Genomic DNA, 41,856 nt, shown 5'->3' with positions numbered 1-41,856 from the left:
ACGAACTTTGCAACAGTGCCGGCCTGACTTTGGTGTGCGCAGGCTTTTCGCTGGGCTTTGGCGTGACGATGAGTCAGGCGCTGGGGCCGTTCCGCCAGCGGGCGGGGGTAGCGAGCTCCATTCTGGGTATCGCTCAGGTATGTGGCTCATCGTTGTACATCTGGCTGGCAGCCCTTTCCGGCGTCAGCACGCTGAATATGCTGATCGGGATTCTGATTAGCTGTAGCATGGTCTGCATTCTGTTGACCACCTTTGTGTCCGCGCGGGCGGGCGCGCCGGACCATGAAAAAATCCCTGACCACTCTCGATCTTAATCTCCTCTTTTGCCTGCAGCTGCTGCTTCAGGAACGCAGCGTCAGTAAGACGGCGAAGCGGATGAGCGTCACGCCGTCCGCCGTCAGCAAATCTCTGGCAAAACTTCGGGACTGGTTCAACGATCCGCTGTTCGTCAAAACGCCGACCGGCCTGCATCCCACGCCGCTGGCCGTGAGCATGGAGCAGGATCTGGCTGACTGGATGCAGATGAGCCACCAGCTTCTGGATAAACCACACTACGACACGCCCCGCGGATTGACGTTTGAACTGGCGGCAGAATCTCCGTTGATGCTGATTGCCTTCAACACGCTCACGCAGCAAATTCACCAGCGTTATTCCGAAGCAACGGTGCGTCTGCGCAACTGGGATTACGATTCGCTGGACGCCATCGTGCGAGGCGAGGTGGATCTGGGCTTTAGCGGGCGGGAAAGCCATCCGCGATCGCGGGAATCATTAAGCCTGTTGCCGTGGTTTATCGACTTCGAAGTTCTGTTTACCGACCTGCCTCGCGTCTATCTACGAGAAGATCATCCGGCCCTACAGCAAGAGTGGAATCTGGAGACGTTCCTGCGCTATCCGCACATCAGCATCTGCTGGGAGAAAAGCGACACCTGGGCGCTGGACGAAGTGCTGAATGAGTCCGGGCACAAGCGTCAGATAGCGATGAGCCTGCCGGGTTTTGAGGCCACTATGTTTATGGCCGCCCAGCCCGGGCATACGCTGCTCGCCACCGCGCCTTATTATTGTCAGTACTATAATCAACAGCACGGCCTGAAGCTGGTAACGCGCCCCATTCCACTGGACGAAACGCAGCTGCAAAAACTGGCCGTCCCTTTTACGCTGATGTGGCACAAACGCAACGGCCACAACCCGAAGATTATCTGGCTGACGTCGATGTTCAAACAGCTGTACGGTGAAGCGTTTCAGTCTGGTTTACTCAGCGATGAGCCCACAAATGTGTGAACTGACAGACCATTGCGGCTAAGGAAATGTAAATGTGCTGGTCGGGAACTTTCCCGGCCTGTTATCCAACATTAAAACCTCATCAACCTGGGTGATAATAGAGTTACATTCTCAGCCTCACAGACCATTAATCACGGAGCGACATAATGGCAATGCATTTTGCAAGAGGGATCCTTAACGACGGACATCTGCACTCAGTGCGACTTTCCTCGTCCTGTCACAACGAAGCGCGAAAGCTGCCTCAGCATCGCCAGGCACGTTTCCTGGCCTCGCGCGGGCTGCTCGCCGAGCTGTTATTTATGCTCTACGGCACCAGCGAACTTCCGGAAATAATCTACCGCCCCGATGGAAAACCCGTTTTTCGCGATGAGAACCATCCGCGCTTTTCCATTGCTTACGCCGGGAATATTGTCGGCGTGGCGCTGACCACCGAAGGCGAATGTGGTCTGGACATGGAGCTTCAGCGTGCTACCCGCAGCTTTCATCATCCTCATGCCCCGGAAACCTATCCCTTCAGCAGCAATGAAACAATCTGGATCAACAACCAGAACGATCCCAATGAAGCTCGCGCACAGCTGCAGGCTTTACGCCAGAGCGTGCTGAAGCTGATTGGCGAGACACAAAGCGATTCGTCCCGGCATCTCCAGCTGTTACCCGGTTCCGGCCGTCTGAGAGCCGCCAAAGTGCTGCAGATTGAAGCCATTTGCGATGCAGAAGACGTACTGGTGTGGTCCGTTGCGGCAACGCCTGCTATCGAAAGGCTAAAGGTCTGGGAGTTCGACAGCAAAACCGGATGGCGCAGCCTGCCGGATGTGCCCCTTCGCGCCAGCGAGCCTGCCGCACGCCTGATGCGTTTTACCAGCCTGCCTGCGGAAAAAGCCCTTATACTGAACTGACCCATCATGATGAAAACTAAAGGAGTAATCATGTCTGAAGCGTTAAAAGTTGTTACGTTGCTGGGGAGCCTGCGCAAAGGTTCATTTAACGGTATGGTCGCACGAACTCTGCCAAATCTCGCCCCGGCGAGCATGGAAATCAGCGCACTGCCGTCCATCAGCGATATCCCGCTGTATGACGCCGATATCCAACAGGAAGAGGGATTCCCGCAGAGCGTAGAGGCGCTGGCGGCACAAATTCGTGAGGCTGATGGCGTAGTGATCGTGACGCCTGAGTATAACTATTCCGTGCCGGGTGGCCTGAAAAACGCCATCGACTGGCTGTCTCGTCTGCCTGAACAGCCGCTGGCCGGGAAGCCGGTACTGATCCAGACCAGCTCAATGGGCGCGATCGGCGGCGCACGCTGTCAATATCATCTGCGTCAGATTCTGGTGTTCCTGGACGCGATGGTGATGAACAAACCTGAATTTATGGGCGGCGTGATTCAAAACAAAGTCGACCCGCAAACGGGTGAAGTGGTGGATCAAAGCACGCGCGATCACCTCACAGGTCAGCTGACCGCGTTTGGTGAATATATTCAGCGAGTGAAAGCGTAAAAGAAAAAGGTGTGCGGCCTGATGCCCTCACCCCAGCCCTCTCCCACAGGGAGAGGGTGCAAACACAAAAGGCCTTCCCTCGGGAAGGCCTTGCTGTTTATTTTGCCACCTGACACCACAAGCCACACCTTAATGAGCGTCAATAAACACAATCTTCAGCACAAACAGTAACGCCACGATAATCACGCACGGGCTCAGGTCGCGGAAACGACCGGTCCCGATTTTCATCACGCAGTAAGAGATAAAGCCCAGCGCGATGCCTTCGGTGATCGAGAAGCTGAACGGCATCATCACAGCAGTAATAAACGCCGGAACGGCTTCGGTCAGCTCGTCCCACTTCACGCGGGCCAGGCTTGAGGTCATCAGCACGCCTACATAAATCAGCGCACCTGCTGCCGCATAAGGTGGCACCATGCCAGCCAGCGGTGAGAGGAAAATCACCAGCAGGAACAGCAGGCCAACCACGACTGCCGTCAGGCCGGTACGACCACCGACGGAAACGCCGGAAGAGGATTCAATGTACGCGGTAACGGAAGACGTGCCGATAAAGGAACCGGCAACGGAAGAGATGCTGTCCACGTACAGCGCCTGCTTCATGCGCGGGAATTTGCCTTTTTCGTCGGTCAGACCCGCTTTATCCGTCACGCCGATCAGGGTACCGGAGGAGTCAAACAGGTTTACCAGCATGAAGGAGAAGATAACGCCTGCCAGGCCGAGGTTTAATGACCCCGCCAGGTCAACGTGGCCAATAACGGAAGTCACATCCGGCGGCGTGGAGACGATACCAGCGTAGTGCACATCGCCCAGCATCCAGCCCAGCAGGGTGGTGACAACGATAGACACCAGCACCGCGGCATGAATGTTACGCGAAGCCAGAATAGCGATAATAAAGAAGCCCAGCACGCCCAGCAGCACGCTGTGGGAAGTCAGATTACCAATGCTCACCAGCGTCTCTTTGTTGGCAACGATCACGCCCGCATTTTTCAGGCCCATCATGCCGATGAACAGTCCGATACCGCTGGTGATCCCCACGCGCAGGCTTACCGGGATATTGGCAATCATCCAGTAGCGCACGCGGAAGATGGTCAGCAGCAGCAGGCCAATCGCGCCCCAGAAGATAGCACCCATACCCACCTGCCACGGCAGGCCCATCGCCTGCACGACCACGAAGGCGAAGAACGCATTCAGGCCCATAGCCGGTGCCAGCGCAACCGGCAGGTTCGCAAACAGACCCATCATGATGCTGCCGAAGGCGGCAATCAGGCAGGTGGTGACGAAGACGGCGCTGGTGTCCATGCCAGCCACGCCCAGAATTTGCGGGTTTACAAAAACGATGTAAACCATCGTCAGGAAGGTGGTAAATCCGGCAATCACTTCCGTGCGTGCCGTCGTTCCGTGCTCGCGCAGTTTAAACACGCGCTGAAGCAGACCCTGACCTGACGCCTGGGTGTTATCTTGTTGGCTCATCTTCTTGCTTCCGAACATAAGGAGGGGAAAATTCGTCGCTATCCTATACCAAAATGCGACAATAGGGGCGCTTCGAATGCATTTTTTTCATTGATTTTGCTTATACGGCAACGATTGCGTCGGGCAAATTGTATTACGTAAACGTTAAACTTGTGACAACAGGAAACGGCATGTCCAGTATTGAGGCGGTATTCTTCGACTGCGATGGCACGCTGGTCGACAGTGAAGTGATTTGTTCCCGGGCTTATGTCCACATGTTCCGGGAGTTTGGCATCACCCCTGAGCTTGAAGAGATCTTCAAACGCTTTAAAGGGGTGAAGCTGTACGAGATTATCGACACCATTAATGCCGAGTACGGCGTGAAGCTTGAAAAAGAGAGGCTGGAACCCGTTTATCGTGCCGAGGTTGCGCGGCTGTTCGACAGCGAGCTCGAAGCGATCGATGGCGCAAATGCCCTGCTGGACGCGATGACGGTTCCGATGTGCATCGTCTCCAACGGTCCGGTGAGTAAAATGCAGCACTCTTTAGGCAACACCGGCCTGCTGCATCATTTTCCCGATAAGCTGTTCAGCGGCTATGACATTCAGGCCTGGAAACCCGATCCGGCGCTGATGTACCACGCGGCGAAAGCCATGAACGTTGATCCGGTAAAGTGCGTGCTGGTCGACGATTCCAGCGCGGGGGCGATGTCCGGCGTGGCGGCAGGGATGGAGGTGTTTTACTTCTGTGCCGATCCGCACAACCAGCCAATTAACCACCCGAAGGTAACGACGTTTACGCGTCTGGATGAGTTACCAGGATTGTGGAAGGCCCGGGGCTGGAGCATTACGGAATAATTTTTCTGAATGCCTGATACGCAAGCTTATCCGGCCTACGGGATCCCCGGTTTCGTAGGGCGGGTAAGCAACGCGCCACCCGCCAGACGTTCCGCTTACTCCTTCGGATCTTTCCCCGCCAGCAGCTTGTCCAGCTCGTCGCCACCGACGTGACGGAAATCCTGCCCCTTCACGAAGTAGAAGATGTATTCGCAGATGTTCTGGCAGCGATCGCCGATACGTTCGATAGAGCGGGCGCAGAACAGGGCGGTCAGCACGCTTGGAATGGTGCGGGAATCTTCCATCATGTAGGTCATCAGCTGACGCACGATGCCTTCATATTCCTGATCCACTTTTTTGTCTTCGCGATAAATTCGCACCGCTTCATCCAGATCCATGCGCGCAAACGCATCCAGCACGTCGTGTAGCATCTGCACGGTGTGGCGACCCAGCGATTCCAGGCTCACCAGCAGCGGCTGATGCTGTTGGGAGAACTTCTCCAGCGCGGTGCGGCAGATTTTGTCGGCAACGTCACCAATACGCTCCAGCTCGGCGATGGTTTTAATGATCGCCATTACCAGGCGCAGGTCACTCGCGGTCGGCTGACGCTTGGCAATGATGCGCACGCAGGCTTCGTCGATAGCGACTTCCATCATGTTGACCTGCTTGTCACCGTCGATAACGCGCTTCGCCAGATCCTGATCCTGGTTATGCATCGCGGTGATGGCGTCGGACAGCTGCTTCTCCACCAGCCCCCCCATGGTCATCACCTGGGTGCGAATATGCTCCAGCTCTGCGTTGAACTGGCCGGAAATGTGTTTGTTAAGATTGAGGTTATCCATGTGCGCTCCAAATCAACCGTAGCGGCCAGTAATGTAGTCTTCAGTTTGTTTCTTCGCAGGTCGGGTGAACAGCGCATCGGTATCGCTAAATTCAATCAGTTCGCCAAGATACATAAACGCAGTATGGTCGGAACAGCGCGCCGCCTGCTGCATGTTATGAGTAACGATCACCACGGTGTAGTCCTGCTTAAGCTCAGTGATGAGCTCTTCAATGCGGCCCGTTGAAATCGGGTCCAGCGCTGAACATGGCTCATCCAGCAGCAGTACTTCCGGGCGAATCGCAATTCCGCGGGCAATGCACAGACGCTGCTGCTGGCCGCCGGAGAGAGAATAGCCGCTCTGGTGCAGCTTATCCTTTGTTTCATTCCATAATGCGGCCTTGGTCAGCGCCCACTGCACGCGCTCGTCCATATCCGCACGGGACAGCTTCTCAAACAGGCGTACGCCGAAGGCGATGTTGTCATAAATCGACATCGGGAACGGCGTCGGCTTCTGGAACACCATGCCAACTTTGGCGCGCAGCAGGGCAATATCCTGGGTATTGGTCAGAATGTTGTCGCCATCCAGCAGGATTTCACCCTCCGCGCGCTGCTCCGGATAGAGCTCAAACATTTTGTTGAACGTGCGCAGCAGGGTGGATTTTCCGCAGCCCGACGGGCCGATAAACGCCGTTACCTGGTTTTTGGCGATATCCAGGTTAATGTTTTTCAGGGCATGGAATTTGCCGTAGTAGAAGTTCAAATCACGAACTGAAATCTTACCCGGGGTCGTCTCAACCATACTCATCTCAATCTCTTCCTCATTCAGCGCCGCTCTTCGCCACGCTGTAAAAAATTAACCGTGTTTCTTCTTCGCGAAAATGATGCGCGCCAGAATGTTCAGCAACAGAACGCACAGGGTAATGATCAGCACCCCGGCCCAGGCCAGCTGTTGCCACTCGGCAAACGGGCTCATGGCAAATTTGAAAATGGTCACCGGCAGGTTGGCAATCGGCTGCATCATGTCGGTGCTCCAGAACTGGTTCGACAGCGCGGTGAACAGCAGCGGTGCGGTTTCACCAGCAATACGCGCAACGGCCAGCAGCACCCCGGTCATGATCCCTGATATGGAGGCCTTCAGCGTGATGGAGGACACCATCTTCCACTTTGGCGTACCCAGTGCATAAGCCGCTTCACGCAGATTATCCGGCACCAGCTTCAGCATGTTCTCAGTAGTACGAATCACGATAGGCACCTGCAGCAGCGCCAGCGCAATCACGCCCGCCCAGCCGGAAAAGTGCTGCATCTTCGCCACGACGATGGTGTAAACGAACAGGCCCACCACGATGGATGGCGCAGAAAGCAGAATGTCGTTAATGAAACGAATCACCTCCGCAAGCCAGGATTTACGTCCGTATTCCGCCAGATAGATACCCGCCATGATCCCCATCGGTGTACCGATGACGGTTGACCACAGGATCAACAGGCAGCTACCGGCTAATGCGTTTGCAAGCCCTCCGCCCGCAGTATTTGGCGGCGGCGTCATTTCGGTGAACAGCGCGATCGACATGCCATCGATACCGCGGGTAATGGTGGAGAACAGGATCCACACCAGCCAGAACAGGCCAAAAGCCATAGTCGCCATCGACAGCGTCAGGGCGATGCGGTTTTTGGTACGACGACGCGCCTGCATTTTGCGGCGGGATTCAATGAGCTCAGGGCTGGTTTGCATTTCTAAAGTCGCCATTAGCGTGCCCCCTCGTTTTTCGCGAGGCGTTTAATCATCAGCTTGGAGATCGCCAGTACGATAAAGGTGATCACGAACAGGATCAGGCCCAGTTCCATCAGCGCCGCAACGTGCAGCCCGGATTCGGCTTCAGCAAATTCGTTCGCCAGTGCAGAGGTGATGCTGTTGCCCGGCATATACAGCGAAGCGCTGTCGAGCTGGTAGGTATTGCCGATGATAAAGGTCACCGCCATGGTTTCACCCAGCGCGCGCCCGAGGCCAAGCATGACGCCACCGATCACCCCATTTTTGGTGAACGGCAGAACGATACGCCAGATAACTTCCCAGGTGGTGCAGCCGATACCGTAGGCCGACTCTTTCATCATCACCGGTGTTTGTTCGAACACATCGCGCATAACGGCGGCGATGTAAGGAATAATCATGATGGCGAGGATCACGCCAGCGGCCAGTAAACCGATACCAAACGCCGGGCCGGAGAACAGCGCGCCGACAAATGGAATCGCCGACAGTACGTTGCCGACCGGCTCCTGAAAGTAAGTCGCAAACAGCGGCGCAAAGATGAACAGGCCCCACATCCCGTAGACGATACTTGGAATAGCGGCTAACAGCTCAATGGCAATCCCCAGCGGACGCTTCAGCCAGTTTGGCGCGAGTTCCGTCAGAAACAGGGCGATACCAAAACTCACCGGAACGGCAATCAGCAGGGCGATAATGGAGGTCACCAGCGTGCCGTAAATGGGCACCAGCGCACCGTAGATATCGTTTGGCGCATCCCACTCTTTGGTCCACAGGAAGGAGAAACCAAACTTCTGAATACTTGGCCAGGAGGAGAAAATCAGGGAAACAATGATGCCACCCAGCATCAATAGCACAATCAGCGCCGCCAGTTTTACCAGCACGCTGAAAATGATGTCACCCTTTTTACCCGGTGGGTTAAATGCAGGCTTGGTTGCAGCCATAAATTACTCTTTCAGTTAATCACCCGAACGATGCCCGGCGGCGCTTATGCTGGCCGGGCCTACAAAAACAGCATGTTACCTGATTTTTGTAGGGCGGATAAGCGAAGCGCCATCCGCCATCAACAACAAACCTCGATTAGTACAGCGCTTTACCGCTGCTGTCTTTCACGTTGGTTTTCCATGCAGCGCGAACCTGCTCAACCACGCTCTCTGGCAGTGACGCATAATCCAGTGCGTTTGCTTCTTTGGCGCCGTTTTTGTAGGCCCAGTCAAAGAACTTCAGCACTTCAGCACCCTGCTCAGGCTTCTTCTGCTCTTTGTGGACCAGAATGAAGGTGGTGGAAGTGATTGGCCACACGTCGTCACCTTTCTGGTTGGTCAGATCCTGAGCGAAGGATTTGCTCCAGTCAGCGCCTTTCGCCGCGTTAGCAAAGCTCTCTTCAGTCGGGCTCACAGATTTGCCATCAGCGGAAACCAGTTTGGTGTAAGCCAGGTTGTTCTGCTTAGCGTAAGCATACTCAACGTAGCCGATAGAACCCGGCAGACGCTGAACGAACGCGGCGATACCGTCGTTGCCTTTACCGCCCAGACCGGTCGGCCAGTTAACCGTCGAGCCTGCGCCGATTTTGGATTTCCACTCTTCGTTCACTTTCGCCAGGTAGCTGGTGAACACGAAGGAAGTACCGGAACCATCAGCACGACGCACTACTGCGATATTCTGAGAAGGCAGTTTCTTGCCCGGGTTCAGCTTCGCAATCGCTTCGTCGTCCCACTTCTTAATTTTACCGAGGTAAATATCCCCCAGGGTTTTACCATCGAGCACCAGCTCACCGGATTTGAAGCCTGGCAGATTGACCGCCAGCACCACGCCGCCGATCACGGTCGGGAACTGGAACAGACCTTCCTGAGCCAGCTTGTCATCAGACAGAGGCGCATCGGAAGCACCGAAATCCACGGTGTTAGCCGTAATCTGCTTCACACCACCGGAGGAGCCGATACCCTGGTAGTTGACCTTGTTACCGGTCTCTTTCTGATAGGTATCCGCCCATTTGGCATACACCGGCGCCGGGAAGGTTGCACCAGCGCCAGTCAGGCTTGCTGCTGCGAATGCAGAGAAAGCGCTCATTGATAAGGTCGCGGCGACAACAGTTGCGACAGTGGTACGCATAACTTTCATAATGTCTCCTGCAGGATTTCGTAAATCATTGTTTAAGTGGCTACGTTGAGCAAAATAGGGCAAACAGGTGACAGTTAAATGTACGAATTATGACAGTTTTATGACATGAAATATTTGCGTTAAAGATCGTTCATTTTTTATTTAATTATCAATTGATTATAATAAATTATGACATTTACTTGTCGGTAAAATTTTATTTTTATGACACTACAAACGTTAGCTGAAGAGGACAGATTGTCATCTCTGCAATGGCGAAAAAATCGACTTTAGTTTCTGCCGTTTCGACCGATGTTGTTAATAAACCCGCAACATTTATTGGATGAAACCTGTGCTGAACAACCTTCGAGTCGTAACCAGTATTATTATCGTACTAACCCTTTTTTGCGTTTTGCAGCTGGTCAGCGGAAGTCTGTTTTACTCCGCTGTGAATGGCGACCGTCAGAACTTTCAGAAATCTGACGTGCTGAACTCGCAGCTGGAAAATCTGGGTGACAGCGTTAACACCCTGATTAAAACCCGGGTCAACATCAACCGCGTCGCCATTCGCTTTCTGAAAAACCAGCGCGATCCGGATTCGTTGCGGGCGATTGATGAACTGCTGGGCATCGCCAGGAAATCGCTGGCCCAGGCCGATACTTACTTTAGCCAGTATAAAAACCTGCCGCTGGTGGAAGGACAGCAAAAGCCGCTCGCCAGCGAAATGGAAAAAACCTACCAGCAGATGTCTGGCTTGCTGAAATCCTCGATCGCGTTTTTACAGCAGGATAACTACGCCGCGTATGGCAATCTGGATGCACAACAGGCCCAGGATGCGATGGAGGCCAGCTATCATCTCTGGCGCGCCGAGAACACTTCCCTGCTGCATGCAGCCACAGAGATAAACAAACAGGCGTTCACTCAGATGCAGTGGACACTTGCCGGTATTTTTCTGACTGTGCTGATCATTATGGCCGCCATCTGGTATGGCCTGAACAATCTGCTTCTGAAACCGTTGCAGGACGTGGTGGAACATATCCGGATCATCGCCAGCGGCGATTTGTCACACCATAATCAGGCCAACGGCTGCCTTGAGATTGCGCATCTGGCCGACAACCTGAATCACATGCAGCAAGAACTCAAGCAAACCGTCACTTCGGTTCGCGGTAGTTCAGACACGATCTACCTCGGAGCCAGCGAAATTGCCTCCGGCAATAACGACCTGTCATCGCGCACGGAAGAACAAGCCGCCTCTCTCGAACAGACTGCCGCCAGCATGGAGCAGTTGACCGCAACGGTACGACAGAATACCGATAACGCACGCCAGGCGGCTCAGCTTGCCAGTACGGCTTCAACTACGGCTGCACTGGGCGGAAATGCTGTCGACAATGTTGTCAGCACCATGCAGAAAATTACCGAAAGCTCACAGCAAATCGCCCACATCACCGGCGTGATCGACGGGATTGCCTTCCAGACCAACATCCTTGCCCTGAACGCAGCGGTTGAGGCAGCTCGTGCAGGCGAACAGGGACGAGGCTTTGCCGTCGTCGCTGGCGAAGTTCGTACTCTGGCAAGCCGTAGCGCGCAGGCAGCTAAGGAAATCAAAGGGCTGATTGAAACGTCGGTCAGCCAGGTTCATACCGGCTCGCAGCAGGTGGCTGAAGCGGGGGAAACCATGAAGGAGATTGTGACCTCGGTAACGCGCGTCAGCGATATTATGGGGGAAATCACGACCGCGTCTGAAGAGCAGAGCAGGGGGATCGAACAGGTCAGCCTGGCGGTTTCGCAGATGGATAGCGTGACTCAGCAGAATGCTTCGCTGGTGGAGCAGTCAGCGGCAGCCTCGGCGTCACTGGAAGAGCAGGCAGAACAGCTGCGGCTGGCGGTTGCCGCGTTTCGCCTGTAAATGAGAAAGGAGCTCTGCACCTGGCAGAGCTCCGGTTACGCTTACTCGACGGTGACAGATTTCGCCAGGTTACGCGGCTGGTCCACGTCAGTGCCTTTAATCAACGCCACGTGATAGGCCAGCAGCTGCAGCGGGACGGTGTAGAAGACAGGCGCAATCACCTCTTCCACATGCGGCATCTCAATCACTTTCATGTTGTCGCTACTGGTGAAACCGGCATCCTGATCGGCGAAGACGTACAGCACGCCGCCGCGCGCGCGCACTTCCTCGATGTTGGATTTCAGTTTCTCCAACAGTTCGTTGTTTGGCGCCACAACGATAACCGGCATATCCGCATCGATCAGCGCCAGCGGGCCGTGTTTCAGCTCGCCCGCGGCATAGGCTTCGGCGTGGATATAAGAGATCTCTTTGAGCTTCAGCGCGCCTTCGAGCGCGATCGGATACTGATCGCCACGACCGAGGAACAGCGCGTGATGCTTGTCTGAAAAGCCCTCAGCCAGGGCCTCAATACGCTTGTCCTGCGACAGCATCTGCTCGATGCGGCTCGGCAGCGTTTGCAGGCCATGAACAATGTCGTGCTCCACAGACGCATCCTGACCTTTCAGGTTTGCCAGTTTCGCCACCAGCATTAACAGCACGGTCAGCTGCGTGGTGAACGCTTTGGTCGACGCCACGCCGATTTCCGTTCCGGCTTTGGTCATCAGCGCCAAATCGGATTCACGCACCAGCGAAGACCCCGGCACGTTACAAATTGCCAGCGACCCCAGGTAACCCAGCTCTTTCGACAGACGCAGCGCCGCCAGCGTATCCGCCGTTTCACCGGACTGAGAAAGGGTGATCATCAGACTGTTGCGGCGCACCGCAGATTTGCGGTAGCGGAATTCAGAGGCGATTTCGACATCGCACGGCACGCCGGCCAGCGCTTCGAACCAATAGCGCGAAACCATCCCGGAGTTATACGAGGTACCGCAGGCTACAATCTGAATATGCTCAACTTTAGAGAGCAGATCGTTGGCCTGAGCGCCCAGCTCGCTAAGATCGACCTGGCCGTGGCTGATGCGCCCGGTCAGGGTGTTTTTGATAGCGTTCGGCTGCTCGTAGATCTCTTTCTGCATGTAGTGACGGTAGATGCCTTTGTCACCCGCGTCGTACTGCAAATTCGATTCGATGTCCGGGCGTTTAACCTGTTCGCCGGATTTGGCAAACACGGTCACGCTGCGACGGGTCACTTCCGCGATGTCGCCTTCTTCAAGGAAGATGAAGCGACGGGTTACCGGCAGCAGCGCTAGTTGGTCAGAGGCGATAAAGTTTTCGCCCATGCCCAGACCAATCACCAGCGGGCTACCTGAACGGGCAGCCAGCAGAGTATCCGGATTGCGGGTATCCATGATCACGGTGCCGTACGCGCCACGCAGTTGCGGAATGGTTCGCAGAACAGCTTCACGCAACGTTCCACCCTGTTCCAGCTCCCAGTGCACCAGGTGAGCAATCACTTCGGTGTCGGTTTCGGAGGCGAATACATAGCCGCGGGACTGCAGCAGTTCACGCAGCGGCTCGTGGTTTTCGATGATGCCGTTGTGCACCACCACGATGTGGTCTGAGATATGAGGATGCGCGTTGCCTTCGGACGGCTCTCCATGGGTTGCCCAACGGGTGTGCGCAATACCGGTGCCGCCATGCAGAGGATGTTCTTCTGCGGCCTGAGCCAGCATTTGCACTTTACCGAGGCGACGCAGACGGGTCATGTGACCTTCGCTGTCGACCACTGCCAGACCGGCAGAGTCATAACCACGGTATTCCAGACGACGAAGCCCTTCGAGAAGGATTTCAGCAATATCACGCTGCGCGACTGCGCCAACAATTCCACACATAGTTAGATTTCCTGAAATGGCATGATGCCATGCGTTGTCGCTGACCTGTGTTTTCCGGTTTTTCCGGAGCCCCGAGCCTTGTAGAGAGTGGGGTTGTTTTTATGGGTGCTGCATGTTGGGAGGGGTGATATTTTTCACCCTCTGCCCTGTAAAACCGCCGGCCTGATAAGCGAAACGCATCAGGCGCTTTGCATTGCCGGATGGCGGCGTAATCGCCTTATCCGGCCTACAACTTACTTTTTCTTCACCGGACGCTGCCAGCCCTGCTTGTGGACCTGAGGCACGCGGCTTAATACCAGTTCGTTGTCACCGACATTGCGGGTCACGGTGGTTCCGGCAGCAATCGTTGCGCCTTTACCTACGCTGACCGGCGCCACCAGTTGGGTATCGGAACCGACAAACACATCATCGCCGATGAGTGTTTTAAATTTGTTAGCACCGTCGTAGTTGCAGGTAATGGTGCCCGCACCAATATTCACGTTGTCGCCAATCTCGGCGTCGCCGAGGTAGCTCAGATGTCCGGCTTTAGAACCTTTACCCAGGCGCGCTTTTTTCATCTCAACGAAGTTGCCAACGTGCGCGCCTTCCAGCAGTTCAGCTCCCGGGCGCAGACGTGCAAACGGACCGATCGTGCAGGCGGCGTGCAGTTGTGCATCTTCCACGACGCTATACGGGCTGATTTCGCAGTCGTCGCCAATGACGCTGTTTTTAATCACGCAGCCCGCGCCAATTTTTACGCGATGGCCCAGGGTGACGTTACCTTCAAGAATAACGTTAGTATCAATTTCCACGTCGCGCCCGTGGTTCAGGCTACCGCGCAGATCGAAACGCGCCGGATCGCGCAGCATCACGCCCGCCAATAGCAGTTTTTCTGCCTGCTCGCTCTGATACACCCGCTCCAGACGGGAAAGCTGAAGGCGGTTATTCACACCTTCCACTTCGCTCAGGCGATCCGGGTGAACGGCGGCAATTTCACGCCCTTCCTGGTATGCCATTGCGATAATATCGGTAATGTAGAACTCGCCCTGAGCGTTGTTGTTGTCGAGCTTGCCCAGCCAGCGCTTCAGATCGGCCCCGCCCGCAATCAGGATACCGGTGTTGATCTCCTGAATCTGGCGCTGCGCATCGCTTGCATCTTTATGCTCGACGATACCGGTCACCTTGCCGTCTTCGCGGGTGATGCGGCCATAGCCGGTCGGGTCATCCAGTTTAACGGTCAGCAGACCAATCCCGCCCTGCGGTTTCGCGGCGCGCAGACGCTCCAGCGTTTCCACGGAAATCAGCGGTACGTCGCCGTAGAGCATCATGATGTCTTCATCATCGGCAAAGAACGGCGCAGCCTGCTGCATCGCGTGACCTGTACCCAGCTGCTCTGCCTGGAGCACCCAGTTCAGATTACCTTCGGTCAGCGTCTCTTTGAGGAGATCGCCACCGTGACCATAGACCAGGTGAACCTGAGTGGCGCCTAATTCGTCAGCAGCATCAATAACATGCTGAACCATTGGCTTGCCCGCGAGGGTATGAAGCACCTTCGGGAGATCGGAATACATGCGAGTACCTTTGCCCGCGGCAAGGATCACTACGCTCATCGCACTGTTTGACATACGCATCCTGACAGAAGTTTGAGTGAGAAGTTAAAACCTTTCACATTGAAATTTCTACATATTTTTCATCATGAAATGGGATGCAGAGAAAACGCACAACGTGAAAGTCAAAACCGATTTTATGACGCTATTTTCAGCTATCGTAGCGCCCTTTGTCTCGAAAAAAAGCCCCATAATCTGAAGATTAGCCGCTATGTTGCTGCTTTGGCTGTTCTTTCGATACCTGAAGCAAGCCCTACCGGGCGTAGAAAAACAAAAAGGCCGCCCGTTGGCGACCTTCTCATATTATTTATGCCCGGCAATTCAGAGGATTAGAAGCTCAGATTGCGGAACAGCGCGATGAATTTGTGAAAGCGTTTCATGTTGATTCCTGCATAGCACACTTGTTATGTGATCTGACTCACAAAAAAGAGTCTACGCCTGGCGTCTGACATTCGCAACATTTATGTGACACATATCACACTTAAGGGTTACATCAGGAACGTCAGCCAAGAAAAAAGCCAGCCTGGAAACCAGACTGGCTTTTGTGCTTTCAAGCCGGTGTTACATCGCTTTTTTGGTCAACTCGATAACGCGCAGTTTGGCGATCGCTTTGGCCAGCTCCGCGGACGCCTGAGCGTAGTCCACGTCGCCGTGCGAGCTCTTGATGTGCTCTTCCGCTTTGCGTTTCGCTTCCAGGGCTCGCGCTTCGTCGAGATCCTGACCGCGGATAGCGGTATCAGCCAGCACGGTTACGTTACCTGGCTGAACTTCCAGCACGCCGCCGGACAAGTAGATGAACTCTTCATGTCCGTGCTGCTTCACGATGCGAATCATACCAGGCTTAATGGCGGTGAGCAGCGGGGCGTGGCCCGGGTAAATACCCAGTTCACCTTCGCTACCCGTTACCTGGATTTTCTCGACCAGACCAGAGAACATTTGCTGCTCTGCGCTGACGACGTCCAGGTGGTAAGTCATTGCCATATCACCCTCCGATTAAGGCGTTAAAGTTTTTTGGCTTTCTCAACGGCTTCGTCGATGGTGCCAACCATATAGAACGCTTGCTCAGGCAGGTGGTCGTATTCGCCGTCCATGATGCCTTTAAAGCCACGGATGGTGTCTTTCAGCGATACGAATTTACCTGGGGAACCGGTAAAGACTTCTGCGACGAAGAACGGCTGGGACAGGAAGCGCTGAATTTTACGTGCGCGTGCTACCACCAGTTTGTCTTCTTCGGACAGTTCGTCCATACCCAGAATCGCGATGATGTCTTTCAGTTCCTGGTAACGCTGCAGGATAGACTGTACGCCACGCGCGGTGTCGTAGTGCTCCTGGCCAACAACCAGCGGATCCAGCTGACGGCTGGTGGAATCCAGCGGGTCAACGGCCGGGTAAATACCCAGAGACGCGATCTGACGGCTCAGTACCACGGTTGCATCTAAGTGAGCAAAGGTGGTTGCCGGGGATGGGTCAGTCAAGTCATCCGCAGGTACGTATACCGCCTGAACGGAGGTGATAGAACCGGTTTTGGTTGAAGTGATACGTTCCTGAAGAACACCCATCTCTTCAGCAAGAGTAGGCTGATAACCTACCGCAGAAGGCATACGACCCAGCAGCGCGGATACTTCGGTACCGGCCAGGGTGTAACGGTAGATGTTATCAACGAACAGAAGAACGTCACGGCCTTCGTCACGGAATTTCTCAGCCATCGTCAGACCGGTCAGCGCAACGCGCAGACGGTTTCCTGGCGGCTCGTTCATCTGGCCGTAAACCAGGGATACTTTATCCAGAACGTTGGAGTCGGTCATTTCGTGGTAGAAGTCGTTACCCTCACGAGTACGCTCACCTACGCCCGCAAACACGGAGTAACCGGAGTGCTCGATCGCAATGTTACGGATCAGCTCCATCATGTTTACGGTTTTACCTACGCCCGCACCACCGAACAGACCGACTTTACCGCCTTTTGCGAACGGGCAGATCAGGTCCATTACTTTGATACCGGTTTCCAGCAGTTCCTGAGAGCTGGACAGCTCTTCGTAAGAAGGTGCTGCGCGGTGAATCGCCCAACGCTCTTCTTCACCGATGTCGCCTTTCATATCGATCGGCTGACCCAGGACGTTCATGATACGACCCAGGGTTGCTTTACCTACCGGGACTTCGATTGGGTGCTCGAGGTCTTTCACTTCCAGACCACGACGCAGACCGTCGGAAGAACCCATTGCGATGGTACGCACGATACCGCCGCCGAGCTGCTGCTGAACTTCCAGCACCAGGCTCTCATTACCATTCTGAACCTCAAGAGCATCGTACACGCGCGGTACGGCATCCTGAGGGAATTCGACGTCAACCACGGCGCCGATTACCTGGACAATTTTTCCAGTAGCCATCTTGAATCCTCTACGAATTAACCTGGTTATACCGCGGATGCACCACCGACGATTTCGGTGAGTTCCTGAGTAATGCTGGCCTGACGAGCTTTGTTGTATACCAACTGCAGCTCTTTAATCAGGCTGCCGCCATTGTCGGTCGCGGCTTTCATCGCCACCATACGTGCGGCCTGCTCGCTGGCCAGGTTTTCTACCACGCCCTGATAAACCTGAGATTCGACATAACGACGCAGCAGGGTATCCAGCAGCGCTTTCGGATCAGGTTCGTACAGATAATCCCAGGATTTACGCTTCAGACTCTCATCTTCTGATGCCGGCAGCGGCAGCAGCTGAGTAATGGTCGGAACCTGAGACATGGTGTTAATAAATTTGTTGCTGACAACGTAAAGCTTGTCCAGACGGCCTTCATCATAGGCCTGCAACATCACTTTTACCGGGCCGATCAGTTCGGACAGGGAAGGGTTATCCCCCATGCCTGTGACCTGAGCAACCACGTTACCGCCAACGGAATTAAAGAAAGACACGCCCTTCGAGCCGATCATCGCGAGTTCGCTCTGAACGCCTTTATCGGACCAGGCTTTCATATCTGCCAGCACTTTCTTGAACAGGTTAATGTTCAAGCCGCCGCACAGACCACGGTCAGTGGACACCACCAGGTAGCCCACGCGCTTAACGTCGCGTTCTTCCAGGTATGGGTGCTTATATTCCAGATTGCCGCTGGCAAGGTGACCAATCACTTTGCGCATGGTATCAGCATAAGGACGGCTAGCCGCCATGCGATCCTGCGATTTACGCATTTTGGACGCGGCGACCATTTCCATCGCTTTAGTGATCTTCTGCGTGTTCTGGACGCTTGCGATCTTACTACGTATCTCTTTTGCGCCGGCCATGAGCTTCTCCTCAATATCTCGCGGCCTGCCCTAAGGCAAGCCGCCAGACGTTACCAGGACTGGGTTGCTTTGAAGGAATCGAGGATGCCTTTCAGCTTGCCTTCGATTTCGTCGTTGTAGTTACCAGTCTGGTTGATTTCTTGCATCAGCGGAGCATGGTCACGGTCGACGTAAGCCAGCAGAGCGGCTTCGAAACTACCGATTTTGGCCAGTTCCACATCTTCGAGGTAACCGCGTTCAGCCGCGAACAGAACAATACCCTGCTGTGCTACAGACATTGGGGCGTACTGTTTCTGTTTCAGAAGCTCGGTCACTTTCTGACCGTGGCTCAGCTGCTTACGGGTTGCTTCGTCCAGATCGGATGCAAACTGAGAGAACGCCGCCAGTTCACGATACTGTGCCAGCGCGGTACGAATACCACCGGACAGTTTCTTGATGATCTTGGTCTGCGCTGCACCACCTACACGGGATACGGAGATACCCGGGTTAACCGCCGGACGAATACCGGAGTTAAACAGGTTGGTTTCCAGGAAGATCTGACCATCGGTAATCGAGATGACGTTAGTCGGAACGAACGCGGAAACGTCACCCGCCTGCGTTTCGATAATCGGCAGCGCAGTCAGAGAACCGGTTTTACCTTTCACTTCACCTTTGGTGAAGTTCTCAACGTATTCAGCGTTAACGCGGGATGCACGCTCCAGCAGACGAGAGTGGAGGTAGAATACGTCTCCCGGGAATGCTTCACGTCCTGGTGGACGACGGAGCAGCAGGGAAACCTGACGGTAAGCAACAGCCTGTTTGGACAGGTCATCGTACACGATCAGCGCATCTTCACCGCGGTCACGGAAGTATTCGCCCATTGCGCAACCGGCATATGGCGCCAGGTACTGCAGTGCAGCGGATTCGGAAGCGGTCGCCACAACAACGATGGTGTTAGCCAGTGCGCCGTGCTCTTCCAGTTTACGAACCACGTTAGAAATGGTGGACGCTTTCTGGCCGATAGCCACGTACACGCATTTGATGCCGGAATCACGCTGGTTGATGATCGCATCGATTGCCATCGCGGTTTTACCGGTCTGACGGTCACCGATGATCAGCTCACGCTGGCCACGGCCGATTGGAATCATCGCATCGACGGATTTGTAACCGGTCTGAACAGGCTGGTCAACGGACTGACGATCGATAACGCCTGGTGCGATAACTTCGATTGGCGAGAAGCCATCGTTATCAACCGGACCTTTACCGTCGATCGGTGCACCCAGGGTGTTCACCACGCGGCCTAACATGCCACGGCCAACCGGCACTTCAAGAATACGGCCAGTACACTTAACCTTCATGCCTTCGGCGAGGTCAGCGTATGGACCCATAACAACGGCACCTACGGAGTCGCGCTCCAGATTCAGTGCGATAGCGTAACGGTTACCCGGCAGGGAAATCATCTCACCCTGCATACAATCGGCCAGGCCGTGGATGCGGATAACACCGTCACTTACAGAAACAATAGTACCTTCGTTGTGAGCTTCACTCACAACATTGAACTGAGCAATGCGCTGCTTGATCAGTTCGCTGATTTCGGTGGAATTCAGTTGCATGCTCCAGTCCCCTTAAGACTGCAAGACGTCTGCAAGGCGTTCAAGACGGCCGCGTACGCTACCGTCAATGACCGTATCACCCGCACGGATGATAACGCCCGCCATTACAGACTTATCGATATTGCAATTCAGCTTAACTTTGCGTGACAGACGTTTTTCCATCGCGGCAGTGATTTTCGCGAGCTGTTCGTCACTCAGTGCGGAGGCAGAAGTCACTTCGACTTCAGCGGTCGCTTCACTCAGGGCGCGTAAATGCGCAAACTGCTCGAGAACATCCGGGAGCGCATTCAGACGACCGTTTTCTGCCATCACCCGAATCAGGTTCTGGCCGTTGGTGTCCAACTGCTCACCGCAGATAGCGATAAACGCATCTGCGAGCGTTTCCGGCGCCAGAGCGCCAGAAAGTAACTCTGCCATTTGGTCGTTTTTGGTCACCTCGGCGGCAAACGCCAGCATATTCTGCCAGCTGTCCACGCTCTGGTTTTCGACCGCAAAGTCAAAAGCTGCTTTGGCGTAGGGGCGAGCTACCGTTACAAATTCAGACATCAGCCCCTCCCTCCTTACAGTTCAGCGACAAGTTTATCCACGATGTCGCTGTTAGCAGCTTCATCCACGGAACGTTCGATGATCTTCTCGGCACCAGCAACAGCCAGAATCGCGACCTGCTTACGAAGTTCTTCGCGAGCACGTTTACGCTCGGCGTCGATCTCAGCCTGCGCCTGGGCAACGATTTTGCTACGTTCCTGTTCTGCTTCAGCTTTCGCTTCGTCCATGATCTGAGCGCGACGCTTGTTCGCCTGCTCGATGATCACCTGGGCTTCCGCTTTGGCTTTTTTCAGCTGGTCGGTCGCGTTGGCCTGTGCAAGGTCCAAATCTTTCTTAGCGCGTTCTGCGGAAGCCAGACCGTCAGAAATTTCTTTCTGACGTTTTTCGATGGCAGCCATTAACGGCGGCCATACGTACTTCATGCAGAACCAGACAAAGAGAATAAACGCGATGGCCTGGCCGAGGATTGTTGCGTTCATGTTCACAGCACAATACCTCTTAAAATTTGATGACTACTTACTACGCGACAGCAAACATCACGTACAGACCCAGACCGACAGCGATCATTGGGATAGCATCCACCAGACCCATAACGATAAAGAACTGAGTACGCAGCAGAGGAATCAGATCCGGCTGACGCGCTGCGCCTTCCAGGAATTTACCCCCGAGGATGCCGATACCGATCGCAGCACCGATTGCCGCCAGACCCATCATCACAGCGGCAGCCATGTACAGCAGATCCATATTCAGGTTTTCCATGACAGTCTCCAGTTTGTTTCAGTTAAAACGTAGTAGTGTTGGTAAAAAATCAGTGCTCTTCAGATGCCATCGATAGATAGACGATCGTCAGAACCATGAAGATAAAGGCTTGCAGCGTGATAATCAGGATGTGGAAAATGGCCCAAGGCACATTCAGAAGCCACTGTGACCACCACGGCAGAAGGCCGGCTATCAGAATGAAAATCAGCTCACCTGCGTACATGTTGCCGAACAGTCGAAGACCGAGAGAAACCGGTTTGGACAGCAGGCTGACGCCTTCCAGGATCAGGTTGACCGGAATGAACGCCCAGTGATTGAACGGCTGCAGGGTAAGCTCTTTAACAAAGCCGCCAACGCCTTTCATTTTGATGCTGTAGAAAAGAATGAGGATAAATACGCCGAGCGCCATCGACAGGGTGATGTTCACGTCCGCAGACGGCACCACGCGCAGCGCAGGCAGGCCCAGGAAGTGTTCGCCGATGTAAGGAATCAGGTCGATTGGCAGCAGATCCATCAGGTTCATCAGGAAGACCCAGACGAACACCGTCAGCGCCAGTGGCGCAATCAGCTTGCTCTTGCCATGGTACATGTCTTTGACGCTGCCATGGACGAAGCCGATGATCATTTCGATAGCCGTCTGGAATTTCCCTGGAACACCGCTGGTCGCTTTTTTCGCAACGCTGCGGAACATGGCAAGGAACAACAGACCCAGCACGACCGAGAAGAACATGGAGTCAATGTTGAGCGTCCAGAAGGTGGCCGGGGGGTTATGCGGATCCACCAGCGAGAAAGTACGCAGATCAAGCTGAAGGTTATTCAGGTGATGACCTATGTATTCCTGCGGCGTCATATTTTCTGAAGCCATGATGCCTTTTACCCTTTGTTGTTGATTACAGCTGGTGCCAGAACTTGTACCACCAGCACCAAAACCCACGTCACTATCAGCGGCAAAAATACCACTTTAACAACCGCCAGCGCCACCGCGAGGAGGGCAAAGGTCAGCAACACCTTGAACACTTCGCCGAGGGCGAAAGACCAGGCCACGCGGCCTTTGGCTGGTGTATGCGCCTGATGACGCCAGGCAAAAATCATAAACAGTGCATTTGGCACGACAACCGCCAAACCTCCACATACTGCGGAGATGCCCCAGAAGGGGTCTTTGAGGCAGAACAGCAATCCACTTGCGGTAACCGCCAGAAGCTGAATGAACAGAAGCTTACGAGCAACGTTTCGACTCAAGAGCGACACAGACATCACGTTTTTACTCCTGCTCCCTTCGAGGTATGTCGCGTGTCGTATAAAACGTTCTTTGAGGCTCGGAGTCAAGCATCAAAAAGCGGACAAATTATACGGTGACGCCCCGTGAATTCAAACAATAAGTAGCGAAAAGGTGAATAAATGTTTAAATATTTTTCGACCGCGCTGTTTTTCAACTTTTCAGGAAACTGTGAACAATCAGACAAAAGTGCAAACGACGCGAAATACCTCGCATAAAAGCGTGCATTCGATCACAAAAAAAAGATTTTCACCCTTATGGAAAACCAGCATAGAAAAAATTACCGGATTTCATCTTTCTGAATTCAATAACAAATTTATCGGACTCTTTTTAAAATAGCCCAATACATCCTAAAAACCATTCATTGACATTCATAATAAACTTTTAACATCCACTTACTGTTCACCCTGCCGATTTTTAGCAGACTGATATTTTCCATGTTGACTATTTTTATGGTTAAGCAAAGAGAGCCATGTGAACAGAATGCAAAAAAGCAGTGACCGTCTCGTTAAATGTAACTGAACGTATCACTGCTTTCATCACCCCGTTTTAACACTTCACGGTGGGGGTAAAATCCACATTTTTTGATAAAGATTAAACTTTTGTTGCCTTAATTTTAACCAGATGCCGTTCTCCATCCAGCTGAGGAACGTTAAGTTTCACGATATCTTCCACTGCGAACTGCGCGGGCAGCTGCGCAATTTCATCGTCAGGCAGCAGACCCTTTAACGCATAAAAATGGCCATGCTCTGCCGGCAGATGGTGACACCAGTTCACCATGTCGGTCAGGGAAGCGAACGCCCGACTGATCACCCCGTCAAAGGGCGGCTCTGCCGGGAAATCCTCGACGCGACTCTGCACCGGAGTGACGTTCTCAAGCTTCAGCTCATGCTGAACCTGGCGCAGGAAGCGCACGCGCTTGCCCAGGCTATCCAGCAGCGTGAAATGCGCCTGAGGCAGGACAATCGCCAGCGGAATACCCGGCAAGCCAGGCCCTGTCCCCACATCAATAAAACGTTCCCCCTGCAAATGCGGCGCCACGATGATGCTGTCGAGGATATGACGCACCAGCATCTCGTTCGGGTCGCGTACCGAGGTCAGGTTGTACGCTTTGTTCCATTTGTGGAGCAGTTCGACGTAGGCCACCAGCTGCTGTTGCTGGTGATCGGACAACGAAATACCTGCTTCAGCGAGCAGACGAGAGAGTTTATTGAGCACTGAGAGATCCTGTTGAGCTTCTTTTGGCGGGTGGCGCTTCGCTGACCCGCCTTACGGGTGTGCAGGCCCGGCAAGCCTCGCGCCGCCGGGCAATATATTCAAAATCAGGCGCTGCGGCGCAGCATCCCCTGTTTTTTCAGCCAGATCAGCAAAATCGAAATCGCCGCAGGGGTCACGCCGGAGATACGCGAGGCCTGACCGATAGAGGACGGTTTGTGATCGTTGAGTTTGGCAATCACCTCGTTGGACAAGCCAGAAACCTGACGGTAATCCAGCGTCGCTGGCAGGATTGTATTTTCGTTGCGCTGATGGCGCTCGATCTCGTCCTGCTGGCGGGCAATATAACCTTCGTATTTGACCTGAATCTCCACCTGCTCGGCCGCCTGCGGATCCGCAAGGCCTGGCGCAAATGGAGAGAGCTGTACCAGCTGTTCGTAGGTCACGCCCGGACGACGCAGCAGATCTTCACCGCTGGCCTCACGGGATAACGGCGCATCCAGCTGAGCGTTCACTTCAGCAGCAGCTTCAGAGGTTGGCGTCACCCAGGTGGACTTCAGGCGCTGGCGCTCAAGTTCAATGCTTTCCAGCTTTTCGTTGAAGCGCGCCCAGCGTTCGTCATCCACCAGACCCAGCTCACGACCCTGTTCGGTCAGACGCAGATCGGCGTTGTCTTCACGCAGCATCAGGCGGTATTCCGCGCGGGAGGTGAACATGCGGTACGGTTCTTTGGTACCCAACGTGCAGAGGTCATCCACCAGCACACCGAGATAGGCCTGATCGCGACGTGGCGCCCAGCCCTCTTTCTCGGCCGAGAAACGTGCAGCATTAAGACCCGCCAGCAGACCCTGTGCGGCGGCTTCTTCGTAACCGGTGGTGCCGTTGATTTGCCCGGCAAAGAACAGGCCCTGAATGTATTTGCTTTCCAGCGTAGGCTTCAGATCGCGCGGATCGAAGAAATCATACTCAATGGCGTAGCCCGGACGAACGATCTTCGCGTTTTCCATCCCTTCCATCGAGCGGACGATCTGCATCTGCACGTCAAACGGCAGGCTAGTGGAGATCCCGTTCGGGTAAATTTCGTTGGAGGTCAGGCCTTCCGGCTCGAGGAAAATTTGATGCTGATTTTTGTCGGCAAAGCGCATGACTTTGTCTTCAATCGACGGGCAATAACGTGGCCCGATACCTTCAATAACGCCGGCGTACATTGGGCTGCGATCGAGGTTATTGCGGATTACATCATGGGTGCTTTCATTGGTGTGCGTGATGTAGCACGGCACCTGGCGCGGGTGCTGATCCGCGTTGCCCATGAACGAGAACACCGGCATTGGGTTGTCGCCATGCTGCTGAGCCAGAACGCTAAAATCGATAGTGCGGGCATCAATACGCGGCGGTGTTCCGGTTTTAAGGCGACCAACGCGCAGCGGCAGTTCACGCAGACGACGAGAAAGCGGTATTGACGGCGGATCGCCAGCGCGTCCACCGCTGTAGTTGTCCAGACCAATGTGAATTTTGCCGTCAAGGAATGTCCCCACGGTCAGCACAACGGATTTCGCGTGGAACTTCAGCCCCATCTGAGTGACAGCACCGACGACGCGATCGTTTTCGACGATCAGATCTTCAACAGCCTGCTGGAAGATCATCAGGTTCGGCTGGTTTTCCAGCGCAGTGCGCACCGCCTGACGATAGAGCACGCGGTCGGCCTGAGCACGAGTTGCACGAACGGCGGGGCCTTTGCTGCCGTTTAGTATTCTAAACTGGATACCCGCCTGGTCGATCGCCTTCGCCATCAGCCCGCCGAGTGCATCCACTTCTTTTACCAGGTGTCCTTTCCCAATGCCGCCAATGGCCGGGTTGCAGCTCATCTGCCCCAGCGTGTCGATATTGTGTGTCAACAGCAGGGTCTGCTGACCCATACGTGCTGCGGCCATCGCGGCCTCAGTACCTGCATGACCCCCGCCAATGATGATGACGTCAAAAGGATCCTGATAAAACATGGTGGTCTGCCTCGCATGAAAGCGGTTTGAAAAAGTGATTGAAGCCCGGGCCGTGGATTCTACTCAACTTTAGCGGTTGGAGAAAGCACCCGGGATCCTGGGTATTTAAAAGAAGATCTTTTGTTTAGAGATCTGTTTTATTGTGATCTCTTATTAGGATCGCCATCTTCTGTGGATAAGCTGGATCTGGCTTTTAAGATCAAACGCTTAATAAGGATCACAGCCTGTGAATGATCGGTGATCCTGGTCCGTATAAGCTGGGATCAGAATGAAGGGTTATGCACAACTCAAAAACTAACCAAACCTTATTCTTTGGATAACTACCGGTTGATCAGTGCTTTTAACCAGAGTTATCCACATAAAAAAGGCCGATCTTTACAATTCTCCGATCAGTTTTGACCAGGAACCGAGCCAAATTTCAGCCGGATCTTCAGGAATGTCATGATCGAGGACGTTGATCTTCAGCGTTTCGCCTATCTGTTTCGCTCCGCAGGCCGTCAGTTCCTGGTCGATTTTCTCGATAGCGCCGCAGAATGTGTCATATTCGCGGCTGCCAATGCCCACGGAACCGAAGCGTACGGCAGAAAGATCGGGTTTCTCTTCCTTTATTGCTTCATATAAAGGAAGCAGGTTATCCGGAATGTCGCCCGCACCGTGCGTGGAGCTGACTAACAGCCAGACTCCGCTTGGGGTCAGATCTTCAAGCAGGGGGCCATGCAGCGTTTCAGTGGAAAAACCGGCGTCTTCCAGCTTCTCAGCCAGGTGTTCCGCCACGTATTCGGCGCCGCCAAGCGTGCTGCCACTGATAAGAGTAATGTCTGCCATGAAAGTCCACCTTTTGATCCTGAGTGGCACATTGTACGCTGTGTGTGAGCTGGGATCTACCTGTGGAAAGATGTGGGATTAAAAAGCCCGATCACGGGCGAATGGTGCGCATGATCGGGTTCTGCAGGGAGATCAGCGTCTCGGTGGACTGAATTTCATCGATTGTTTGGATCTTGTTGATAAGTACCTGCTGCAGGGCATCGATCGAGCGGCACATCACCTTAATAAAGATGCTGTAATGACCGGTGGTGTAATACGCCTCGGTCACTTCATCGAGGCTTTCCAGGCGAGCCAACGCGGAAGGATAATCTTTGGCGCTTTTCAAAATAATGCCGATAAAGCAGCAGACATCGTAACCCAGCTGCTTTGGGTTCACGTCGATGCGCGCGCCGGTGATGATGCCCGCCTGTTTCATCTTCTCAACGCGTACGTGGATAGTGCCGGGGCTGACGCCAAACTGCTTGGCTAATTCGGCGTAGGCGGTACGCGCATTGGCCATCAGGGCTTCAAGAATGCCGCGGTCGAGATTGTCGATCTGATAATTTTCCATAGGATTTTCTTATGATGTTTGATGAATCATTCTATTTTAGCGCCTTATTTTAACGAATTGAAATCGACAAGGCCTTTTTAGTTGTTGATTATTGAATTCATCCCTCGTTCTGTTGCTTAATCAATGGCACAGGACGCAGGAGACCATAAAAATGAAAACCGCTTATATCGCAAAACAACGTCAGATCAGTTTCGTTAAGTCCCATTTTTCACGTGAGCTCGAAGACAGACTTGGACTCATTGAAGTTCAGGCGCCGATCTTAAGCCGCGTGGGCGATGGCACTCAGGACAACCTGTCTGGCTGCGAAAAAGCGGTACAGGTCAAAGTGAAAACCTTGCCTGACGCCCAGTTCGAGGTGGTGCACTCCCTCGCGAAATGGAAACGTCAGACGCTTGGCCAGCACGACTTCAGCGCGGGCGAAGGGCTCTACACGCACATGAAAGCCCTTCGCCCCGATGAAGATCGCCTCTCGGCTATCCATTCTGTTTATGTCGATCAGTGGGACTGGGAACGCGTAATGGGTGATGGCGAACGTCACACCGGTACGCTGAAGGCCACCGTTGAAGCGATCTACGCCGGAATTAAAGCCACAGAAGCTGCCGTCAGCAAAGAGTTTGGACTGGCACCGTTCCTGCCGGAACAGATCCACTTTGTTCATAGCGAAGAATTGCTTACACGCTATCCTGGTCTCGATGCGAAAGGCCGCGAGCGCGCCATCGCCAAAGATCTGGGCGCCGTCTTCCTGATTGGGATTGGCGGTAAACTTTCCAACGGCCAGCGCCACGACGTGCGTGCGCCGGATTATGATGACTGGAGCACCCAGGGAGAAGCCGGTCTGGCGGGCCTGAACGGCGATATTCTGGTATGGAACCCGGTACTTGAAGATGCGTTTGAGATCTCATCGATGGGCATTCGCGTGGACGTCGAAGCGCTGAAGCGTCAGTTAGCACTCACTGGGGATGACGAGCGCCTGCAGCTGGAGTGGCACCAGGCGCTGCTGCGCGGTGAGATGCCGCAAACCGTCGGTGGTGGGATTGGCCAGTCACGTCTGACCATGCTGCTGTTACAGCTGCCGCATATCGGCCAGGTACAGTGCGGCGTGTGGCCGCAGCAGATCCGCGAGAGCGTAGGCGCTCTGCTGTAATCAGCGTTTCCAGCGCCGCAGCAGTCGGCTACGCAACCCGGTATCAAAGCGCCAGATATGATCGAAAATGCGCATGATGCCGGGTTTTCCATGCTGTGACATTGCCACGGCGTGAAAACGATGGAGATGTTTGCGCTGTAGCTCGCTCACCTTGTTCACCACGTCGTCCGGCAGCCGCTGGGCGATAAAGTCTGAAATGACTACCGCATCCGCATCCGTCCATTCCGGGCCCTGCATTCTTTCTATAATGGCGCGAAAACAGCTGGCGATATCGGTGCCGCCGCGAAAACGCTGGCTCAGGAAGCGAATTGCCTGCTCCAGCCCATTTGGGCCGGTGAGCTCATAGCGCACAACTTCGCTGGAGAACAGCATAATAAAGCAGCGACGATTGTCCGCCAGTGCCACCCGCATCAGCGCCAGGCAAAAGGCTTTGGCGCACTGTTCATTGAACCCGCCCATGGAACCAGACGTGTCCACGCAGACGATAAACGGTCCGCGAGGCTGTTCGTCGAAGTCCTGATGCACCACCGGGCGTTCGCTGAGCTTTTCCCGCCAGGCGTCACCGTGCAGCCGATAAGTGAGCAGTTGCTTCTCCACCAGCCGGCGATAAAACTCATATTCCAGTTCGCTGATGCCGAGCGTTGCCAGCTCCGGCGGCAGCAGACGCAGGATGTCGTCGCTTTGCTGCAGCCCGTCGACCTGCTCGGGCACCGTTGCCGGTTCCCGCACCAGCGTGCGGAAGGTTTCCATCGGCGAATCTTTTCTCGGTACCGATTTTGCTTCGCGTGAACGGCCGAGCTGCTCCGCCAGCCGCATCAGCTCTGGCTGTTCGCTGAGAAAATCCCCGTATTTGACGATAAGCTGCCAGTCGCCGCGCTTCAGCTGGCCGGCACTCATGTCCCACAGACGGCCTGCGGCGGCGTCGTTTTCCACCAGTATCGGCTCGAGCTGACCGCTGAGCGTCATTTTTTCCTGCACTTCGCTGAGAAGCTGCTCCCGTTCATCTTCCAGCAGCTGCTGATTGAGCGTGGTGGCCTGCACGATCAGGCTCAGCCGCCAGCGCTGCAAAAACAGGGTGTGCAATGCAGCGGTGAAGGTGGCGTTGTTATCCACCAGCTGTTGCGCCTGCGCGGCAAAGGGCGAGTGGACTTTCTGTAACAGCGCCAGCAGTTGCGGAAGCTGGACGATGAACTGTGACGTCGACAGGGTCTGGCTCTGCTGAAACGCCATCACCTCATCGCTGAGATCCTGCGGAACGTGCGCCTCTTTCATCTTACTTTTTAGCGCCTCCCGCCAACGGGGGATATCCTCGGTGAGCGCGTTCTTAAGACGTGGAAACTTTTCAAAAAAGATCGCCAGCTGCGGTGAGGCCAGCAGCGCGAGGATCATCTCTTCGATCAATCCTTCTTCGCTGACTGCCAGCATCACGTTAAGCGTGTCGAGGGTGAGCATTACTGCCGCGCCTGTTTGATCTGCGCGCCAACGTCCTGCAGGCTGGCTTCAATTTTCCCTAACCAGTCTCCGTGAATGAACAGGCACTTTTGCTGTTCGCTAAAGCGGGTGTGCTGCTGGTGCCACTCGTCGTCCAGCGCATCCAGCTGCTGTTTGATTTCACCGGGCATGTTTTCTGGCGCAGAGCTCCCCGGCAGCGCCAGACGGGAACCCTGCAGGCTGACGTCGCGCACCATCAGGTGCAGGCTGGTATCCACTTCCAGGTTCAGTACCTGAGCGAAGCCAATCCCGTTGAGCTTGCCGCGTATTTCGCCGCCTTTCTCAAGCCAGTGCGCCAGCGCTGTGCGTTCAACGGAAATATGGGCAACGTTCATATCATGCAGCTTTAGCGGCTGTTGGAGCAGTAAAGTGAGCGTTGCGTCCTGCAGGTTTTCCGGCAGTTCGTAATGCGGTTTGCGGCTGAACATGCCGCCCATGCGGGAAACCTTCAGCGCCGTTTTGTCACTCTGCTGCTGTTGCAGCTGAAGCCTGCGCTGAATAATGGTGCCGAGTTTTGTCAGCATTGCCTGCTGCTGCCAGGCGTGCCCGGTAATCAAAATGTCCAGCTGCTGCTGCATCAGGTTGCGACTCTCTGCGTCGTGCCACAGGCACTCTTTCAGCAGGATCAGATCGATGGGGGCGATCGCCTCACGACCGCTGAAGAAGGCGCAGGCCTGCAATAAGCGGATCGCTTTTTTCCAGCGCCTGTCGGAAACATAAGGCGCGTTTGGCAGGGTATCGAGCTGCTGGCGCAGATGATAAATCAGTTCGAAAACCGCATCAGGCAGCTTCACGCCGCCGATATCCACCTGCCACTGCCTGAACTCTTCGTCGGTGACCTGCAAGTTTTCTGATACCGGGTTGGCGCTTTCGTCCTGCTGGTTGATAAGCAGCGAGTGGAAATTGCTTTTCTCCTGGACCTTATCGAGCCAGAGGCGAATCAGCATGCGGTCATACAGCGCTTCCAGGCTGCTGTCGGGTTCCGGCAGTTCGTTCGACGCCGCCACCAGCAGGCGCATCGGGATTTTCTCTTCGTGCGCGCCGTTGCGAAAGCTACGCTCGTTAATCGCAGTCAGTAGAGTGTTGAGAATGGCCGGGCCCGCTTTCCAGATTTCGTCGAGAAAGACGATTTCTGCTTCGGGCAGATAACCTGTGGTTAAGCGCTCATAGCGCCCTTCATCCTTTAACGCCTGAATAGACAGCGGGCCAAACACCTCTTCCGGAGTGGAAAAACGGGTCATCAGATATTCAAAAGCGCGGGCGTGCTGGAAGGCGAATTTAAGGCGGCGGGCAATCAGGCTTTTGGCGATACCTGGCGGACCCAAAAGGAAAACGCTCTCGCCGCTCAGCGCCGCCAGCAGGCATAAACGGATGGCGTGACTGCGCTCAAACAGGCCCTTTTCCAGGGCCTGGCTGAGCCGGGAAATTCTTTCTGCTAATAAGTGTGATTGCGCCATAATAGAGTGGTGTCCTTCCACCATTTATCCAGCTATCAGGCGATTATAGCCGTTTGCGGGCGGCGGGTAATAGTGCGAGACGTCGCCGAAATTTCTTTGAGCAAGGTTAATACGAGGTCAATTTGGGGTACGATTCTTCGATTAATCGTGCATACTGTGCGCCTTTTGTGAGCCAGGGAAGTCGGTACACATTTGTCTTATTAAACGAAAGACGAGTCTATGAGCACTGATAATAAGCATTCCTTGCCGGCCATCACTCTGGCCGCCATTGGGGTGGTCTATGGTGATATCGGCACCAGCCCCCTTTATACATTGAGAGAGTGTCTCTCGGGCCAGTTTGGATTTGGCGTGGAACGCGATGCCGTTTTTGGTTTTTTGTCGCTGATTTTCTGGCTGCTGATTTTTACGGTTTCTCTGAAGTACATCACCTTCGTGATGCGTGCGGATAACGCCGGTGAAGGCGGGATCCTGACGCTGATGTCCCTTGCCGGGCGAAACACCTCCGCGCGAATGACTTCTGTGCTGGTGATCCTTGGGCTTATCGGCGGCAGCTTCTTCTACGGTGAGGTCGTCATTACGCCTGCCATCTCGGTGATGTCGGCCATCGAAGGCCTTGAAATCATTGCGCCGGAGCTCGATAGCTGGATTGTCCCCATTTCCATCGGCGTGCTGACTCTCCTGTTTGTCATTCAGAAGCACGGTACGGCAATGGTGGGCAAACTGTTTGCGCCAATCATGCTTATCTGGTTCCTGCTGCTGGCGGTATTAGGCGCGCGTAGCATCATTGACAACCCGGACGTATTGCATGCGCTGAACCCTTACTGGGCGGTGCATTTCTTCCTGGAATACAAAATGGTGTCGTTCGTGGCGCTGGGGGCCGTTGTGCTCTCTATTACCGGGGTGGAAGCGCTTTATGCCGATATGGGACATTTCGGCAAGTTGCCCATTCGCCTTGCCTGGTTCTCCGTTGTTCTGCCTTCGCTGGTGCTGAACTACTTCGGCCAGGGCGCGCTGCTGCTTAAGCATCCGGAAGCGATTAAGAATCCGTTCTTCCTGCTGGCGCCGGAGTGGGCGCTGATCCCGATGCTGATTATCGCTGCGCTGGCGACGGTTATCGCCTCTCAGGCGGTGATTTCCGGGGTCTTCTCTCTGACCCGTCAGGCGGTGCGTCTGGGCTACCTTTCACCGATGCGCATTATCCATACATCAGAGATGGAGTCGGGGCAGATTTATATCCCGTTCATTAACTGGCTGCTGTACATCTCTGTTGTGCTGGTGATTGTCAGCTTTGAACACTCAAGCAACCTGGCGGCAGCGTACGGAATTGCGGTCACAGGCACCATGGTGCTGACCTCCATTCTGGCCACCACCGTGGCGCGCAAAAACTGGCACTGGAACAAATATCTGGTGTTCCTGATTCTGATTGCGTTCCTTTGTGTCGACGTACCGCTGTTCTCCGCAAACCTCGACAAGCTGCTCTCCGGCGGCTGGCTGCCGCTGACGCTGGGCCTGGTGATGTTCATGGTGATGACCACCTGGAAAAGCGAGCGCTTCCGTCTGCTGCGCCGTATGCACGAGCACGGCAACTCTCTTGAGGCGATGATTGCCTCGCTTGAGAAATCCCCGCCGGTGCGCGTGCCGGGCACTGCGGTATATATGTCCCGCGCGCTGAACGTTATTCCGTTTGCGATGCTGCATAACCTCAAGCATAACAAAGTGCTGCATGAGCGTGTCATCCTGCTGACGTTGCGCACTGAAGATGCGCCGTACGTGCACAACGTGCGTCGCGTGCAGATTGAACAGCTTTCTCCGTCGTTCTGGCGCGTGGTGGCAAGCTACGGCTGGCGCGAAACGCCAAACGTGGAGGAAGTTTTCCATCGTTGCGGCCTCGAAGGGCTGAGCTGCCGGATGATGGAGACTTCGTTCTTCATGTCGCATGAGTCGCTGATTATCGGCAATGACAGGCCGTGGTATCTGCGCCTGCGCGGCAAGCTCTATCTGCTGCTGCAGCGTAACGCCCTGCGCGCGCCCGATCAGTTTGAGATCCCGCCAAACCGCGTAATCGAGCTTGGGACACAGGTTGAGATTTAATTCCTCCAATTGCCCGGTGGCGCGATGCTTACCGGGCCTACTTTTTCAACCATTCCACCCAGTAGGCCCGCGCAAGCGAAGTGCCGCCGGGCAATGTTTGATTGCTGCGCGCTGAAGCCACACCTCAGCCCTCTCCCATGTGGAGAGGGTACGAACACTAAAAACAGTATCTTTGGCATCGTATTGCTTTTACCTCCAGTTTCACTTAGCGAAACGTTTCGACAGCGATCACAATTCTATAACGTGATGGTGGTTTTATGAGCTTTCTTCAGCGTAAACTCCCTTCAGCGAAACGTTTCGCTAGTGGAGCAAAAAATGAAGAAAGGTACGGTACTCAACGCTGATATTTCCGCGGTCATTTCCCGTCTTGGGCATACCGATATGCTGGTGGTGTGTGATGCGGGTCTGCCGATCCCTCACAGCACGCAGCGCATCGATATGGCATTAACTCAGGGCATGCCTTCGTTTATGCAGGTGCTGGAAGTGGTCACCACGGAAATGCAGGTTGAGACGGCCATTCTCGCCGCGGAAATTAAAACCCATAACCCGCAACTCCACGAAACGTTGCTCAGCCACATAGAGCAGCTGCAACAACACCAGGGAAACACCATTGAAATTCATTACACCACGCATGAGCAGTTCAAAAAACAAACCGCAGACAGTCAGGCGGTGATTCGCAGCGGGGAGTGTTCCCCGTATGCGAATATCATTCTCTGTGCTGGCGTCACCTTCTGAGGCCATCATGGACGCATTACTGCAACTCAAAGGTATCGATAAATCCTTCCCGGGCGTGAAGGCCCTTTCCGGCGCTTCGCTGAACGTTTACGCAGGCCGCGTGATGGCGCTGGTGGGCGAGAACGGCGCCGGCAAATCGACGATGATGAAAGTGCTGACCGGGATCTACAGTAAAGATGCTGGTTCGCTGCAGTGGCTCGGAAAGGAAACCACCTTTACCGGGCCGAAGTCCTCTCAGGAAGCCGGCATCGGCATCATTCATCAGGAACTGAACCTGATCCCGCAGCTGACGATCGCCGAGAATATCTTTTTAGGCCGCGAGTTCGTTAACCGCTTCGGCAAAATCGACTGGAAAACCATGTACGCCGAAGCCGACAAGCTGCTGGCAAAGCTCAACCTGCGTTTTAAAAGCGACAGGCTGGTGGGCGAGCTGTCGATTGGCGATCAGCAGATGGTCGAAATTGCCAAGGTGCTGAGCTTTGAGTCGAAGGTCATCATCATGGATGAACCGACTGACGCGCTCACCGATACCGAAACCGAATCCCTGTTCCGCGTTATTCGCGAGCTGAAATCCCAGGGGCGCGGCATCGTCTACATTTCCCATCGCATGAAAGAGATTTTTGAAATCTGCGATGACGTCACCGTATTCCGCGACGGGCAGTTCATTGCCGAACGCGAAGTCGCAAGCCTGACGGAAGATTCCCTGATTGAGATGATGGTCGGCCGCAAGCTTGAAGATCAGTATCCGCATCTTGATAAAACACCGGGTGATGTGCGCCTGAAGGTCGATAATCTGTGCGGGCCGGGTGTCAACAATGTGTCATTTATCCTGCGCAAAGGAGAAATCCTTGGCGTGGCGGGCCTGATGGGCGCGGGCCGTACTGAACTGATGAAAGTGCTTTATGGCGCGCTGCCTCGCACCAGCGGCTACGTGACGCTGGACGGCCACGAAGTGGTGACCAAATCCCCGCAGGATGGCCTGGCGAACGGCATTGTCTACATCTCCGAAGACCGCAAGCGCGACGGCCTGGTGCTCGGCATGTCCGTCAAAGAGAACATGTCGCTCACTGCGCTGCGCTATTTCAGCCACTCGGGCGGTAGCCTCAAACATAAAGACGAACAGCAGGCGGTAAGCGACTTTATTCGCCTGTTTAACGTCAAAACGCCGTCGATGGAGCAGGCGATAGGTCTGCTTTCCGGCGGCAATCAGCAGAAAGTCGCCATCGCCCGCGGGCTGATGACGCGCCCGAAAGTGCTGATCCTTGATGAGCCAACGCGCGGTGTCGACGTAGGCGCGAAAAAAGAAATTTATCAGCTCATTAACCAGTTTAAAGCCGATGGCCTGAGCATCATCCTCGTCTCCTCGGAGATGCCGGAAGTATTAGGCATGAGCGATCGCATCATGGTGATGCACGAAGGGCATCTCGGCGGTGAATTCACGCGCGAGCAGGCCACTCAGGAAGTATTGATGGCTGCCGCAGTGGGTAAGCTTAATCGTGTGAATCAGGAGTAAGAAAGATGACTACCCAGGCTGTTGCTGGTCGCCGCTATTTCACCAAAGCGTGGCTGTTAGAGCAAAAATCGCTGATCGCCCTGCTGGTGCTGATCGCGATCGTCTCGACCATGAGCCCGAACTTTTTTACCGTTAATAACCTGTTCAATATTCTCCAGCAGACTTCGGTGAACGCCATCATGGCGGTCGGGATGACGCTGGTTATTCTGACCTCCGGGATCGACCTGTCCGTCGGTTCCCTGCTGGCGCTGACCGGCGCAATTGCAGCATCAATTGTTGGTATAGAAGTGAATGCGCTGGTGGCCGTTGCGGCAGCGCTTGCTGCTGGTGCCGCAATCGGTGCGGTAACCGGCGTGATTGTGGCGAAAGGCCGCGTACAGGCGTTTATCGCCACGCTGGTGATGATGCTGCTGCTGCGCGGCGTGACCATGGTCTACACCAACGGCAGTCCGGTGAACACGGGATTTACCGATAACGCCGATCTGTTCGGCTGGTTCGGGATTGGCCGTCCGCTGGGCATCCCGACGCCAGTGTGGATTATGGCAATTGTATTCCTCGCCGCCTGGTACATGTTGCATCACACACGCCTGGGCCGCTACATCTATGCGCTCGGCGGCAACGAAGCAGCGACGCGTCTGTCCGGCATCAGCGTCAATAAAGTCAAAATTATCGTCTACTCCCTGTGCGGCCTGCTGGCTTCTCTGGCGGGCATCATCGAAGTGGCGCGTCTCTCTTCCGCGCAGCCGACGGCGGGCACGGGCTACGAGCTGGATGCGATTGCGGCTGTGGTTCTCGGCGGCACCAGCCTTGCGGGCGGGAAAGGTCGCATTGTTGGGACGCTGATCGGCGCATTAATTCTCGGATTCCTGAATAATGGTTTGAATTTGTTAGGTGTTTCCTCCTATTACCAGATGATCGTCAAAGCGGTGGTGATATTGCTGGCGGTGCTGGTAGACAACAAAAAGCAGTAATAACTGACATAACAGGACCTCTACAGATATGAACATGAAAAAACTGGCTACCCTGGTTTCCGCAGTGGCACTGAGCGCCACCGTAAGTGCTAACGCAATGGCGAAAGACACCATCGCGCTGGTTATCTCTACGCTCAACAACCCGTTCTTCGTCTCCCTGAAGGACGGTGCGCAGAAAGAAGCCGATAAGCTCGGTTACAACCTTGTCGTGCTGGATTCCCAGAACAACCCGGCAAAAGAGCTGGCAAACGTGCAGGATCTGACCGTACGCGGCACCAAAATTCTGCTGATTAACCCAACGGATTCCGACGCCGTGGGTAACGCCGTGAAGATGGCCAACCAGGCGAAAATTCCGGTGATCACCCTGGACCGTCAGGCATCCAAAGGCGACGTGGTAAGCCACATTGCTTCTGACAACGTGCTGGGCGGCAAAATTGCGGGCGATTACATCGCGAAGAAAGCCGGTGAAGGCGCGAAGGTTATCGAACTGCAGGGCATTGCCGGGACTTCCGCTGCGCGTGAACGTGGTGAAGGCTTCCAGCAGGCCGTGGCCGCACACAAATTTGACGTCCTGGCCAGCCAGCCTGCCGACTTCGACCGTACTAAAGGTCTGAACGTGATGCAGAACCTGCTGACAGCGCATTCTGACGTGAAAGCGGTCTTCGCGCAGAACGACGAAATGGCGCTGGGTGCACTGCGTGCATTGCAGACCGCCGGTAAAACAGATGTGATGGTTGTCGGCTTTGACGGCACGCCGGATGGCGAAAAGGCAGTAAATGATGGCAAACTGGCAGCGACGATTGCGCAGCTGCCGGAGCAAATCGGCGCCCAGGGCGTTGATGTTGCTGCTAAGGTGCTGAAAGGTGAGAAGGTTCAGGCTAAATATCCTGTTGACCTGAAGCTGGTCATCAAGCAATAAGTCATACCGATTCAGGCCACCAAAGAGCCTGAGGGGACAACGTAAAAAGAAAAGCGTGGCATGCGCCACCGGGTTCCCGGTGGCGCTCTTTACCGGACACTCATGATCATGAATAACGCAGGCAACCTCGTCGTCCTTGGCAGCATCAATGCCGATCACATTCTCAACCTTGAATCCTTCCCGCGGCCAGGCGAAACCGTTACGGGCAGCCAGTATCAGGTGGCGTTCGGCGGCAAAGGCGCAAACCAGGCCGTGGCGGCCGGGCGCAGCGGCGCAAATATCGCATTTATCGCCTGTACTGGTGATGATGACACCGGCGAGCGCATCCGCAAGCAATTGGTCAGCGACAACATCGACGTCGAGCCCGTTACCGCTGTAGCCGGAGAATCCACCGGTGTGGCGCTGATTTTTGTTAACGGCGAAGGTGAGAATGTCATCGGTATTCATGCCGGGGCCAATGCGGCGCTCTCCACAAAGCTCGTGGCCGCGCAGGAGCAGCGTATCGCACGGGCTGACGTTTTGCTGATGCAGCTGGAATCGCCGCTGGACAGCGTACTGGCGGCAGCGAAAATTGCGCATCAGAATCAGACCCGGGTCGTGCTTAACCCGGCTCCGGCACGCGAACTCTCCGACGAACTGCTGGCGCTGGTGGATATCATTACCCCGAACGAAACCGAAGCTGAAAAGCTGACGGGCGTGAAGGTGGAAACGGATGAAGACGCGGCGAAAGCGGCGCAGGTTCTGCATGGCAAAGGTATCGAAACGGTCATCATCACCCTCGGTAGCCGGGGCGTGTGGGCCAGCCAGAACGGGAAAGGTGAACGCGTTGCTGGTTTTAAGGTGCAGGCCGTGGACACCATTGCTGCCGGAGATACCTTTAACGGTGCGCTGATGACGGCGCTGCTGGAGGATAAACCCCTGGCGCAGGCATTACGTTTTGCTCATGCTGCCGCGGCGATTGCCGTGACCCGCAAAGGTGCGCAGCCTTCCGTTCCGTGGCGTAAAGAGATTGACGACTTTCTTCGTCAGCAGGGGTAACGCTTGGCTACCATGAAGGACGTTGCCCGCCTGGCGGGCGTTTCCACCTCAACGGTGTCTCACGTCATTAATAAGGACCGTTTTGTCAGCGAGGCCATCACCGAAAAGGTGCTGGCGGCAATTCAGAACCTCAACTATGCGCCTTCTGCTCTGGCGCGTAGCCTCAAGCTTAACCAGACCCGCACCATCGGCATGCTGATTACCGCCAGTACCAATCCGTTTTATTCGGAGCTGGTGCGCGGCGTCGAGCGCAGCTGTTTTGAACGCGGCTACAGCCTGGTGCTCTGCAATACCGAAGGCGACGAACAGCGGATGAATCGCAATCTCGAAACGCTGATGCAAAAGCGCGTCGACGGCTTGCTGCTGCTGTGCACCGAAACGCACCAGCCTTCGCAGGAAATCATGCAGCGCTACCCCTCGGTGCCGACGGTGATGATGGACTGGGCGCCGTTCGACGGCGACAGCGATCTGATTCAGGATAACTCGCTGCTCGGCGGTGACATGGCAACGCAGTATCTGATTGATAAGGGATACACGCGTATCGCCTGCATTGCTGGTCCTCTGGACAAAACCCCGGCGCGCCTGCGTCTGGAAGGGTATCAGGCGGCGATGCAGCGCGGTGGATTGCCGGTACCTGAGGGTTACATCATCACCAGCGATTTTGAATTTGGCGGTGGATTAACGGCGATGCAAAAGCTGCTTACTCTGCCGCAGCCGCCACAGGCCGTTTTTGTCGGTAATGATGCGATGGCCGTTGGCGTTTATCAGGCGCTGTATCAGGCTGGCCTGAGCATCCCGCGGGATATGGCTGTAGTGGGTTATGACGATATCGAACTGGCGGGATACATGGCGCCGCCGCTGACCACCATTCACCAGCCAAAAGATGAGCTGGGTGAACTCGCCATTGATGTTCTGATCCACCGGATGGCTCAGCCCGGACAGAAACAGCAGCGTGTGCAGTTAACGCCCGAGCTGGTGGTGCGTGGGTCGGCTTAAGCCTCCTTGTGCCGCTCTTTAATCAGGTTGCGGCCATCTTTCGGTTTTAACAGCATAAAGGTCACTGCCGAGAGCACGGTGATTACGCCCATTGTAATAAAGGTGTAGTGGAACTGCTCGATGGTGTTGGCGCTGTCGAACCCTTCATAAAAGCGTAGTACCGCCGCGCTTATCGCCACCCCAAGGCTGATGGACAGCTGTTGCGTGACGGCCAGCACGCTGTTACCGCTGCTGGCGTTCTCATCCGTCAGGTCCGCAAGAGTAATGGTGTTCATCGAGGTAAACTGCGTCGACATCGCCATCCCCAGCACAAATAGCGGCAGGATCAGCATCCACACCGGCATGGACGGCGACTGCAGCGAGAACTGGGCGATCATCAAACCAATAAACACGGTGATCCCAACCAGCGTCTTCCTGTATCCAAGCACGCGCAGAACCTGGGTCACGACAGATTTTGCCAGAATTGACCCAACAGCCGTTGGTGCCATCATGCAGCCGGCGATCAGAGCAGGATAACCAAAGCCAACCTGCAACATCAGCGGCATGAGGAACGGCACGCAGCCGGTTCCCAGTCGCGTTGCAAGATTGCCCACAATCCCTACGGAGAAAGTGCGCGTTTTAAACATCGGCAGAGCAATAAGCGGTGTCGGATGGTGGCGAGCGTGGCGAATATAAGAGAGTAAAAGAAGAATGCTGATGACGATGATGGCCAGCGCAATCCACGTCGATACAATTTTTTCGCCAAACAGCTCCATGCCGCTGGAGAAAAGCACCAGGCTCATGCCAAACAGCAAAAAGCCGGTTAAGTCGAAGCCGCGCCGCGGCGTGGTGAAGTTCGGCATATATTTGCGGGCATAGAGCAATCCGGCGATGCCAATTGGAATATTAATCAGGAAGATCCAGTGCCAGCTCGCCCAGGTCACCAGCACGCCGCCGAGCACCGGTCCTAAAATGGGGCCCACCAGTCCGGGCATGGTGACGAAGTTCAGAACCGGTAAAAGCTCGCTGCGTGGATAAGCGCGCAACAGCGCGAGGCGAGCTACCGGCATCATCATTGCGCCGCCAATTCCCTGAATAACGCGGAAGATAACCAGCTGCAACAGAGAGCCCGACAGCGCACAGGCCAGCGAACCGAGCGTGAACAGGCTTACGGCAATCATAAAAATACGCCGGGTGCCGAATCTGTCGGCCAGCCAGCCGCTGACCGGGATCAGCATTGCCACCGTCAGGGTGTAGCTGATAATGGCGGACTGCATCGCCAGCGGAGAGCGGTTCAGGCTGTGGGCAATGGCCGGCAGCGCGGTATTCAGAATGGTGGCGTCCAGCGCCTGCATAAAGAAGGCCATTGCCGCGATCCACGGCAGGCCCGCCATACTGCGTGATTTCTTTTCTGTCATCTATTTACTGACCTGATCATTGGGTGCAGCTAACAACGCCTGGCAAGCCTGCCAGGCTCGCGGGCCGTCGCTGTCCTGAATGGCATCCACAATCGCCTGATGAAGATCGAGCTTCACTACTTCGTTTTGGGTGACGGCCGCGAAGTAGGTCTGATAGACCGAATGGAACAGTGAAGCAAAAGAGGTTAGAAACGGATTGGCGCTCATGGCGTAGATTTGCTCGTGCCAGGCCATATCGACTTCAATCCAGCGCTGGCGACTAAAGTGCCGCTTCAGGTAGATCATCTCCTCCATTAACGTATTCAACCGGGCTTTCTGCTCTGCGCTGCCGAGCGTGGCTGCCAGCATGCAGGCCTGAGGTTCGAGGCTGCTGCGCATCACGAGGAAATGTTCCACCACTTCCTCAAAGTTATTTTCCGTTAGCCACCAGGAGAGCAGCTCCTTATCGAGGAAGTTCCAGTCGCTGCGCGGCATCACGCGGGTGCCTATACGCGGTCGCGGCAGAACCATGCCTTTTGCAGTGAGCGTCTTAACGGCTTCACGTACCGCGGTGCGGCTCACGCCAAACTGTTCGCCAAGCTCCAGTTCGCCGGGGAGAATGCATTCCGGCGGATATTCACCGGTTAAAATCTTCTGCGCTAATTTTTCTGCAAGAACCCATGAAATGTTCTTCTGTGCTGCCAGCTGCTGCGCGCTTAAGGACATAGCCGTCATTCCTTATAGATAGATTTACCTGTCTAGTATGCCATTCAGTGACAAAATTCGGCGGTAAAATCAGCAGATAGCGCAATTAATGGCGCTTTTGTGGCTGCTTTGGTGAAAAAAAATGCGAACGGTAAAATAATTCAAATTTCCTCTTGTCACCTCAGAATAACTCCCTATAATGCGCCTCCACTGACACGGAACAACGGCAAACAAGCCGCCGGGTCAGCAGGATTTCTCCGGAAATCCTGACGGAGAAAAGCGAAAATAAAC

Annotated in this window: 38 protein-coding genes and 1 pseudogene; 14 read left to right on the top strand and 25 right to left on the bottom strand. The window is 54.7% G+C overall.

All coding sequences use genetic code 11. From position 1 onward, the window contains the following. The 4 genes and pseudogenes from AB1287_RS05600 to AB1287_RS05585 all read left to right on the top strand — a co-directional run. Positions 1-314 (top strand): annotated as a pseudogene (locus AB1287_RS05600) (multidrug transporter subunit MdtL); the annotation flags it as partial. Further along, complete coding sequence (gene yidZ / locus AB1287_RS05595) at positions 283-1,278, top strand: HTH-type transcriptional regulator YidZ (RefSeq protein WP_312628035.1); 996 nt, start codon at positions 283-285, stop codon at positions 1,276-1,278. The pseudogene AB1287_RS05600 and the gene yidZ, both read left to right, overlap by 32 nt. A gap of 146 nt (positions 1,279-1,424) precedes the next feature. Next, entirely contained in the window at positions 1,425-2,174 is a 750-nt protein-coding gene (locus AB1287_RS05590) for a 4'-phosphopantetheinyl transferase family protein (protein ID WP_312628036.1), read from the top strand. Positions 2,175-2,204: 30 nt separating this feature from the next. Next, complete coding sequence (locus AB1287_RS05585) at positions 2,205-2,771, top strand: NADPH-dependent FMN reductase (RefSeq protein ID WP_435617202.1); 567 nt, start codon at positions 2,205-2,207, stop codon at positions 2,769-2,771. A 129-nt stretch (positions 2,772-2,900) separates the two neighbouring features. On the opposite strand, the gene adeP is transcribed toward AB1287_RS05585, so the two are convergent. Further along, positions 2,901-4,238: an adenine permease AdeP gene (gene adeP, locus AB1287_RS05580; RefSeq protein WP_435617201.1), complete on the bottom strand. Its 1,338-nt coding sequence runs from the start codon at positions 4,236-4,238 to the stop codon at positions 2,901-2,903. Between the two features lie 170 nt (positions 4,239-4,408). Here adeP and yieH point away from each other — a divergent pair, with 170 nt between their 5' ends. Beyond that, on the top strand, positions 4,409-5,074 hold the full coding sequence (gene yieH / locus AB1287_RS05575) for a 6-phosphogluconate phosphatase (protein ID WP_435617200.1): 666 nt from the start codon (positions 4,409-4,411) through the stop codon (positions 5,072-5,074). Positions 5,075-5,169: 95 nt separating this feature from the next. On the opposite strand, the gene phoU is transcribed toward yieH, so the two are convergent. From phoU to pstS, 5 genes are all read right to left on the bottom strand, one after another. Further along, positions 5,170-5,895, bottom strand: a complete 726-nt coding sequence (gene phoU, locus AB1287_RS05570; RefSeq protein ID WP_159768852.1) for a phosphate signaling complex protein PhoU — start codon at positions 5,893-5,895, stop codon at positions 5,170-5,172. Positions 5,896-5,907: 12 nt separating this feature from the next. Beyond that, positions 5,908-6,681: a phosphate ABC transporter ATP-binding protein PstB gene (gene pstB, locus AB1287_RS05565; RefSeq protein ID WP_312630157.1), complete on the bottom strand. Its 774-nt coding sequence runs from the start codon at positions 6,679-6,681 to the stop codon at positions 5,908-5,910. A 48-nt stretch (positions 6,682-6,729) separates the two neighbouring features. Next, entirely contained in the window at positions 6,730-7,620 is an 891-nt protein-coding gene (gene pstA / locus AB1287_RS05560) for a phosphate ABC transporter permease PstA (RefSeq protein WP_435617199.1), read from the bottom strand. Then, positions 7,620-8,579, bottom strand: a complete 960-nt coding sequence (pstC, locus tag AB1287_RS05555; RefSeq protein WP_435617198.1) for a phosphate ABC transporter permease PstC — start codon at positions 8,577-8,579, stop codon at positions 7,620-7,622. Before pstC ends, pstA begins: the two co-directional genes overlap by 1 nt. Before the next feature lie 136 nt (positions 8,580-8,715). Next, positions 8,716-9,756 (bottom strand): phosphate ABC transporter substrate-binding protein PstS, encoded by a 1,041-nt coding sequence (gene pstS / locus AB1287_RS05550; RefSeq protein ID WP_312630086.1) that lies wholly within the window; start codon positions 9,754-9,756, stop codon positions 8,716-8,718. 328 nt (positions 9,757-10,084) lie between these two features. Here pstS and AB1287_RS05545 point away from each other — a divergent pair, with 328 nt between their 5' ends. Continuing rightward, positions 10,085-11,638, top strand: a complete 1,554-nt coding sequence (locus tag AB1287_RS05545) for a methyl-accepting chemotaxis protein (protein WP_435617197.1) — start codon at positions 10,085-10,087, stop codon at positions 11,636-11,638. 41 nt (positions 11,639-11,679) lie between these two features. Here AB1287_RS05545 and glmS read toward each other — a convergent pair whose 3' ends face one another. The 15 genes from glmS to asnC all read right to left on the bottom strand — a co-directional run bounded on the left by glmS (position 11,680) and on the right by asnC (position 27,129). After that, the gene (gene glmS / locus AB1287_RS05540) at positions 11,680-13,509 is read right to left on the bottom strand and encodes a glutamine--fructose-6-phosphate transaminase (isomerizing) (protein WP_435617196.1); all 1,830 of its coding nucleotides are present in this window, start codon (positions 13,507-13,509) and stop codon (positions 11,680-11,682) included. Between the two features lie 233 nt (positions 13,510-13,742). Then, positions 13,743-15,113, bottom strand: coding sequence for a bifunctional UDP-N-acetylglucosamine diphosphorylase/glucosamine-1-phosphate N-acetyltransferase GlmU (gene glmU / locus AB1287_RS05535; protein ID WP_435617195.1), 1,371 nt, complete (start codon positions 15,111-15,113; stop codon positions 13,743-13,745). 543 nt (positions 15,114-15,656) lie between these two features. Then, positions 15,657-16,076 (bottom strand): F0F1 ATP synthase subunit epsilon, encoded by a 420-nt coding sequence (locus AB1287_RS05530; RefSeq protein WP_097162483.1) that lies wholly within the window; start codon positions 16,074-16,076, stop codon positions 15,657-15,659. Positions 16,077-16,096: 20 nt separating this feature from the next. Beyond that, entirely contained in the window at positions 16,097-17,479 is a 1,383-nt protein-coding gene (gene atpD / locus AB1287_RS05525) for a F0F1 ATP synthase subunit beta (protein WP_435617194.1), read from the bottom strand. Positions 17,480-17,505: 26 nt separating this feature from the next. Then, positions 17,506-18,369: a F0F1 ATP synthase subunit gamma gene (gene atpG / locus AB1287_RS05520; protein WP_097162485.1), complete on the bottom strand. Its 864-nt coding sequence runs from the start codon at positions 18,367-18,369 to the stop codon at positions 17,506-17,508. Positions 18,370-18,419: 50 nt separating this feature from the next. Further along, on the bottom strand, positions 18,420-19,961 hold the full coding sequence (gene atpA, locus AB1287_RS05515; protein WP_435617193.1) for a F0F1 ATP synthase subunit alpha: 1,542 nt from the start codon (positions 19,959-19,961) through the stop codon (positions 18,420-18,422). Positions 19,962-19,973: 12 nt separating this feature from the next. Continuing rightward, positions 19,974-20,507 (bottom strand): F0F1 ATP synthase subunit delta, encoded by a 534-nt coding sequence (atpH, locus tag AB1287_RS05510; RefSeq protein WP_435617192.1) that lies wholly within the window; start codon positions 20,505-20,507, stop codon positions 19,974-19,976. A 14-nt stretch (positions 20,508-20,521) separates the two neighbouring features. Continuing rightward, entirely contained in the window at positions 20,522-20,992 is a 471-nt protein-coding gene (gene atpF / locus AB1287_RS05505) for a F0F1 ATP synthase subunit B (RefSeq protein WP_435617191.1), read from the bottom strand. 34 nt (positions 20,993-21,026) lie between these two features. Continuing rightward, positions 21,027-21,266 carry a F0F1 ATP synthase subunit C gene (gene atpE, locus AB1287_RS05500; RefSeq protein ID WP_000429386.1) on the bottom strand — a complete coding sequence of 80 codons (240 nt, stop codon included), beginning with the start codon at positions 21,264-21,266 and terminating at the stop codon, positions 21,027-21,029. A gap of 49 nt (positions 21,267-21,315) precedes the next feature. Continuing rightward, entirely contained in the window at positions 21,316-22,131 is an 816-nt protein-coding gene (gene atpB, locus AB1287_RS05495) for a F0F1 ATP synthase subunit A (RefSeq protein WP_097162489.1), read from the bottom strand. A gap of 8 nt (positions 22,132-22,139) precedes the next feature. Beyond that, positions 22,140-22,520 carry a F0F1 ATP synthase subunit I gene (gene atpI, locus AB1287_RS05490; RefSeq protein ID WP_312630119.1) on the bottom strand — a complete coding sequence of 127 codons (381 nt, stop codon included), beginning with the start codon at positions 22,518-22,520 and terminating at the stop codon, positions 22,140-22,142. Positions 22,521-23,136: 616 nt separating this feature from the next. After that, positions 23,137-23,760, bottom strand: a complete 624-nt coding sequence (gene rsmG / locus AB1287_RS05485; RefSeq protein WP_312630120.1) for a 16S rRNA (guanine(527)-N(7))-methyltransferase RsmG — start codon at positions 23,758-23,760, stop codon at positions 23,137-23,139. A 104-nt stretch (positions 23,761-23,864) separates the two neighbouring features. After that, positions 23,865-25,754, bottom strand: a complete 1,890-nt coding sequence (gene mnmG, locus AB1287_RS05480) for a tRNA uridine-5-carboxymethylaminomethyl(34) synthesis enzyme MnmG (RefSeq protein WP_435617190.1) — start codon at positions 25,752-25,754, stop codon at positions 23,865-23,867. Positions 25,755-26,129: 375 nt separating this feature from the next. After that, a complete protein-coding gene (mioC, locus tag AB1287_RS05475) occupies positions 26,130-26,579 on the bottom strand; it encodes an FMN-binding protein MioC (RefSeq protein WP_435617189.1) in 450 nt (149 codons plus the stop codon). Positions 26,580-26,670: 91 nt separating this feature from the next. Continuing rightward, the gene (asnC, locus tag AB1287_RS05470) at positions 26,671-27,129 is read right to left on the bottom strand and encodes a transcriptional regulator AsnC (RefSeq protein ID WP_045853727.1); all 459 of its coding nucleotides are present in this window, start codon (positions 27,127-27,129) and stop codon (positions 26,671-26,673) included. Between the two features lie 151 nt (positions 27,130-27,280). Between asnC and asnA the strand changes: the two genes are divergently transcribed. After that, the gene (gene asnA / locus AB1287_RS05465; protein ID WP_435617188.1) at positions 27,281-28,273 is read left to right on the top strand and encodes an aspartate--ammonia ligase; all 993 of its coding nucleotides are present in this window, start codon (positions 27,281-27,283) and stop codon (positions 28,271-28,273) included. Here the strand turns inward: asnA and viaA are convergent, their stop codons facing one another. Together viaA and ravA are read right to left on the bottom strand one after the other, a co-directional pair. Then, positions 28,274-29,725 carry an ATPase RavA stimulator ViaA gene (gene viaA / locus AB1287_RS05460; RefSeq protein WP_435617187.1) on the bottom strand — a complete coding sequence of 484 codons (1,452 nt, stop codon included), beginning with the start codon at positions 29,723-29,725 and terminating at the stop codon, positions 28,274-28,276. It abuts the gene before it with no gap. Continuing rightward, positions 29,725-31,221 carry an ATPase RavA gene (gene ravA / locus AB1287_RS05455; RefSeq protein ID WP_435617186.1) on the bottom strand — a complete coding sequence of 499 codons (1,497 nt, stop codon included), beginning with the start codon at positions 31,219-31,221 and terminating at the stop codon, positions 29,725-29,727. The genes viaA and ravA overlap by 1 nt, the downstream gene beginning before the upstream one ends. 219 nt (positions 31,222-31,440) lie before the next feature. Here ravA and kup point away from each other — a divergent pair, with 219 nt between their 5' ends. The 7 genes from kup (at position 31,441) to rbsR (ending at position 39,484) form a co-directional block, all read left to right on the top strand. Then, a complete protein-coding gene (gene kup / locus AB1287_RS05450; RefSeq protein WP_435617185.1) occupies positions 31,441-33,312 on the top strand; it encodes a low affinity potassium transporter Kup in 1,872 nt (623 codons plus the stop codon). 315 nt (positions 33,313-33,627) lie between these two features. Next, the gene (gene rbsD / locus AB1287_RS05445; RefSeq protein ID WP_435617184.1) at positions 33,628-34,047 is read left to right on the top strand and encodes a D-ribose pyranase; all 420 of its coding nucleotides are present in this window, start codon (positions 33,628-33,630) and stop codon (positions 34,045-34,047) included. Between the two features lie 7 nt (positions 34,048-34,054). Next, positions 34,055-35,560: a ribose ABC transporter ATP-binding protein RbsA gene (gene rbsA, locus AB1287_RS05440; RefSeq protein WP_435617183.1), complete on the top strand. Its 1,506-nt coding sequence runs from the start codon at positions 34,055-34,057 to the stop codon at positions 35,558-35,560. A 5-nt stretch (positions 35,561-35,565) separates the two neighbouring features. After that, positions 35,566-36,531: a ribose ABC transporter permease gene (gene rbsC, locus AB1287_RS05435; protein ID WP_312630070.1), complete on the top strand. Its 966-nt coding sequence runs from the start codon at positions 35,566-35,568 to the stop codon at positions 36,529-36,531. 28 nt (positions 36,532-36,559) lie between these two features. Next, positions 36,560-37,450: a ribose ABC transporter substrate-binding protein RbsB gene (rbsB, locus tag AB1287_RS05430; protein ID WP_435617182.1), complete on the top strand. Its 891-nt coding sequence runs from the start codon at positions 36,560-36,562 to the stop codon at positions 37,448-37,450. Between the two features lie 108 nt (positions 37,451-37,558). Beyond that, the gene (rbsK, locus tag AB1287_RS05425; protein WP_435617203.1) at positions 37,559-38,488 is read left to right on the top strand and encodes a ribokinase; all 930 of its coding nucleotides are present in this window, start codon (positions 37,559-37,561) and stop codon (positions 38,486-38,488) included. Positions 38,489-38,491: 3 nt separating this feature from the next. Continuing rightward, positions 38,492-39,484 carry a ribose operon transcriptional repressor RbsR gene (rbsR, locus tag AB1287_RS05420; RefSeq protein WP_312630074.1) on the top strand — a complete coding sequence of 331 codons (993 nt, stop codon included), beginning with the start codon at positions 38,492-38,494 and terminating at the stop codon, positions 39,482-39,484. Here rbsR and mdtD read toward each other — a convergent pair. Beyond that, positions 39,481-40,881: a multidrug transporter subunit MdtD gene (gene mdtD / locus AB1287_RS05415; RefSeq protein ID WP_435617181.1), complete on the bottom strand. Its 1,401-nt coding sequence runs from the start codon at positions 40,879-40,881 to the stop codon at positions 39,481-39,483. The genes rbsR and mdtD overlap by 4 nt on opposite strands. Next, entirely contained in the window at positions 40,882-41,586 is a 705-nt protein-coding gene (locus AB1287_RS05410) for a FadR/GntR family transcriptional regulator (RefSeq protein ID WP_312630078.1), read from the bottom strand. Positions 41,587-41,856: the final 270 nt, after the last annotated feature.

This window comes from Scandinavium sp. UTDF21-P1B, assembly GCF_040750395.1.
Lineage (GTDB): Bacteria > Pseudomonadota > Gammaproteobacteria > Enterobacterales > Enterobacteriaceae > Scandinavium.
The sequence above is the reverse complement of the archived record's forward strand: the minus strand, read 5'-3'. Positions and strand labels throughout refer to the sequence as shown.

What these genes read in the sequence shown, in the direction of transcription:
- yidZ (WP_312628035.1), top strand. Translation starts at nt 283, where the DNA reads ATGAAAAAATCCCTGACCACTCTCGATCTTAATCTCCTCTTTTGCCTG.
- AB1287_RS05590 (WP_312628036.1), top strand. Translation starts at nt 1,425, where the DNA reads ATGGCAATGCATTTTGCAAGAGGGATCCTTAACGACGGACATCTGCAC.
- AB1287_RS05585 (WP_435617202.1), top strand. Translation starts at nt 2,205, where the DNA reads ATGTCTGAAGCGTTAAAAGTTGTTACGTTGCTGGGGAGCCTGCGCAAA.
- adeP (WP_435617201.1), bottom strand. Translation starts at nt 4,238, where the DNA reads ATGAGCCAACAAGATAACACCCAGGCGTCAGGTCAGGGTCTGCTTCAG.
- yieH (WP_435617200.1), top strand. Translation starts at nt 4,409, where the DNA reads ATGTCCAGTATTGAGGCGGTATTCTTCGACTGCGATGGCACGCTGGTC.
- phoU (WP_159768852.1), bottom strand. Translation starts at nt 5,895, where the DNA reads ATGGATAACCTCAATCTTAACAAACACATTTCCGGCCAGTTCAACGCA.
- pstB (WP_312630157.1), bottom strand. Translation starts at nt 6,681, where the DNA reads ATGAGTATGGTTGAGACGACCCCGGGTAAGATTTCAGTTCGTGATTTG.
- pstA (WP_435617199.1), bottom strand. Translation starts at nt 7,620, where the DNA reads ATGGCGACTTTAGAAATGCAAACCAGCCCTGAGCTCATTGAATCCCGC.
- pstC (WP_435617198.1), bottom strand. Translation starts at nt 8,579, where the DNA reads ATGGCTGCAACCAAGCCTGCATTTAACCCACCGGGTAAAAAGGGTGAC.
- pstS (WP_312630086.1), bottom strand. Translation starts at nt 9,756, where the DNA reads ATGAAAGTTATGCGTACCACTGTCGCAACTGTTGTCGCCGCGACCTTA.
- glmS (WP_435617196.1), bottom strand. Translation starts at nt 13,509, where the DNA reads ATGTGTGGAATTGTTGGCGCAGTCGCGCAGCGTGATATTGCTGAAATC.
- glmU (WP_435617195.1), bottom strand. Translation starts at nt 15,113, where the DNA reads ATGTCAAACAGTGCGATGAGCGTAGTGATCCTTGCCGCGGGCAAAGGT.
- AB1287_RS05530 (WP_097162483.1), bottom strand. Translation starts at nt 16,076, where the DNA reads ATGGCAATGACTTACCACCTGGACGTCGTCAGCGCAGAGCAGCAAATG.
- atpD (WP_435617194.1), bottom strand. Translation starts at nt 17,479, where the DNA reads ATGGCTACTGGAAAAATTGTCCAGGTAATCGGCGCCGTGGTTGACGTC.
- atpG (WP_097162485.1), bottom strand. Translation starts at nt 18,369, where the DNA reads ATGGCCGGCGCAAAAGAGATACGTAGTAAGATCGCAAGCGTCCAGAAC.
- atpA (WP_435617193.1), bottom strand. Translation starts at nt 19,961, where the DNA reads ATGCAACTGAATTCCACCGAAATCAGCGAACTGATCAAGCAGCGCATT.
- atpH (WP_435617192.1), bottom strand. Translation starts at nt 20,507, where the DNA reads ATGTCTGAATTTGTAACGGTAGCTCGCCCCTACGCCAAAGCAGCTTTT.
- atpE (WP_000429386.1), bottom strand. Translation starts at nt 21,266, where the DNA reads ATGGAAAACCTGAATATGGATCTGCTGTACATGGCTGCCGCTGTGATG.
- atpB (WP_097162489.1), bottom strand. Translation starts at nt 22,131, where the DNA reads ATGGCTTCAGAAAATATGACGCCGCAGGAATACATAGGTCATCACCTG.
- atpI (WP_312630119.1), bottom strand. Translation starts at nt 22,520, where the DNA reads ATGTCTGTGTCGCTCTTGAGTCGAAACGTTGCTCGTAAGCTTCTGTTC.
- mnmG (WP_435617190.1), bottom strand. Translation starts at nt 25,754, where the DNA reads ATGTTTTATCAGGATCCTTTTGACGTCATCATCATTGGCGGGGGTCAT.
- mioC (WP_435617189.1), bottom strand. Translation starts at nt 26,579, where the DNA reads ATGGCAGACATTACTCTTATCAGTGGCAGCACGCTTGGCGGCGCCGAA.
- asnC (WP_045853727.1), bottom strand. Translation starts at nt 27,129, where the DNA reads ATGGAAAATTATCAGATCGACAATCTCGACCGCGGCATTCTTGAAGCC.
- asnA (WP_435617188.1), top strand. Translation starts at nt 27,281, where the DNA reads ATGAAAACCGCTTATATCGCAAAACAACGTCAGATCAGTTTCGTTAAG.
- viaA (WP_435617187.1), bottom strand. Translation starts at nt 29,725, where the DNA reads ATGCTCACCCTCGACACGCTTAACGTGATGCTGGCAGTCAGCGAAGAA.
- ravA (WP_435617186.1), bottom strand. Translation starts at nt 31,221, where the DNA reads ATGGCGCAATCACACTTATTAGCAGAAAGAATTTCCCGGCTCAGCCAG.
- kup (WP_435617185.1), top strand. Translation starts at nt 31,441, where the DNA reads ATGAGCACTGATAATAAGCATTCCTTGCCGGCCATCACTCTGGCCGCC.
- rbsD (WP_435617184.1), top strand. Translation starts at nt 33,628, where the DNA reads ATGAAGAAAGGTACGGTACTCAACGCTGATATTTCCGCGGTCATTTCC.
- rbsA (WP_435617183.1), top strand. Translation starts at nt 34,055, where the DNA reads ATGGACGCATTACTGCAACTCAAAGGTATCGATAAATCCTTCCCGGGC.
- rbsC (WP_312630070.1), top strand. Translation starts at nt 35,566, where the DNA reads ATGACTACCCAGGCTGTTGCTGGTCGCCGCTATTTCACCAAAGCGTGG.
- rbsB (WP_435617182.1), top strand. Translation starts at nt 36,560, where the DNA reads ATGAACATGAAAAAACTGGCTACCCTGGTTTCCGCAGTGGCACTGAGC.
- rbsK (WP_435617203.1), top strand. Translation starts at nt 37,559, where the DNA reads ATGAATAACGCAGGCAACCTCGTCGTCCTTGGCAGCATCAATGCCGAT.
- mdtD (WP_435617181.1), bottom strand. Translation starts at nt 40,881, where the DNA reads ATGACAGAAAAGAAATCACGCAGTATGGCGGGCCTGCCGTGGATCGCG.
- AB1287_RS05410 (WP_312630078.1), bottom strand. Translation starts at nt 41,586, where the DNA reads ATGTCCTTAAGCGCGCAGCAGCTGGCAGCACAGAAGAACATTTCATGG.